The 54,069-nt window shown below is 73.5% G+C and carries 55 protein-coding genes, 1 tRNA gene and 1 riboswitch (2 of these 57 only partly in view); of the genes, 23 read left to right on the forward strand and 33 right to left on the reverse strand.

Going from position 1 to position 54,069, the window contains the following annotated elements:
- Window positions 1-93, forward strand: partial view of an HAD family hydrolase gene (locus ACIRGB_RS27025; protein ID WP_403870184.1) — the end only. It extends 720 nt beyond the left edge of the window; 93 of the gene's 813 nt are visible here — the last part of the coding sequence; the start codon falls outside the window, past its left edge; it ends in the stop codon at window positions 91-93.
- Here ACIRGB_RS27025 and ACIRGB_RS27030 read toward each other — a convergent pair.
- Window positions 11-841, reverse strand: a complete 831-nt coding sequence (locus ACIRGB_RS27030; RefSeq protein WP_403870187.1) for a DedA family protein — start codon at window positions 839-841, stop codon at window positions 11-13. The genes ACIRGB_RS27025 and ACIRGB_RS27030 overlap by 83 nt on opposite strands.
- Window positions 842-973: 132 nt before the next feature.
- On the opposite strand from ACIRGB_RS27030, the gene ACIRGB_RS27035 reads away from it, so the two are divergent.
- Together ACIRGB_RS27035 and ACIRGB_RS27040 are read left to right on the forward strand one after the other, a co-directional pair.
- Window positions 974-2,116 (forward strand): sensor histidine kinase, encoded by a 1,143-nt coding sequence (locus ACIRGB_RS27035; RefSeq protein ID WP_403870190.1) that lies wholly within the window; start codon window positions 974-976, stop codon window positions 2,114-2,116.
- The gene (locus tag ACIRGB_RS27040) at window positions 2,107-2,751 is read left to right on the forward strand and encodes a response regulator (RefSeq protein ID WP_403870193.1); all 645 of its coding nucleotides are present in this window, start codon (window positions 2,107-2,109) and stop codon (window positions 2,749-2,751) included. Before ACIRGB_RS27035 ends, ACIRGB_RS27040 begins: the two co-directional genes overlap by 10 nt.
- Window positions 2,752-2,813: 62 nt before the next feature.
- On the opposite strand, the gene ACIRGB_RS27045 is transcribed toward ACIRGB_RS27040, so the two are convergent.
- The 3 genes from ACIRGB_RS27045 to ACIRGB_RS27055 all read right to left on the reverse strand — a co-directional run bounded on the left by ACIRGB_RS27045 (window position 2,814) and on the right by ACIRGB_RS27055 (window position 5,391).
- Window positions 2,814-3,041, reverse strand: coding sequence for a zinc ribbon domain-containing protein (locus tag ACIRGB_RS27045; protein ID WP_403870195.1), 228 nt, complete (start codon window positions 3,039-3,041; stop codon window positions 2,814-2,816).
- Window positions 3,042-3,145: 104 nt separating this feature from the next.
- The gene (locus ACIRGB_RS27050; protein ID WP_403870198.1) at window positions 3,146-4,549 is read right to left on the reverse strand and encodes a hypothetical protein; all 1,404 of its coding nucleotides are present in this window, start codon (window positions 4,547-4,549) and stop codon (window positions 3,146-3,148) included.
- A 71-nt stretch (window positions 4,550-4,620) separates the two neighbouring features.
- Window positions 4,621-5,391: a DUF4097 family beta strand repeat-containing protein gene (locus ACIRGB_RS27055; RefSeq protein ID WP_403870201.1), complete on the reverse strand. Its 771-nt coding sequence runs from the start codon at window positions 5,389-5,391 to the stop codon at window positions 4,621-4,623.
- A gap of 278 nt (window positions 5,392-5,669) precedes the next feature.
- On the opposite strand from ACIRGB_RS27055, the gene ACIRGB_RS27060 reads away from it, so the two are divergent.
- Window positions 5,670-5,744: transfer RNA gene (locus ACIRGB_RS27060), tRNA-Val, on the forward strand.
- Window positions 5,745-5,883: 139 nt separating this feature from the next.
- Here the strand turns inward: ACIRGB_RS27060 and ACIRGB_RS27065 are convergent.
- Window positions 5,884-6,240: a hypothetical protein gene (locus ACIRGB_RS27065; protein ID WP_403870204.1), complete on the reverse strand. Its 357-nt coding sequence runs from the start codon at window positions 6,238-6,240 to the stop codon at window positions 5,884-5,886.
- Between the two features lie 232 nt (window positions 6,241-6,472).
- Here ACIRGB_RS27065 and ACIRGB_RS27070 point away from each other — a divergent pair, with 232 nt between their 5' ends.
- Window positions 6,473-6,706 (forward strand): DUF2277 domain-containing protein, encoded by a 234-nt coding sequence (locus ACIRGB_RS27070; protein WP_403870207.1) that lies wholly within the window; start codon window positions 6,473-6,475, stop codon window positions 6,704-6,706.
- Window positions 6,707-6,730: 24 nt separating this feature from the next.
- Here the strand turns inward: ACIRGB_RS27070 and ACIRGB_RS27075 are convergent, their stop codons facing one another.
- The 4 genes from ACIRGB_RS27075 to ACIRGB_RS27090 all read right to left on the reverse strand — a co-directional run bounded on the left by ACIRGB_RS27075 (window position 6,731) and on the right by ACIRGB_RS27090 (window position 10,848).
- Window positions 6,731-7,369, reverse strand: a complete 639-nt coding sequence (locus tag ACIRGB_RS27075) for a DedA family protein (protein ID WP_403870210.1) — start codon at window positions 7,367-7,369, stop codon at window positions 6,731-6,733.
- A gap of 292 nt (window positions 7,370-7,661) precedes the next feature.
- Window positions 7,662-8,123, reverse strand: a complete 462-nt coding sequence (locus ACIRGB_RS27080) for a DoxX family protein (RefSeq protein WP_403870213.1) — start codon at window positions 8,121-8,123, stop codon at window positions 7,662-7,664.
- A 279-nt stretch (window positions 8,124-8,402) separates the two neighbouring features.
- Complete coding sequence (locus ACIRGB_RS27085) at window positions 8,403-10,115, reverse strand: alkaline phosphatase D family protein (protein ID WP_403870216.1); 1,713 nt, start codon at window positions 10,113-10,115, stop codon at window positions 8,403-8,405.
- A gap of 88 nt (window positions 10,116-10,203) precedes the next feature.
- Window positions 10,204-10,848, reverse strand: coding sequence for an HNH endonuclease family protein (locus ACIRGB_RS27090; protein WP_403870219.1), 645 nt, complete (start codon window positions 10,846-10,848; stop codon window positions 10,204-10,206).
- A 456-nt stretch (window positions 10,849-11,304) separates the two neighbouring features.
- Here ACIRGB_RS27090 and ACIRGB_RS27095 point away from each other — a divergent pair, with 456 nt between their 5' ends.
- Both ACIRGB_RS27095 and ACIRGB_RS27100 read left to right on the forward strand, forming a co-directional pair.
- Complete coding sequence (locus ACIRGB_RS27095) at window positions 11,305-11,886, forward strand: TMEM165/GDT1 family protein (protein ID WP_104630961.1); 582 nt, start codon at window positions 11,305-11,307, stop codon at window positions 11,884-11,886.
- 156 nt (window positions 11,887-12,042) lie between these two features.
- Complete coding sequence (locus ACIRGB_RS27100; protein WP_403870222.1) at window positions 12,043-12,708, forward strand: HAD-IA family hydrolase; 666 nt, start codon at window positions 12,043-12,045, stop codon at window positions 12,706-12,708.
- Between the two features lie 153 nt (window positions 12,709-12,861).
- Here ACIRGB_RS27100 and ACIRGB_RS27105 read toward each other — a convergent pair whose 3' ends face one another.
- The gene (locus tag ACIRGB_RS27105) at window positions 12,862-13,467 is read right to left on the reverse strand and encodes a peptidoglycan-binding protein (protein ID WP_403870225.1); all 606 of its coding nucleotides are present in this window, start codon (window positions 13,465-13,467) and stop codon (window positions 12,862-12,864) included.
- 609 nt (window positions 13,468-14,076) lie between these two features.
- Between ACIRGB_RS27105 and ACIRGB_RS27110 the strand changes: the two genes are divergently transcribed.
- Window positions 14,077-16,140: a DHA2 family efflux MFS transporter permease subunit gene (locus tag ACIRGB_RS27110; RefSeq protein ID WP_403870228.1), complete on the forward strand. Its 2,064-nt coding sequence runs from the start codon at window positions 14,077-14,079 to the stop codon at window positions 16,138-16,140.
- A 54-nt stretch (window positions 16,141-16,194) separates the two neighbouring features.
- On the opposite strand, the gene ACIRGB_RS27115 is transcribed toward ACIRGB_RS27110, so the two are convergent.
- Window positions 16,195-16,695, reverse strand: coding sequence for a GNAT family N-acetyltransferase (locus tag ACIRGB_RS27115; protein WP_403870230.1), 501 nt, complete (start codon window positions 16,693-16,695; stop codon window positions 16,195-16,197).
- Between the two features lie 164 nt (window positions 16,696-16,859).
- Between ACIRGB_RS27115 and ACIRGB_RS27120 the strand changes: the two genes are divergently transcribed.
- Together ACIRGB_RS27120 and ACIRGB_RS27125 are read left to right on the forward strand one after the other, a co-directional pair.
- Entirely contained in the window at window positions 16,860-17,537 is a 678-nt protein-coding gene (locus ACIRGB_RS27120) for a hypothetical protein (protein WP_403870233.1), read from the forward strand.
- Window positions 17,538-17,541: 4 nt separating this feature from the next.
- Complete coding sequence (locus ACIRGB_RS27125; RefSeq protein WP_403870235.1) at window positions 17,542-18,288, forward strand: hypothetical protein; 747 nt, start codon at window positions 17,542-17,544, stop codon at window positions 18,286-18,288.
- 10 nt (window positions 18,289-18,298) lie between these two features.
- Here the strand turns inward: ACIRGB_RS27125 and ACIRGB_RS27130 are convergent, their stop codons facing one another.
- The gene (locus ACIRGB_RS27130; protein ID WP_403870238.1) at window positions 18,299-18,706 is read right to left on the reverse strand and encodes a DUF1992 domain-containing protein; all 408 of its coding nucleotides are present in this window, start codon (window positions 18,704-18,706) and stop codon (window positions 18,299-18,301) included.
- Between the two features lie 80 nt (window positions 18,707-18,786).
- Here ACIRGB_RS27130 and ACIRGB_RS27135 point away from each other — a divergent pair, with 80 nt between their 5' ends.
- Entirely contained in the window at window positions 18,787-19,185 is a 399-nt protein-coding gene (locus ACIRGB_RS27135) for a hypothetical protein (RefSeq protein ID WP_403870241.1), read from the forward strand.
- A gap of 14 nt (window positions 19,186-19,199) precedes the next feature.
- Here the strand turns inward: ACIRGB_RS27135 and ACIRGB_RS27140 are convergent, their stop codons facing one another.
- Together ACIRGB_RS27140 and proP are read right to left on the reverse strand one after the other, a co-directional pair.
- A complete protein-coding gene (locus ACIRGB_RS27140; RefSeq protein WP_403870244.1) occupies window positions 19,200-19,871 on the reverse strand; it encodes an O-methyltransferase in 672 nt (223 codons plus the stop codon).
- Window positions 19,872-19,936: 65 nt separating this feature from the next.
- A complete protein-coding gene (gene proP, locus ACIRGB_RS27145; RefSeq protein WP_403870247.1) occupies window positions 19,937-21,346 on the reverse strand; it encodes a glycine betaine/L-proline transporter ProP in 1,410 nt (469 codons plus the stop codon).
- A gap of 420 nt (window positions 21,347-21,766) precedes the next feature.
- Between proP and ACIRGB_RS27150 the strand changes: the two genes are divergently transcribed.
- Entirely contained in the window at window positions 21,767-23,857 is a 2,091-nt protein-coding gene (locus ACIRGB_RS27150; protein ID WP_403870249.1) for a bifunctional glycosyltransferase 87/phosphatase PAP2 family protein, read from the forward strand.
- Here ACIRGB_RS27150 and ACIRGB_RS27155 read toward each other — a convergent pair.
- The 3 genes from ACIRGB_RS27155 to ACIRGB_RS27165 all read right to left on the reverse strand — a co-directional run bounded on the left by ACIRGB_RS27155 (window position 23,811) and on the right by ACIRGB_RS27165 (window position 26,574).
- Window positions 23,811-25,466, reverse strand: a complete 1,656-nt coding sequence (locus ACIRGB_RS27155) for a hypothetical protein (RefSeq protein ID WP_403870698.1) — start codon at window positions 25,464-25,466, stop codon at window positions 23,811-23,813. The genes ACIRGB_RS27150 and ACIRGB_RS27155 overlap by 47 nt on opposite strands.
- Window positions 25,467-25,565: 99 nt before the next feature.
- On the reverse strand, window positions 25,566-25,763 hold the full coding sequence (locus ACIRGB_RS27160; RefSeq protein WP_403870252.1) for a DUF397 domain-containing protein: 198 nt from the start codon (window positions 25,761-25,763) through the stop codon (window positions 25,566-25,568).
- Complete coding sequence (locus ACIRGB_RS27165; RefSeq protein WP_403870255.1) at window positions 25,726-26,574, reverse strand: helix-turn-helix domain-containing protein; 849 nt, start codon at window positions 26,572-26,574, stop codon at window positions 25,726-25,728. The genes ACIRGB_RS27160 and ACIRGB_RS27165 overlap by 38 nt, the downstream gene beginning before the upstream one ends.
- Window positions 26,575-26,668: 94 nt before the next feature.
- On the opposite strand from ACIRGB_RS27165, the gene ACIRGB_RS27170 reads away from it, so the two are divergent.
- Window positions 26,669-27,112, forward strand: a complete 444-nt coding sequence (locus ACIRGB_RS27170) for an ATP-binding protein (protein WP_403870258.1) — start codon at window positions 26,669-26,671, stop codon at window positions 27,110-27,112.
- Here ACIRGB_RS27170 and ACIRGB_RS27175 read toward each other — a convergent pair.
- The gene (locus ACIRGB_RS27175; RefSeq protein ID WP_403870261.1) at window positions 27,109-27,699 is read right to left on the reverse strand and encodes a cysteine hydrolase family protein; all 591 of its coding nucleotides are present in this window, start codon (window positions 27,697-27,699) and stop codon (window positions 27,109-27,111) included. The two genes, ACIRGB_RS27170 and ACIRGB_RS27175, sit on opposite strands and share 4 nt — an antisense overlap.
- Window positions 27,700-27,836: 137 nt before the next feature.
- On the opposite strand from ACIRGB_RS27175, the gene ACIRGB_RS27180 reads away from it, so the two are divergent.
- A complete protein-coding gene (locus ACIRGB_RS27180) occupies window positions 27,837-28,829 on the forward strand; it encodes a GlxA family transcriptional regulator (RefSeq protein ID WP_403870264.1) in 993 nt (330 codons plus the stop codon).
- Window positions 28,830-28,978: 149 nt separating this feature from the next.
- Here the strand turns inward: ACIRGB_RS27180 and ACIRGB_RS27185 are convergent, their stop codons facing one another.
- On the reverse strand, window positions 28,979-29,584 hold the full coding sequence (locus tag ACIRGB_RS27185; protein ID WP_403870267.1) for a lytic polysaccharide monooxygenase: 606 nt from the start codon (window positions 29,582-29,584) through the stop codon (window positions 28,979-28,981).
- 318 nt (window positions 29,585-29,902) lie between these two features.
- On the opposite strand from ACIRGB_RS27185, the gene ACIRGB_RS27190 reads away from it, so the two are divergent.
- Window positions 29,903-30,673 carry a calcium-binding protein gene (locus tag ACIRGB_RS27190; protein WP_403870270.1) on the forward strand — a complete coding sequence of 257 codons (771 nt, stop codon included), beginning with the start codon at window positions 29,903-29,905 and terminating at the stop codon, window positions 30,671-30,673.
- 131 nt (window positions 30,674-30,804) lie between these two features.
- On the opposite strand, the gene ACIRGB_RS27195 is transcribed toward ACIRGB_RS27190, so the two are convergent.
- The 6 genes from ACIRGB_RS27195 to ACIRGB_RS27220 all read right to left on the reverse strand — a co-directional run bounded on the left by ACIRGB_RS27195 (window position 30,805) and on the right by ACIRGB_RS27220 (window position 37,395).
- The gene (locus ACIRGB_RS27195; protein WP_403870273.1) at window positions 30,805-31,641 is read right to left on the reverse strand and encodes an ECF transporter S component; all 837 of its coding nucleotides are present in this window, start codon (window positions 31,639-31,641) and stop codon (window positions 30,805-30,807) included.
- Window positions 31,638-33,329: an ABC transporter ATP-binding protein gene (locus ACIRGB_RS27200; RefSeq protein WP_403870276.1), complete on the reverse strand. Its 1,692-nt coding sequence runs from the start codon at window positions 33,327-33,329 to the stop codon at window positions 31,638-31,640. The genes ACIRGB_RS27195 and ACIRGB_RS27200 overlap by 4 nt, the downstream gene beginning before the upstream one ends.
- The gene (locus tag ACIRGB_RS27205) at window positions 33,326-34,516 is read right to left on the reverse strand and encodes an energy-coupling factor transporter transmembrane component T (RefSeq protein WP_403870279.1); all 1,191 of its coding nucleotides are present in this window, start codon (window positions 34,514-34,516) and stop codon (window positions 33,326-33,328) included. The genes ACIRGB_RS27200 and ACIRGB_RS27205 overlap by 4 nt, the downstream gene beginning before the upstream one ends.
- Window positions 34,503-35,153 (reverse strand): SCO2322 family protein, encoded by a 651-nt coding sequence (locus ACIRGB_RS27210; protein WP_403870281.1) that lies wholly within the window; start codon window positions 35,151-35,153, stop codon window positions 34,503-34,505. The genes ACIRGB_RS27205 and ACIRGB_RS27210 overlap by 14 nt, the downstream gene beginning before the upstream one ends.
- Window positions 35,150-36,406: a prenyltransferase/squalene oxidase repeat-containing protein gene (locus ACIRGB_RS27215; RefSeq protein WP_403870284.1), complete on the reverse strand. Its 1,257-nt coding sequence runs from the start codon at window positions 36,404-36,406 to the stop codon at window positions 35,150-35,152. The genes ACIRGB_RS27210 and ACIRGB_RS27215 overlap by 4 nt, the downstream gene beginning before the upstream one ends.
- A 129-nt stretch (window positions 36,407-36,535) precedes the next feature.
- A riboswitch (cobalamin riboswitch) is annotated at window positions 36,536-36,625 on the reverse strand.
- A 107-nt stretch (window positions 36,626-36,732) separates the two neighbouring features.
- A complete protein-coding gene (locus ACIRGB_RS27220; RefSeq protein WP_403870701.1) occupies window positions 36,733-37,395 on the reverse strand; it encodes a TetR family transcriptional regulator in 663 nt (220 codons plus the stop codon).
- A 196-nt stretch (window positions 37,396-37,591) separates the two neighbouring features.
- Between ACIRGB_RS27220 and ACIRGB_RS27225 the strand changes: the two genes are divergently transcribed.
- Genes ACIRGB_RS27225 through ACIRGB_RS27235 form a run of 3 tightly spaced genes read left to right on the forward strand, consistent with a single transcriptional unit; the run spans window position 37,592 to window position 40,796 of the window.
- Window positions 37,592-38,983 carry a glycosyltransferase family 4 protein gene (locus ACIRGB_RS27225; RefSeq protein WP_403870287.1) on the forward strand — a complete coding sequence of 464 codons (1,392 nt, stop codon included), beginning with the start codon at window positions 37,592-37,594 and terminating at the stop codon, window positions 38,981-38,983.
- Entirely contained in the window at window positions 38,977-39,711 is a 735-nt protein-coding gene (locus tag ACIRGB_RS27230) for a methyltransferase domain-containing protein (protein ID WP_403870290.1), read from the forward strand. Before ACIRGB_RS27225 ends, ACIRGB_RS27230 begins: the two co-directional genes overlap by 7 nt.
- A complete protein-coding gene (locus tag ACIRGB_RS27235) occupies window positions 39,708-40,796 on the forward strand; it encodes a prenyltransferase/squalene oxidase repeat-containing protein (RefSeq protein ID WP_403870293.1) in 1,089 nt (362 codons plus the stop codon). The genes ACIRGB_RS27230 and ACIRGB_RS27235 overlap by 4 nt, the downstream gene beginning before the upstream one ends.
- 19 nt (window positions 40,797-40,815) lie before the next feature.
- Here ACIRGB_RS27235 and ACIRGB_RS27240 read toward each other — a convergent pair whose 3' ends face one another.
- The 5 genes from ACIRGB_RS27240 to ACIRGB_RS27260 form a co-directional block, all read right to left on the reverse strand.
- Complete coding sequence (locus ACIRGB_RS27240; RefSeq protein WP_403870296.1) at window positions 40,816-41,103, reverse strand: hypothetical protein; 288 nt, start codon at window positions 41,101-41,103, stop codon at window positions 40,816-40,818.
- A gap of 107 nt (window positions 41,104-41,210) precedes the next feature.
- Window positions 41,211-42,104 carry a hypothetical protein gene (locus ACIRGB_RS27245; protein ID WP_403870299.1) on the reverse strand — a complete coding sequence of 298 codons (894 nt, stop codon included), beginning with the start codon at window positions 42,102-42,104 and terminating at the stop codon, window positions 41,211-41,213.
- Window positions 42,105-42,262: 158 nt separating this feature from the next.
- Complete coding sequence (locus tag ACIRGB_RS27250; protein ID WP_403870302.1) at window positions 42,263-43,255, reverse strand: N-acetylmuramoyl-L-alanine amidase; 993 nt, start codon at window positions 43,253-43,255, stop codon at window positions 42,263-42,265.
- 10 nt (window positions 43,256-43,265) lie between these two features.
- Window positions 43,266-43,958, reverse strand: coding sequence for a class I SAM-dependent methyltransferase (locus tag ACIRGB_RS27255; protein ID WP_403870305.1), 693 nt, complete (start codon window positions 43,956-43,958; stop codon window positions 43,266-43,268).
- Between the two features lie 147 nt (window positions 43,959-44,105).
- Window positions 44,106-45,863, reverse strand: coding sequence for an MFS transporter (locus ACIRGB_RS27260; protein ID WP_403870308.1), 1,758 nt, complete (start codon window positions 45,861-45,863; stop codon window positions 44,106-44,108).
- Between the two features lie 285 nt (window positions 45,864-46,148).
- Here ACIRGB_RS27260 and ACIRGB_RS27265 point away from each other — a divergent pair, with 285 nt between their 5' ends.
- Both ACIRGB_RS27265 and ACIRGB_RS27270 read left to right on the forward strand, forming a co-directional pair.
- Window positions 46,149-47,615 carry an MFS transporter gene (locus ACIRGB_RS27265; protein ID WP_403870311.1) on the forward strand — a complete coding sequence of 489 codons (1,467 nt, stop codon included), beginning with the start codon at window positions 46,149-46,151 and terminating at the stop codon, window positions 47,613-47,615.
- 457 nt (window positions 47,616-48,072) lie between these two features.
- Entirely contained in the window at window positions 48,073-48,954 is an 882-nt protein-coding gene (locus ACIRGB_RS27270; protein ID WP_403870314.1) for a MaoC/PaaZ C-terminal domain-containing protein, read from the forward strand.
- Window positions 48,955-49,026: 72 nt separating this feature from the next.
- On the opposite strand, the gene ACIRGB_RS27275 is transcribed toward ACIRGB_RS27270, so the two are convergent.
- Both ACIRGB_RS27275 and ACIRGB_RS27280 read right to left on the reverse strand, forming a co-directional pair.
- Complete coding sequence (locus ACIRGB_RS27275) at window positions 49,027-49,194, reverse strand: hypothetical protein (RefSeq protein WP_403870317.1); 168 nt, start codon at window positions 49,192-49,194, stop codon at window positions 49,027-49,029.
- 97 nt (window positions 49,195-49,291) lie between these two features.
- Window positions 49,292-50,524, reverse strand: a complete 1,233-nt coding sequence (locus tag ACIRGB_RS27280) for a hypothetical protein (protein WP_403870319.1) — start codon at window positions 50,522-50,524, stop codon at window positions 49,292-49,294.
- 209 nt (window positions 50,525-50,733) lie between these two features.
- On the opposite strand from ACIRGB_RS27280, the gene ACIRGB_RS27285 reads away from it, so the two are divergent.
- Genes ACIRGB_RS27285 through ACIRGB_RS27295 form a run of 3 tightly spaced genes read left to right on the forward strand, consistent with a single transcriptional unit; the run spans window position 50,734 to window position 53,698 of the window.
- Entirely contained in the window at window positions 50,734-51,600 is an 867-nt protein-coding gene (locus tag ACIRGB_RS27285) for a Nif3-like dinuclear metal center hexameric protein (RefSeq protein ID WP_403870322.1), read from the forward strand.
- A complete protein-coding gene (locus ACIRGB_RS27290; RefSeq protein ID WP_403870704.1) occupies window positions 51,597-52,340 on the forward strand; it encodes a zinc ribbon domain-containing protein in 744 nt (247 codons plus the stop codon). Before ACIRGB_RS27285 ends, ACIRGB_RS27290 begins: the two co-directional genes overlap by 4 nt.
- Window positions 52,341-52,351: 11 nt before the next feature.
- Complete coding sequence (locus ACIRGB_RS27295; protein WP_403870326.1) at window positions 52,352-53,698, forward strand: bifunctional RNase H/acid phosphatase; 1,347 nt, start codon at window positions 52,352-52,354, stop codon at window positions 53,696-53,698.
- Here the strand turns inward: ACIRGB_RS27295 and eda are convergent.
- Window positions 53,673-54,069, reverse strand: the 3' portion of a protein-coding gene (gene eda / locus ACIRGB_RS27300; protein ID WP_403870329.1) for a bifunctional 4-hydroxy-2-oxoglutarate aldolase/2-dehydro-3-deoxy-phosphogluconate aldolase. 278 nt of this gene lie beyond the right edge of the window; 397 of the gene's 675 nt are visible here — the last part of the coding sequence; its start codon lies beyond the right edge, outside the window; it ends in the stop codon at window positions 53,673-53,675. The genes ACIRGB_RS27295 and eda overlap by 26 nt on opposite strands.

Genomic DNA, 54,069 nt, shown 5'->3' on the forward strand with positions numbered 1-54,069 from the left:
GCTCCGACGATCAGCGCCTTGCCCGAGCGCGGCGTCCTGGCCGGTGAGCGGATTCTCCGCGAGTTCCTCCGTGCGGCGGGCCCGGCTCGCTGAACCCGCCGTCCGGGTCCCCGGCACCACCGCCGGTGCCGGGGTGGCCGTCGTCGTCGGCCGGCGGCCGTATGTCCCGCCGCCCGTCGTCGCCGCGCCCCCGCCGCCGGTGACCGGCGCCCGGCCGCAGCAGACGCATGCCGACGAAGACCACCAGCGCCAGGGCGACCGCCGCGAGGATCACCTTCGAGTAGGTGGAGGCGATGCCCGAGACCTTCGACCAGTTGTCGCCCAGCGCGTAGCCCGCGAGTACGAACACGGTGTTCCAGATCGCGCTGCCCAGCGTCGTCAGGGCGAGGAAGACGGGCAACCGCATCCGCTCCACGCCCGCCGGCACGGAGATCAGACTGCGGAAGATGGGGATCATCCGGCCGAAGAACACGGCCTTGGTCCCGTGCCGGAGGAACCACGCCTCCGTCTTCTCTATGTCGGACACCTTCACCAGCGGCAGCTTCGCCGCTATCGCCACCGTGCGGTCCCGGCCGAGCAGGGCACCGATCCCGTACAGGGCGAGCGCGCCGATCACCGAACCCGCGGTCGTCCACAGCAGGACGGCGATCAGGTTCATCCGGCCGGAGCTCGCCGCGAACCCGGCGAGCGGCAGGATCACCTCGCTCGGCAGGGGAGGAAAGAGATTCTCCAGAGCGATGGCGAGACCGGCGCCGGGGGCACCGAGGGCGTCCATGAGGTCGTTGATCCACTGCGGTGCCGCACCGCTGTCCGCGGCAGGCTGCGCTGCGATGGCTGTCATGACGACCACGCTAGAAAATCGCGGCTGAAGGGACCCTGAGGAAGACCGCACGATCGGCTGCGGTACCCCGCAGTCGGGAATTGCGGTTTTCCGCAGTGTGCGCGGCCAACGCGCCCGGCTAGCCTCGCGATCATGCGAAACATGGCGCGACGTGCAGTGCGGTGCGGGGTGGGCCTCATCATGGGGACCGCCGCGGCCGCCGTCGAGCTGCTCTTCGCCCTGCTGGCCGGCGTGGCCCTGCTCCCGGTGGCGGCCTGGCCGGACGGGCGCCGTGCCGTACTGCGCCCGGTCCTCGCGGGCGCGCGGACACTGGCGGAGCTGGAGCGGGCCCGGCTGCGGATATGGCTCGACCTGCACGTCACCCCCGCGTACGAGGACGTGCGGGCGCTGCGGTACATCGCCTGCCGCTGGACCCTGGGCGTCCTGGGCGGGGTCGTGATGCTGACGGCCGCCATCGGCCTGGCGTACGGCACGTTCGGGCTGTACGGCTGGCTCCTGCTGGACGGCATACGCAACCCCGGTTCACTGGTCCTGGGCAGTCTGGGCGGCTTGTTCCTCGTGTTCCTCGCCGTGCAGGGAATATTCGGCGTGGCCGGACTGGAGGGGCAGCTGGCGCGGCATTTCCTCGGCCCTCGCCACCAGGAGGAGCTGGAGCGGCGGATCGCCGAGCTGTCCGCCAGCCGCGCCGCGGTCGTCGACGCGGTGAACGACGAGCGGCGCCGCATCGAGCGGGACCTGCACGACGGTGTGCAGCAGCGCCTCGTCGCCCTCGGCATGCTGCTCGGCCGGGCCCGCCGCAGTCAGGACGCCGACCGCCGGGACCGGCTGCTGGGCCAGGCCCACGACGAGAGCCGCCGTGCCCTGGACGAGCTGCGCGAGGTGGCCTGGCGGATCTACCCGACCACGCTGGACGAGGCGGGGCTGCGCGCGGCCCTGGAGACGGTGGCCGAGCGGGCGTCCGTACCGGTGGGGGTGGAGTACGACCTCGCCGAGGAGCCCGAGCAGGCCGTCGCGACCGTCGCGTACTTCGTGGTCTGCGAGGCGGTCACGAACGCGGTCAAGCACGCGGCGCCGACCCGTATAAGCGTCGCGGTCACAGCGGAGGAGGAACGGATGTACGTGAGCGTGCGGGACGACGGCTGCGGCGGGGCGAACGCCGCGGGGAGCGGACTGTTCGGACTCGCCCGGCGCGTCGCCGCCCTCGACGGCAGCCTCAGCGTGGTCAGCCCGCCGGGAGGACCGACCCTCGTGGCCGCGGAGTTGCCATGCGGCTGATCCTCGCCGAGGACTCGACCCTGCTGAGGGAGGGGCTGGTGCGGCTGCTGGCGGAGGAGGGCCACCAGGTCCTTGCGGCGGTCGGCAACGCCGAGCTGTTGCTGAAGGCGGTCGCCGAGGACCCGCCGGACGTGGTCGTCGCCGACGTCCGGATGCCGCCCACGCACACGGACGAGGGCCTGCGCGCCGCCTTGGAGATACGCGCGCGGTGGCCGGACGTCGGCGTGCTGGTGCTCTCGCAGTACGTGGAGAAGCGGTACGCGACCGAGCTGCTCACCGGAGACACGGAAGGGGTCGGCTATCTGCTCAAGGACCGGGTGGTCCAGATCGACGAGTTCCTGGACGCGCTGGAGCGGGTCGCCGCCGGACGCGCCGCGTTCGACCCGGAGGTGGTCCGTCAGCTGCTCGGCCGCACTACACACACCGACCTGCTCGCCCGGCTCACCGCGCGGGAGCGGGACGTGCTGGCCGAGATGGCGCAGGGCCACACCAACGCCGCGATCGCGCGCCGGCTGCACATCTCGCAGAGCGCGGTGGAGAAGCACACCAACGCGATCTTCGAAAAGCTGGAGCTGACAGGAGGTGAGGGGTATTCACGCAGGGTGCTGGCCGTGCTGCGCTACCTGGGCAGCTGACGGAGCCGAAACGACCCGACGGGAGCGGAAGGAGTCCGACGGGACGGGAGAGAACGCCGGTCTCAGCCGCAGCAGCCGCCACCGCAGCAACCCCCGCCACCGCCACCGCCACCGCCGCCCGACGACGGTGCCGGTGCGGAGGCCGAGCCGCCGACCGCGACCGTCGACAGCAGCTTCACCGTGTCGTCGTGGCCGGCGGGGCAGGCGGCCGGAGCCGAGGACTCGGCCATCGGACGGCTCAGTTCGAAGGTGTCGCCGCAGCTGCGGCAGCGGTACTCGTAGCGAGGCATGCGCACAGATTAACCGGCACCCGTGTGCCGAGGGTCCTGGTTCTCCAAGGGGGCTGATTGCCCGCCGGTCCTGGCTGCCCGCTGGTCCCGGCCGGCCCCGGTGGTCAGTGCCCGGCCCCGCGCTCCTCGCGGATCTGCCCGACCACGTGGGCCACCGTCTGCCGGACCGCTTCCGTCTCCGTCAGGAAGTGCCAGTAGTCGGGGTGCCGGCCCTCCAGCGTGGTGATCGCCCGTTCCAGCCGGGCCACGGCGTCGTCCAGGGGGCGCGCATGACGGGGCTCGGGAGTGTTGCGCCCGGCCATGGCCAGGCGCTGGGCGTCGCGGATCGCGAAGCGGGTGCGCTCGATCTCCTGCTGCGGGTCCTTCTGCACGGCGTTCAGGCGCCGCAGCCGGTCGCCGGCCGCCGAGACGGCCTCGTCGGTCGAGTTCAGCAGCGCTCGTACCGTCGAGAGCAGGGCGGTGGCGTCGGGCCAGCGCTGCTCGTCGCGGGCGGTCTGCGCCTCGGCCAGCTTCCGCTCGGCCTGCTCCACCGATTCGGCAGCCTGGTCCGGCACGTGCTGGAGGTCCTGCCAGCAGGCGACGGTGAACCGGCGCCGCAGTTCGCTGAGCACCGGCTCGACCTGTTCGGTCCGGGTGGTCAGCGCCTGGGCGCGGGTGCGCAGGGAGACCAGGCGGTGGCCGATCTCGGCGGCGCGCTCGGGCAGCCGTTCCGCCTCGGCGCGGACCGCCTCTGCCTCACGGGTGACGCGTTCGGCCCGCTCGAGCGTCTGGGGCACTCCGTGCTGGCCCGCGCCCTGGTTCAGCCGGGTCAGCTCCGGGCTGAGAGTGGCGAGACGGGTGGCGAGGTCGTCCGCCTTCAGACCGGAGCCACGCGCGGCGTCCAGGGCGTTGGAGGCGGCGAGCAGGGCCTGCCGGGCGCGCTCGACGGCGGGCGCCAGCCGGGCCAGCTGGGTCTCGGCCTTGCCGAGGAGGGGGCCGAGGCCCTCGGCGAAGCGGTCCAGTTCCTGTTTGACCCGGCCCAGCTCGGTCTTGGCGGCGGTGAGTTCGGTGCGGGCGCGGGAGGCGGCCGACGCCTCCAGGTCGTCCCGGTCCAGGTCGTGGGCGTCGACGGCGCTGATGTACTGGCGGCTGGCCTCGTCGATGCGCCGGCCCAGGGCCTCGAAGTCGGAGACCGCGCGCCGGGCGGCGGGGGAGGAGTCGACGGCCGCGATCGTCTCTATCGAGATCCGCAGGTCCCGCTGCGCGGTGTCCAGTTCGTAGAAGGCGGCGGCCGCGTCGTCCTTCGCGGTCTGGGCCTCGGCCCGCTGGCTCTCGGCCCGCCCGCCGAACCAGCGCCGGGTGCCGCCCCCGGCGAACGCCGCGGGCAGCGCCAGCACGGCGAGCAGTGGCAGGCCCATCAGGGTGAGCGCGTCACGGACCGGGCCCCTCGGGCGCCGGCGGGAGCGGTGCGGCAGGCGCTCGGCGCGCGCCACCATCGGCGAGTACGGCTGCGATGGTGTCGCCGTCACATCCCTCTCCCGTGTCATCCGTCCTGCCCGGGTTCATTCTCCCACCCGTTAGGGACGAACACACGGGCCGGTCAGTTCGCGGTTCGGACGGTGATTTTGCCGTCACCGGACCGGGCGTCGACCACATGTGCGCTGGTGTCGTCGGTGGGCACGGACACGTCGACCGAGCCGTCGCCGGTGTCGGTGGCCACCTTGTACGTGGCGCGGGGCAGCGAGATCGTCACGGAGCCGTCGCCGCTGCGGGACTCCACCTGGTCGGGGACGGTGCCGAGTTCCAGCCGGACCGAGCCGTCGCCGGTGTGCGCCCGCACCCGGCGGGAGGAGACCTCGGCACGTACGGAGCCGTCATTGGTCCGCAGCTCCAGCGGCCCGGAGGAGTCGGTGACGTGCACGGAGCCGTCGCCGGTGCGGATGTTCAGCGCGTCCTCGAACCCGCTCGCCCGTACGCTGCCGTCCCCGTCCTTCACCTTGACGGCGACGCCGCGCGGCACCTCGACCCGGTGCTTGGCCGCGCAGTCGGCGACCACGCCGGAGCAGTGCATCCGCAGCACCAGTCGGTCGCCGTCCATCTTCCAGGTCACCTCGGGATCCGAGCCGACCGCGACCGAGCCGGAGAACCACCGCGTGACCTCGATCTTCCCGGACGCGTGGTCGTCCGAGGCGACGATCTCCAGGGAGGAGTCGTCGGAGTCGACGGTGAGCGTGCGGCCCTGGAGGGCGAAGGACCGGTGCTCGGGGTCCTTGTCGTCCGAGGCGGAGGCGCAGGCGCTCAGCCCCGCGACGAGAACGGCGACGGCGCCGACGGCGGCCAACGCGCGGACGGGAACGGTACGGGCGGGCATGACGGTCTCCCCCTGGAACGGACGACGAGGTGCCGCACCCGGGGCCTTCCGCGGTGCGCGGAGACCTGCTCGATGAGGCTCTTCGACCGTACGGAGCACGGGCCCCCGGCGGGATCCGGGCCGCTACCGGATCGGGGGTGGGGTTAACCCCCGGAGCCCCCAAACCTCTCGGAGCCGCCGAGCCGTCGGGCGCCGGGTCGCCGTGCCGCCGGCCGGAGCACGGCGTCAACGCGTTTGCCGGGCAGCGCCCCGGGCCATGTAGGCTGTCGACTCGTCCTGGGTGCGTAGCTCAGGGGTAGAGCGCCTGCCTTACAAGCAGGATGTCGGCGGTTCGAAACCGTCCGCGCCCACCAGGACCGGCGCCGTCGTCGGTGCGTAAGGCCCCCGGAGATCTTCCGGGGGCCTTACGCGTGCGGTCGTTCCGAGATGGCCGGGACCGAGGAGGCCGAGGGCCGCTACGCACCGGTCAAGTTCCCGCTCGGGTGACGCTCCTCAGGCGTCCCCGGGCGGGGACTCCGGCAGCGGTGCCTCATGGGCGTGTTTCAGCTCCGAGCGGGCGCTGACCTGGTCCGAGCCGGTCATCTCCGACCAGTAGCGATGGGTGCTGACGAACACGGCCAGCTCGCGCTCGCGCCGACGGAGCTTCTCGACCTCAGCCTGCTCGTCCGCCGACCAGCCCGGGGAGGCAGGGCGTTCGACCTTCCGCCAGCCGTTGTCGTCGCTGAATCCGTCGAGCGGCTCGACCGACCAGGGAAGTCTCTTCAGCAGGGCCGACAGCTCGGCCCGGACCTGATGCAGTTCCTCCTGACCGGCGAGGAGATCACTGGGGAAATCATAGGTCGTAGCCACGTGCCAATGATACGCCTGTTCGATTTTGAGGCGCGCGTTCCCGTTGGTGGTTCACGCGAACGGGTGGCCCCGCGACCCGGCCCGACTGTCAGACCCCTGCCCTACCGTGAAAGACATGGACGGCGGGTGTCGGCCACGCCGCTTCCAACGCAGGTCGATTTCGAGTATCCGAAGGGCCACTGGAGCAGGTCGAACGACTGGCGGGTGGACCTGGTGAGGGGAGACTGACGTCATGTGCCGCAGTATCAAGACCCTGCGTCCGCCCGTGCTGGCCGAGGAGGCCACCGAGGACGAGATCAGGGCCGCTGCCCTTCAGTACGTACGCAAGGTCTCCGGATTCCGCGCGCCCGCCGCGCACAACCAGGAGGTCTTCGACCGCGCCGTCGAGGCCGTCACCCAGGCCACGGCCGAGCTGCTGGCCGACCTGGAGATACGGGGAGGCGCCGGAGCGCGTCGGGCCTCCTGACGTCGGGCGGTGGCTCCAGTGGTGCTACGACGCCTTCGTCGTGCGGGGCTGGCGGCGCATCAGGTACGCCGCTCCCGCCCCCGCGCCGAACAGCGCCACCAGTGACACGCCCGTCGCCAGCCAGGACGCGCCCAGCCACTGGCCGCCGAAGTAGCCGAGGGCGACGCTGTACGCGGCCCAGGCGAGGCCGGCCAGCGCCGACCAGGGGAGGAATTCGCGGACCCGGCGATGCGCGGCGCCGGCGACGAGTGAGACGACCGAGCGGCCGGCCGGGGCGAATCGGGCCAGCACCACGAGGGCGCCGCCGCCGCGGGCCAGCGCGCCGCCGAGACGTTCCTGCGCGGTGGTCAGCCGCCGGGAACGGGCGATCGCGCGGTCCAGCCGTGCCCCGCCGCGCCAGGCGAGGCGGTACACGGCCAGGTCACCGATGACGGAGGCGGTCGCCGCGCAGAGGGTGAGGACGAGGATGTCGGGAACGTCCTGCGGAACCCGCCCGGCTGCCGCCGCTCCAGACCCCGCGGCCGCCGCCGTCGCCGCCGTGATCACGAGGACCCCGCTGGGCAGCACCGGCAGGAAGATGTCGAGGAGCACCGAGACGGCCACGAGCGCATAGATCCATGGGCTGCTGACCAGCGACCCGATACTTCCCAGACCTTCGACCACCACAACTCCCCGATCCTCCCCCGTGGGCCGGGCCTTGCCGCGAGACGCGGGGACGGCAGGAGCGGCCGATACAGCCATACAGCGTACGCCCGGGGTGTGACAGAGGGTTCACAGGGGGCTTGAGTGATCGACGCATGGCGTTCACACACGCGGGACGGCGGTACCTCCCCGTCAGGGTGGGCACCGCCGTCCCGGCTGGCGAGGGGAGGGGCAGAGTGGGGAGCCGGGGCGGGATCACCGGTCTCCCGGTCTCCCGGTCTCCCGATATCCCGGAAACCCCGTGGCCGTCCGGTCAGGCCGCGACCGGTGTCTGCCGCTCCGGGGCGGACTGCTCCCGCTCGGACGTGCGCCGGGCGAGGAGCCGGTCCAGGCCGAAGGCGCCGGAACCGGTGAAGGCGAGCAGCAGGAAGGCCCAGCAGAACATGACGGAGGCCTCGCCGCCGTTCTCCATCGGCCACAGGGCGCCCGGCTGGTGCACCTTGAAGTACGCGTAGGCCATGGAGCCGGAGGAGATGATCGCCGCTGGCCGGGTGCCGAGGCCCAGCAGGACGAGGCCGCCGCCGACCAGTTGGATCACGGCCGCGTACCAGCCCGGCCAGGTGCCGGCGTCGATCGTGCCGCCCGACCCCGCGGCGCCGCCGAGGACGCCGAAGAGGGAAGCGGCGCCGTGGCAGGCGAAGAGCAGGCTGACAACAATGCGGAACAAGCCGAGTACGTAGGGCTGGGCGCTGGCGCTGTTGAGGCGTCCGAGCATGCGGGAGTGCTCCTTCGGTCGGCCGGCCGGGACGGGCCGGTGGGGGACGGAACCGAGTGGGCTGCCCACGTTAGGTGCGCCTAATGAATGCTTGCAAGTTCAACATTCCGCCATAGCGTGACGTGCGGTCACCGGCCCGCCGCTGCCCCCAGGCCAGGTGGGAGCGCTCCCACACTCGCGGCGCGACCCGCCAACGTGTCTCAATTCATACCCCGCTCCACCCCCGTCCCATGCCGGACGAGCCCGTCCCCTCTCCGTGGGGGACGGACTCGTCCGCGGCTACGCCAGCTCCCGGTCCGTGACCGTCCGCAGGACGGTCGTCCCGTCCCCTTGCGCCCGGGCCTGTTCCAGACGCAGCCGTGCCGACCGCCCCCGCAGGGTCAGCGTCATGATCTGGTTGCCGAACCAGGGCCCGCCCGTCCGGCGCCAGCTCACCGCCGGGGGCGCGCAGCGGCCGTGCCGGGCGATGCGCCGCCCGAGGGCACGTGCCGGGGCGCTCCAGCCGAAGCGGAAACCGAGACGGATCGAGAGCGGCACGGAGTTGTGGACGGGGGAGCAGGTCAGCTGGGCCACCCGCGCGTCGGGTGCACGCCCCGGCCACGACGGCTCGGCCACGTAGGCGTGGTGGACGTCGCCCGAGAGCACGCTCACCGTCGCGGGTGCCCCCGGCCCGGTACCGGCCTCGGCGATCAGGTCGCCGAGGGCGTCGAAGGAAGAGGGGAACGCGGCCCAGTGCTCCAGGTCGGCCCCGCGCCGTACCCGTTCCCCGAGCCGCGCCCAGCGCGCGCCCCGTTCGCCGCCGCACATCGCGGCGTTCCACGCCTCCACGTCATGCACCAGGTGGGGCAGCAGCCAGGGCAGGGAGGTGCCGATCAGCAGGTGGTCGTACGCGGCACGGCCGCCGCCACCCCCATCCTCACCGCCGCCCCCGTCTCCGTCTCCGCCCTCGTTCTCGACCTCGCCCCGCCCGTCCCGCCCGTCCAGGACCTGCTCGCGCAGCCACGCTGCCTCGCCCGGGTCGAGCATCGTACGGCGGTCCTCGTCGAGGACGCGGGCGGCGCGGGAGTCGACCATCAGGAGCCTTATGCGACCGAAGTCGCGCCGGTAGCTCCAGCGGACGGAGGCCGGATCGGCGTCGGCCCGTTCGGCGAACTCCCGCAGGGCGTCGGTGCCGTCGGGCGCCTCGCGGACGGCCGTGTACAGCGGGTCGGCGGCCAGTTCGTCCGGGGAGAGATTGCCCAGCTGCTGGTACACCCAGTACGACATGAGCCCGCTCAGCAGCCGTTCCTGCCACCAGTCGGTGGCCCGCATGTCGGCGAGCCAGGCGGCGGAGGTGTTCCAGTCGTCGATGACGTCGTGGTCGTCGAAGATCATGCAGCTGGGCACGGTGGACAGCAGCCAGCGCACCTCGGGGTCGAGCCAGGACTCGTAGTAGAGGCGGGTGTACTCCTCGTAGTCGGCGACCTGGTCACCGGGGGGCCGCTCCAGGTCGCGGCGGCCGGCGATCCACTGACGCGTGGCGTCGGAGACCTCGTCGGCGTACACCTGGTCGCCGATCAGCAGCAGCACGTCGGGGCGGGCGCCTCCGGGGTCGGCCGCGACGCGGGCGGAGAGGGTGTCCAGCGCGTCCGGGCCCACCGGGTCCTTGCCGCCGGCGGGCGGCGCGGCCCAGCGGCAGGAGCCGAAGGCGACGCGCATGCCGTCCTCGTCCGTGGGCGTGGCGATCACCGAGGGCGGGAAGCGGGAGTCCGGCAGCGGCCACACGGGCGCGCCGTCGAGGAAGACCTCGTACTCCGTCGCCGTACCGGGGGTCAGGCCGCCGACCGGCACCAGGGCGTAGTGGTGGTCCGCGATCCGGAAGCTGGGGGCCGTCCCCCGGGCGCCGTCGGCGCAGCGCACCTCGGCCGTGCAGGGGCCGTCCGTCTCGACCCAGACGGTCGCGCGGGAACCGTCGGTGTACCTCAGCAGTGGTCCCAGGCGCAGTTCCGCCACGATGATCCTCTCCTTCGTCGCCCCGTACGGTACGGGGCGACGAAGGCCGGTGGGGAGGGTCCGCGCCGAACGGACGGTGGACGGGGCGTCAGCAGTTGGCGAGGTAGCCCTGGAGGGCGGACTTCTCCGCCGAGTCGACCGAGAGGTCGTAGTAGTACTTCACCTGCACCCAGGCGCGCACGTAGGTGCAGCGGTAGGCGGTGCGCGAGGGCATCCAGGTGGCCGGGTCCTGGTCGCCCTTGGCCTGGTTGACGTTGTCGGTGACGGCGATGAGCTGGGGCCGGGTCAGGTCGTTGGCGAAGGACTGCCGGCGCGAGGTGGTCCAGGAGTCGGCGCCCGAGTCCCACGCCTCGGCGAGCGGCACGAGGTGGTCGATGTCGAGGTCGGAGGCGACGGACCAGGTGGCGCCGTCGTAGGGGGAGTACCAGCTGCCGCTGGTGGCGGCGCAGGCGGAGTCGGTGACGACGTTCGTGCCGTCGCGCTTGAGGACCGTCTCGCGGGTGTTGCAGGTGCCCGACTGGGTGATCCAGTGCGGGAAGAGGTCGCGGTCGTAGCCGGTGCGGTCCTCGGTGGCCACCGTGAGGGAGGCGAGGTAGGTGCGGGCGGTGGCCGCGCTGACCGGGGTGGGGAGGGCGGCGGAGGCGGCCGGGCCGTTGAGGAGCCCGGCGGAGGCTATGAGTCCGGTGAACGCGGCGAGGAAACCGAGCCGTCGACGCGCGTAGAACTTCGGCATGCGAACTCCCTTGGGATGTGGGGACGTTGGGACGCGGGCAGGGGAATGCTCGCGACGCCGCATGGCGTGCAGGTGTGCGGTCGGTAAGAAGTTAGTGACGTGTGCATGGCACGTCTAGAAGTCCGACGGGACTCGTGACACGAGTCGGGGCGCGGTCGTGGCGGGACCTTCGGCCCTCGGTGCCGCCCGGGGGGTCGCGTACTATGGACGGCGCAGAAGGGGAGTAGCTCTTCGCCGGACCGTCGACATACTGCTCAGCTCGTCTGAGCCGGCGCCCGGAGGCAGGTCCCGTACGCGGGGCAGGCCAGCGAGACCTTCGGCAAAGCAGTGCACGCCCGTGCCGTACGGCAGGGGTGGTTCCGTGTGCTGCCGTGCCGAGGTGTCGCGTGTCGCGGGGATCGTGAGGTCCGCGCAACCAGCACTCTCGGTGGGGTGGCCCCGACCGATTGAGGAATCTTGATCAGCCTGACCGTGACGGCGCTCGTCTTCGGTGTCGTCTTCCTCGCCGAACTGCCCGACAAGACCGCGCTCGCCGGCCTCGTCCTCGGCACCCGCTACCGCGCCTCGTACGTCTTCGCGGGCGTGGCCGCGGCCTTCCTGCTGCACGTCGTGCTCGCGGTCGCGGCCGGCAGTGTGCTGACGCTGCTGCCCCAGCAGATCGTGCACGCGGTGACCGGGGTGCTGTTCCTGGGCGGCGCCGCCGTGCTGCTGATGAAGAAGGACGACGAGGACGAGGAGATCCGCAAGCCGCGGGACCAGTCCTTCTGGAAGGTCGCCGGGGCCGGATTCATGCTCATCCTGGTCGCCGAGTTCGGCGACCTGACGCAGATCATGACGGCCAACCTCGCGGCCCGTTACGACGATCCGCTCTCCGTCGGTCTCGGCGCGGTGCTCGCGCTGTGGGCGGTGGCCGGGCTCGGCATCGTCGGCGGGAAGGCCCTGATGAAGCGGGTGCCGCTGGGGCTGATCACGAAGATCGCGGCGGTGCTCATGCTGGGCCTCGGCGTGTGGAGCCTGTGGGAGGCGATCGCGGGCTGAGCGGCGAGCGCCGGGGCGGGAGGTCCCGGTGGCGTGCACCGGTGGCGCGAACCCCGGTCTGTTTTGTACCGTGGATGAACAAAGTGGCTCCCGCCCGCTCTCCCTGACCGGCGGGCGGGGCCGCCTTGTTCCCTCCCCGCGCCTTGGAGTCTGCCGATGACGGCCACCGCCACCACCGTTCTGCCCGCCCGTGCCCTGCTGCTCGACATGGACGGCACCCTCGTCAACTCGGACGCCGCCGTGGAGCGTGTGTGGCGGCGCTGGGCCGACCGGCACGGGCTGGACGGCGACGAGGTCATGAAGGTCGTCCACGGACGGCAGGGCTACGCGTCGATGGCGCTGCTGCTGCCGGACCGGCCCATGGAGCAGAACCACGCCGACAACGCGCGCATGCTCGCCGAGGAGACCGCCGACACCGAGGGCGTCGTCGCGATCCCCGGCGCGGACCGGTTCCTCGCCTCGCTGCGCGGCCTGCCGCACGCCCTGGTGACCTCGGCCGACGTGGCCCTGTCCACCGCGCGGATGGCCGCCGCCGGGCTCGCGCAGCCGGACGTCCGGGTCACCGCCGAGTCGGTCGGCGCGAGCAAGCCCGACCCGGAGGGCTTCCTCAAGGGCGCCGCCGAACTGGGGGTCGCCCCCGCCGACTGCATCGCCTTCGAGGACTCCGGCGCCGGCATCGCGGCCGCGCGGGCCGCCGGGATGCGGGTCGTGGGGGTCGGGCCGCGCGCCGGGTTCCACGGGCCGGACGTGGTCGTGGAGGACCTGACGCGGGTACGGGTCGAGGCCGACGCGGACGGCACCTTGCGCCTGCACATCGGCTGACGGCACCTTGAGCCCGCGCATCGGCTGACGGGCCCCTGAGCCCGCACACCGGCTCGCGCCGCACACCGGCTCGCGCCGCCTGCCGGGCTCGCGCCGCCTGCCGGGCTCGCGCCGCCGTTACGGCTCGCGCCGCCGTTACGGCTCGCGCCGTCGTTACGGCTCGCGGGTCTCCGACTCCAGCCTGCGGCGGGTGTCCGGGCCGTAGATGCCGGCTCCGTCGGTGCGTATGCCGCGCTCCCACTGGTACTGGCGGACGGCGTCCTCGACCTGGCGGTCGTAGTCGCCGTCGAGGTCGCCCCAGTACATCCACTTCTCCTTCAGGCGCTGCTGGAGTTCGACGACCTCAGGCCCCCGGTCGCCGCTCCGCAACGTGGGGCCGCCGCCGGAGTCGCCGTCGTCCTCGGGCTCCTGCGTGGTGTCGACGGACGGCGCGGCCGTGCTCTGCGTCGGCTCGACCGACGGGGACGGTGTGGGCGAGGCGCTCGACGCCGACGGCGACGGTGAGGCCGAAGCGCTCGCGTCGGCCGACGCGGAGGCGGACGCGGAGGCCGAGGGGGACGCGGAGGGCGACGGCGCGGCGGACGACGCGCTCGGGTCCGCGCTCGGCGCGTCCTCGCTGGTCGACGGGGACGGCACGCTCGCCCGGACCTCGTCCGGCAGCGCCCCGTCCCGCGACGGGGTGTCGTACGAGAACAGCCCGCTCGCGAATCCCGCCGCGCCGATCACGACCACGACCGCTCCGGCGGCACTCAGCAGCACGCCCTTGCGCCGCCCCCGCGGTGGCCGACCGCCGCCGCCCGCACCCCCCGTGCCCGGGTCCGCCTGGGGGAGGGGCGCGGTGGCGGAGGTTTCGAACAGGCGCAGGTCGCGCGCGCTGGGCGAGCCGGCCGACGGGGCCAGCGGCGTCGGCAGCGCGGCGGTCGCCTCCGGGTCCCCGCCCGCGGAGTCCGCACCGGCTCCGGTGTCGGGAGGGGGCGGCGTCGGTGCCGTGGGCGCGTCAGAGTGCTCGCCGGGGGCGTCGGGCGTGCCGGACGCGTTCGGGGCCTTTCCGGTCCCGTCCAGCTCGACGTACGGCCGTATGCGCAGCGGGTCGAAGTCCTCCGCCGCTGCCGCCTGGGCCGTGCGGGCACGAGGTCCCCGCAGGCCCCTCCTGCGGGGGCTCCTTCCGCTGATCCACGCGTTCGTCCCTCCCCTCGCGACTCCCCTCGCGAACTCCAGAGATTATGCAGAGCTTCTCCATACTTCGGCGCACACGCCCCCGGAATGCCGGCTTCCCGGAGGACTGAAACGGCCATAACTGGTCACACCGACCAGGATGGGCCGTGTGCGTCGACACCCGTGAGGGTCATGACACCTGTGGAGGTCGGGATGGCCGAAGAAGTGCGCGAGGCGACGGAGCCGGACCCGGCGCGGCCCGCGGCACCGGGGGAACGGGAGCAGGTCTCCAGCGGCGTACTCGTCTCGATCGGAGCCCTGCTCCTCGGCATGCTGCTCGCCGCGCTCGACCAGACCATCGTGTCGACGGCGCTGCCGACCATCGTCAGCGACCTGGGGGGCCTGGAGCACCTGTCCTGGGTGGTCACCGCCTATCTGCTGGCGGCCACCGCCGCGACTCCGCTGTGGGGCAAGCTGGGCGACCAGTACGGGCGCAAGAGGCTGTTCCAGCTGGCGATCGGGATCTTCCTGGTCGGTTCCGCGCTGTGCGGCATCGCGCAGGGCATGTCCGAGCTGATCGCCTTCCGCGCCCTCCAAGGGCTGGGCGGCGGCGGGCTGATGGTGCTGTCGATGGCGATCGTCGGCGATCTGGTCCCGCCCCGCGAACGGGGCCGCTACCAGGGGCTGTTCGGCGCGGTCTTCGGTGCGACCAGTGTGCTCGGACCGCTGCTCGGCGGGGTCTTCACCGAGCACCTCAGCTGGCGCTGGGTCTTCTACATCAACCTGCCCATCGGCGTCGTCGCGCTCGCCGTGATCGCGGCGGTCCTGCACATCCCGCGCCGCACCACCCGGCACGTCATCGACTACCTCGGCACCCTGCTCATCGCCTCCGTCGCCACCTGCCTGGTCCTGGTGGCCTCGCTCGGCGGCACGACCTGGGCCTGGGGCTCCCCGCAGATCATCGGCCTCGCGGTGCTCGCGGTCGTCCTGGCCGTCCTCTTCGTGGTCGTGGAGCGCAGGGCCGCCGAGCCCGTCCTGCCGCTCAAGCTGTTCCGCGTCCGCACCTTCACGCTCTCTGCCGTCATCAGCTTCGTCATCGGCTTCGCGATGTTCGGCGCGATGACGTACCTGCCGACGTTCTTGCAGGTCGTGCGGGGTGTCACGCCCACCATGTCCGGTGTGTACATGCTGCCGATGGTGTTCGGCCTGCTGCTGTCGTCGACCGTCTCCGGGCAGATCGTCAGCCGTACCGGCCGCTGGAAGGTGTTCCCCGTCGCGGGCACCGCCGTCACCACCCTCGGGCTGCTCCTGCTGCACCAGCTCGACGAGACCAGCTCCACCGCCGAGGTGAGCACCTACTTCTTCGTCTTCGGCCTGGGCCTCGGCCTGGTGATGCAGGTCCTCGTCCTCATCGTGCAGAACGCCGTCGCCTACGAGGACCTGGGCGTCGCCACCTCCGGCGCGACCTTCTTCCGGTCCATCGGCGCGTCGTTCGGCGTGGCCATCTTCGGCACGGTCTTCGCGAGCCGCCTCGGCGACCAGCTCACGGACGCCTTCCGGGGCGCCGCCCTGCCGCCCGGCGTCTCCGTGGACACCCTCAAGGCCGACCCGCGCGGCATCGGCGCCCTGCCGCCCGCGCTGCGCCCCGAGGCGATCCACGCCTACGCCTCCTCCATCACCGACGTCTTCCTGTACGCCGCCCCCGTCGCCCTGGTCGCCTTCCTGCTGGCCTGGTTCCTCAAGGAGGACCGGCTGCGCGGCTCGGTCACGGCGCCGGACGCCACCCAGACCCTCGCGAGCAACCCGGTGGAACGCTCCTCGCACGACGAGGTGTGCCGTGCCCTGTCCGTCCTCGGCACCCGGGAGGGCCGCCGGGAGATCTACCGCAGGATCACCGCGCGGGCGGGCTACGACCTGCTGCCCGCGTCGAGCTGGATGCTGCTGCGGGTCAGGAAGTACGGCCGGGTCGAGCCGGCCCAGCTCGCGGAGCGCAGCCCGGTCCCGCTGGCCACCGTGATGGCCGCCGCCCGCCAGGTGGAGGAGCGGCACCTGGCCGTCCGCGAGGGCCCCGACCTGGTCCTCACCGACCGGGGCCGCGAGGTCGCCGAACGGCTGGCGCTGGCCCGTGAGGACTCGCTCGCCGAGCTGCTCGGCGACTGGTGGGGCCCGGACCGCCCGACCGACCTGGTGCGGCTGGTGCGGGAGCTGACCGGCGAACTGTGCGGCTCGGAGCGGGAGCGGCCGCACGAGGAGCGTACGCCCGCGCGGGCGGGCTGAGTCCTCTCAGGAGCCGCCGGGAGCCCGCCGACCAGCCCTTTTCCGAGAGCCGGCTCAGGTCTCCTCGCGCAGCGCCTTGTGGAACCAGTGCTCTGCGTACGGACTGTCGTTGTACGCCTCGATCTCGGTGTAGCCGAGGCGCGCGTACAGGGCGCGGGCCTCGACGAGGTCGCCCCGCGTGTCCAGGACCATGCGCCGGGCCCCGAGCGCCCGTGCCGCGTCCTCGGCGGCCCGCACGAGCAGCGCCGCGCCGCCCCGGCCGCGCATCGCGCCGTACAGGAACACCCGGGTCAGCTCGGCGGTGGTGTCGTCCAGCAGCCGTACGCCCGAGGTGCCGGCCGGTTCACCGCCGTAGCGCGCGACCAGCAACTGCCCCCGGGGAGGCACGAGGTCGGCGCCGGGGTACGCGGCGATCTCCCGCTCCAGCTCCGCCGGGTCGGTGGAGCACCCCTCGTACAGCTGGTACCAGCGGTCGCTCACCTCCGTGTAGTACGCGCGCCAGAGGGCGGCGGCTACGGGGGAGTCGTACGGTTCCGGGGCGACGGTCCAGGTCATGACGGGCATGGTCGGCAGGGACCGGTGCGGCGGGCAAGCGTATTTTCCCACCGGTGTGCCCTCGGCGCACGCGGTGCGCCGTTTGAGCGCGGACTCCGGGGCAACACGAACGGCGAACCGGCCCGCTCGGAGAGCCGGCAGGCCGAAGAACCCGGAAGGCACTCATGTCCACAGGCGTGATCATCGCTTTGATCGTGATCGTGGCGGCCGTGCTCGCCGTCGCGGCCGTCCTTGCCCTGCGCGCACGGGGCCCCCAGCACGGCGGAAGCCTGAAGCGGCGCTTCGGGCCCGAGTACGACCTGGCCGTGGCCCGGCACGACGGCGACACCAAGGCCGCGGAACGGGAACTGGCCGAACGGGTGCGGCGGCACGGGTCGCTGCGCACCCGGCCCCTGGAGCCCGCCGAGCGCGAGCACTTCGAGGCGCGCTGGGCCGCGGCCCAGGAGCGCTTCGTCGACTCCCCGCGCGAGGCGGTCGGCGAGGCCGACCGGCTGCTCGCGGAACTCGCCGGTGCGCGGGGCTTCCCGGACGGCGGACAGTACGAGGAGCAGCTCACGGCGCTGTCCGTGCACCACCCGCACCATGTCGAGGGCTACCGCCGCGTGCACCGCGTGACGCACGCGCGCGTGGACGAGACGCAGGACGGCGGTGCGGCCACGGAGGAGATGCGGGCGTCCATGGTCGAGGCCCGCGCGCTGTTCGAGGCCCTGGTACACACGGGCCGTCATGACGCCGGGCGGCAGCGGACCGGCGTGGACGCCGGCGAACAGGCGCCCGCCGCCCACGCACCCCACGCGCCCCACGCGTGGTCGCTCGGCAAGCGCCGACCGAAGGAGAGCTGACGCGATGCCCGACATGGCAGGCAAACCCGGCCGCGACGCCGCGGTCGAGCCCGGCACCACCGCCGGACCCGGCACCACCGCCGGACCCGGCACCTCCGCCCGACGCGGCGCCGCCGCCCGGCCCGAAGCCGGGGTCACCGGCCGACCCGCGCCCGGCACCACCGCCGAGTCCGCGCCCGGCGTCACCCCCGAGCCCGCGCCCGGACCCGGTACCACCGCTGGACCCGGCACCACCACCGGACCCGGTACCACCGCCGGACCCGGTACCACCCCCGAGCCCGCTACCACCGCCCGACGCGGCGCTGCCGCCCGGCCCGAAGCCGGGGTCACCGCCCGGCCCGAGGTCGGCTCCACCGCCGAGCCCGGACTCGGCACCACCGCCAAGTCCGCGCCCGGCGTCACCGGCGAAGCACCTCCGGCGGGCGCCCCAGCGGGAGCTTCCGCCTCCGCCTCCGCGGCGGCCGGCGGGTCGCTGTTGCCGGCCGATGAGCTGGACCGGCTCGGGCAGCGGCTGCATCACGCGGTGGCCGGGTTCATCGACGCGCCCCGCGATTCCGTCGAGGAGGCCGACCGCGTCCTGGAGGAGGTCGCCGCCCGCTTCACGGACGCCGTGACCCACCGCCGCCGCACCCTGCGCACCTCCTGGCAGGAGACCGGGCCGGACAGCGGTGCGCCGAGTCCGGACACCGAGCAACTCCGCCTTGCCCTGCGGGACTACCGCGAGCTGGCGGACCGCCTGATGCGCCTGTGAACCACTGGCGTCACCCCGCCGCCTGGCCCTCCCGCCACCGCCGTACGACCTCTTCGACGTCGTAGGGCTTCAGACCCAGCGGAGGGCCGGGCGGCGGCTTGAACATGACGTCGCGGATCTTGACGTTGATCTCCTCGACGATCCGGCGGACCACCCGCTCCGACGGTGCCTTCGCCGCCGCCTCCAGGGCGTCCTCCGCCTCCTTGCGCAGGGCCAGCGTGGGCGGCAGCACGGAGAAGCCCTCGCGGGCCATCTTCCGCTTGACCCACCACAGTTCGTCGTAGGTGCTCTCCATCTCGCCGGGCAGGGGCTTGCCCGCGCCGGGCAGGTCGGCGAACTCGCCGCGGGCGTCGGCGTCCCGAATCTGTTTGTCGACCCAGGACTCGAAGTCGACGCCTGGTGGCTTTCGCTCGGTCATGACCCCATTGTGCCGGACACCACTCCACCGGTCGATCTATCATGCGGCGGCGACCAGCCCACGGACCCGAAGGAGCGCACGTGCTCGAACTCACCATGGCCGCCGTCACCGCGGCGGACGCGGGCGCCACGGCCGGCATGCAGATGGCCGACGCGCCCAGCGAGCCGGACGCGGTGCTGCGGGTGGGCAGGGACAGGTCCGTGTGCCGGCTGGCGACGCCGGACGACTGGCTGTTCGTCTCCCGGGTCCACCTGGAGTTCCGGTGCGGCCAGGACGGCACCTGGCGGCTGACCTGGCTCCGCGGCTCCCAGCCCGACCCCTCCTGCGAGGTCCGGCTGACCGTCGCCGGACACGCGCAGGCGCAGCCCATGACGTACGGCGGCACCGTGCCGCTGCCCAGGGGCGGCAGCGGCGAGGTGGTGGTCCAGGACCGCGCGGAGCCGCGCAGCGTCAACGTCGGCTTCTACCACGAGGTGTAGGCCCGGCCCCGCGGTCAGGGCAGCACGCGCGCCAGCGCGAACCCGTCGTACCCCTTGCCGCCGACCGTCTGGAGCGCGGTGCCGCTGAGCCGGGGATGGCTGCCGATCAGCTCGATGGCGGCGCGGGTGCCGCGCACGTCGTCGGCACTGTCGTCGGCGTCGGCCACCCGGCCGCCGCGGACCACGTTGTCGAGGACGATCAGGCTGCCGGCACGGGTGAGTCTCAGGGCCCACTCGAGGTAGTGCGGGTTGTTGCCCTTGTCGGCGTCGATGAAGACCAGGTCGAAGGGCGGCGGGTTCTCGTCGGCGAGCTTCGGCAGGGTCTCCAGGGCCGGGCCCACGCGTACGTCGACGAGGGCGTCGAGGCCGGTCCGGGCGATGTTGCGGACGGCGACCTCCGCGTGCCGGGCGTTGTACTCCAGCGTGACCAGCCGGCCGTCGGCGGGCAGGGCGCGGGCCAGCCAGATGGTGCTGTAGCCGCCGAGGGTGCCGATCTCCAGGACGGTGCGGGCGCCCTGGAGCTGGGCGAGGAGCTGGAGGAGCTTGCCCTGGTTGGCGGTGACGTTCACCGGCGGCAGCCCGGCGGCGTCACTCTCCCTGCGGGCGGCCGCCAGGGCCTCGTCGTCGGGTGCGAGGTGGCTGATGAAGTAGGTGTCGACGTCGTCCCAGAGCTGCGACTCGCTCATGCGGGGCCTCCTGCGGCAACGGTGCGGGGGCAGAGAAGCCCCGCTCCTTCCGCAAGTCTCACCCATCACCCCGGCAGAGCGGCCCCCTTACGGCCCTCCACCGCCGGTGCCGAGCCCGGCAGCGGGCGTCCCGCCGACTCCGTCATGAACCACACCGCCACGCCGCCGATCACGGCCGCGGCCATCATGTAGTACGCGGGCATCATCATGTTGCCCGTCGCCCCGATCAGCGCCGTCACCACCAGCGGCGTCGTCCCGCCGAACAGGGACACCGAGACGTTGAAGCCGATCGACAGCGAGCCGTACCGCACCCGCGTCGGGAACAGCGCAGGCAGCGCCGACGGCATCGAGGCCGTGAAGCAGACCAGCAGCAGGCCCAGCGCGGCCATGCCGAGGGCCACCGCGAGCAGGCTGCCCTCGCGGATCAGCAGCAGCGCGGGGACGGACAGCAGCAGGAAGCCCGCGCAGCCCGCGGCGATCACCGGCCGCCGCCCGACCCGGTCGGTCAGCGCGCCCGCGAACGGCTGGACGACCATCATCAGCGCCATCACGGCCAGCACCACGAGCAGTCCGTGCGTCTCGTCGTACTTCAGCTCGCTGGTCAGATAGCTCGGCATGTACGACAGCAGCATGTAGTCGGTGACGTTGAAGACCAGCACCAGGCCGACGCAGAGCAGCAGCGCCCGCCACTGGCCGGTGACCATCTCCCGCAGCGGCACCTTCGGCCGGGTCGTCTCCGCCTTCGCCACCTCGGCCGCGAACGCCGGGGTCTCCTCCAGGCGCATCCGCAGGTACAGCCCGACGATGCCCATCGGACCGGCGATCAGGAACGGGATGCGCCAGCCCCAGGACATCAGGTCGCCGTCCGACAGCAGGGCCGTCATCAGCGTCACCAGACCGGCGCCGCCGATGTACCCGGCGAGCGTGCCGAACTCCAGCCAGCTGCCGAGGAACCCGCGCCGCTTGTCCGGCGCGTACTCGGCGATGAAGGTGGAGGCGCCCGCGTACTCACCGCCGGTGGAGAAGCCCTGCACCAGCCGCGCGGCCAGCAGCAGCACCGGCGCCCAGACGCCGATCGTCGCGTACGACGGGATCAGGCCGATCGCGAACGTGCCCGCCGCCATCATGATCATCGTCACGGCGAGCACCTTCTGCCGCCCGACCCGGTCCCCGAGCGGGCCGAAGACCATCCCGCCCAGCGGCCGGACCAGGAACGCCGCCGCGAAGGCGCCGAAGGTGGAGAGCAGCTGCGCGGTCGGGTTGCCCGACGGGAAGAAGACCTTGCCCAGCGTCACGGCGATGTAACTGTAGACGCCGAAGTCGAACCACTCCATCGCGTTGCCCAGCGCCGCCGCCTTGACGGCGCGCCGGACGAGCGCGGGATCTGTGGCGGTGGGGGGACCGGCGGCGGCACGCGGGACGGGTGCGGGGGCCGTACGGGACGGAGGGGCAGCGGCGACGGGGGCGGCCGACAAAACTACGCTCGCCTACTTTCGACGGGGACAGGGACGAAGGCGGGGTACGCCACGACCCGCACGGCGGCGCTGTCGCCGGGCCGGAAAGAACCCGCGGCTCTCGGCCACGGGCGGAAAAGCGACCATAGGCGCTGATGCGCCGCTTACGCCCGGTATGCTTTTCGTTGCACAGTGCACCAAAACGGCGTACACGCAGGGCACATGCCCGCGCCGAGCGCCGCCCGTCCACCCGCGAGCTGTGATCCTTCTCGCTCTCCGCAGCGAAAAGCGGGCGGCTGTCAGGTTGGGTGGGGGGTGCTCGCGTCTTCCTCCGGGGGTGGTGCGAGCCTCATAGGGTTCGCAGGGACGACACATCGCGTACACGAACGCGGTACGTACGGTACGTACGGACGGTACGAACGGGGCGGAGGCCGACGAGGCGTGGCGAATGCGGAGCACAGTGGGCGACCGGCGGACTCCTTCGGAGCCTCGGCCGCCGACGCGACCAGAGTACGGCTGCGCGTCGCACGCCTCGGCCTGTGGCTGATCGCCGCCGTCCTGGCCGTACGACAGGTGGCCGCGGTCCTCGGCACACCGCGCGGGGAGCGGCTGACGGACCTGGAGACCTGGGTCGGCGAGCACGGCGTCCTGCACGTGGAGGGGTCCCTCTACGACTCCACGCAGTTCACCGGCACCCCGTTCGTCGGCCTGGTCCTCAAACCCTTCACCCGCGCCGCCGAACAGGCCCTCGGCTGGGGCTGGACCTTCGGCTCGCTGCTGCTGGTCGTCGCCCTCGGCCTGGTCGCGGCCCGCGCCCTGCCCCGGCCGGTCGGACGCCGTACGGCGCTGCTGGCGGCGCCGGTCGCCATCAGCCTGCTGATGCTGTCGCTCCCGGTGCGCAACGCGTTCTGGCTCGGCCAGACCAGCATCATCCCGGTCCTCCTCGTCTTCCTCGGCTGCTTCGCCGTGCGCGGGGCCCAGGGCGACCGGGTGGGCGGCGTGCTGATCGGTGTCGCCGCCGCCTTCCAGCCGACCGTCCTCCTCTTCGTCCCGCTGCTGTGGTTCACCGACCGCAGACGCGCGGCCGTGACGACCGGGATCACGTTCGCCGCCTGCACGGCCGTCGCCTGGGCGGCCATGGCGCAGGACTCGTACACGTACTGGGTGCACCACATGGCCGGTGTCGGCCTGGGCGGCGAGGCCGACGACCTCGCCAACCAGTCGCTGCACGGCGCCCTGCTCCGCCTCGGCCTGAACGGCCCGCTGGAGATCGCCCTCTTCCTGCTGCTCGGCGCGGCCGTCGCCGTCCTCGCCCTGCGTCGCGCCGTGCGCTACGCCCGCGACGGCCAGCTGCTGCTCGCGGTCGCCGTCACCGGCTGCGCGGCCGTCGTCGTCTCCCCGGCCACCTGGCAGCACCAGCTGCTGTGGGTGCTGCCCGCGGTCGTCGGCCGGGTCGGCAAGCGGGCCTCCGACCGGCTGGTGTGGCCGGTCGCCGTCGTCCTGGTGATGACGCTGCCCGCGAAGATGATGCTGCCGAACATGGCGGCCCTGTACCCGCTGCGGGACAACGTGGTGCTGCTCGCCGCGCTGGCCGCCGCCGTCGCCGTGCCCTTCCTGCCGCGCACGTCGCCGTACTTCGAGACGCCGGTCCCGACGGCCTACGCGCCGCCGGTCCCGGCCCGCTTCAAGCACGTCCCGCTGCTGCCGTTCCTGCGCCGGGTCCTCACCCGCCCCAACCTCCTCCTGGAGCTGCTCCTCATCCGGGTCACCTACGCCGCCTACTCCCAGGTCCGCCTCGCGGCGACCGGCGGCAGCAACTCGGCGGGCCGGGCGCGGGCCGAGGAGCACGGGACGCAGATCCTCGACATCGAGCGCTTCCTGCACCTCGACATCGAGCACGCGATCAACCACGCGGTGGTCAAGGTCGGCTGGCTGCGGGACTTCTTCGACTTCTACTACACGTCGTTCCACTTCATCGTCCCGCTGACCGTCCTCGGCGTCCTGTACTGGCGCCGCCCGGTCGACTACCGCTGGGCCCGCGCCTCCCTGGGCTTCGCCACACTGCTGGCCCTGGTCGGCTTCTGGCTCTACCCGCTGGCCCCGCCGCGGCTGATGCCGGGGCTCGGGATCATCGACACCGTGCACGGCGTGCAGGACTTCACGAAGCCGGACTACGGCACCCTGACGCACCTGACCAACCAGTACGCGGCGATGCCGTCGCTGCACTTCGGCTGGTCGCTGTGGTGCGGGGTGGTGATCGCGATCATCGCGCCCAGGGTGTGGATGAAGGCCCTCGGCCTGCTCCACCCGCTCTTCACGGTCTCGGCGATCGTGGCGACCGGCAACCACTGGGTCCTGGACGCGGTGGGCGGCGCGGCGGTGGTCGCGGCGGGCTTCGGGCTGACGTACTGGTTCCAGGGCCCGCGGGCCAGGACGGTCACGGCGGTGGCGGCGGGCAAGACGGCCGCGGAACCGGCGGCGGACGTCAGCAGCGGTCCCCCGACCCCGGCGAAGGACCGTACCGCGAGCTGATCCGGTACTCGCCCGGCGCCTCCACGGTCAGCCGGGTGAACTCGCCCTCCCGCGTGAGGCACCCGCCGTCGCTGCGCAGCCACGGCGACCAGGCGACCCGCACGGTCACCGCGCCGGGCCGGTCCACCCGCAGGACGAGGTCGGCCGGGGTGGTGTCCACGACGGTGCCGGGCGCGGAGGCGAGCGGTACGGCGTCCCGCACCCGGTAGACCTGCCAGTGCGCGTCCCGCCAGACCGGCTCCAGCCACTCGGGCCGCAGCTCCGGGTCCCGCACGAGCGCCGCCTCGTCCTCGGCGGGGCCGTCCGGCTTGGCGGACGGGAGGACGACGAAGCCCACCGCCCAGCGGTCCAGCCACTCCCGGTAGGTGGCCGCGGAGAAGGTGCCGTCGTAGAAGAGGCGCCCGCGTTCCACGTCCAGCTGCCGGTTCCAGCCGCGGGCCAGCTGGACGTGCGGCGCCAGCAGGGTGGCCTCGCGGTGATTGCGGGCGGGCACCACCTCCACCCGCGCCCGGTCGGCGCCGAGCCCCTCCAGGGCGTCCACGACACCGTCCGCATTCGCCGCCCAGGCCGGGACGACGGTGGACACCTTCAGGTCGTCGGCGGTCTTCTTGCCCACCCAGCTCGCGGAGTAGACGACCGCGACGGCCAGCAGCCCCGACACCAGCCGCCGCGACCGGGCCGCGGTGAGCGCGGGAGGGGCGGAGAGCAGCGCGGCCAGCAGCACGGCGGGCGCGAACAGCTCCGCGAACCGCTCGACGTTCGTGCCGACCGGCGAGGGGATCAGATACGTCAGCACGGTCCCGAGCGCGTAAACGGCCCCGCTCCACCGGGCGACCCGCCAGGTACGCGGGGCCAGCACGGTGACGGCGAGGCCGAGCAGGACCGGCGGCCAGATGCGGCCCGCCGGCATGGGCTGCTCCCCGGTGAAGGGGAAGAACAGCGTCGTCAGCCCGACGACGGCGGCCGGGGGTATGAGCAGCACGAGGGCCCGCCGCCAGTCCCGCACCAGCAGAAACGCGGCCCCCACGACGGCCAGGAACAGCCCGGCCACCGGTGACGCCATGGTGGCGAGCGCCGCATACCCGGCGGCGAGCCACGGCCGCCGCTCCCGCACCAGCGGCACACAGGCCGCCAGCGCGAGGGCGACGCCGAGCGCGAAGGTGGTCCGGCCCGAGGCGACGTCGCACCACAGCGCGAGGGAGGCGAGCAGCGCGGGCCACACGGGCCGGCGCACCCCGCACCGCACGACCAGCACGGCCGCCAGCCAGGAGGCGGCGAGACCGGACACGACCGTGACCGTGCGCACGCCCACCAGCGCCATCAAGTACGGCGAGAAGACGCTGTAGTTGGCGGTGTGCGCCCCGCCGTACCAGAACAGCCCGTACGCCGAACCCCCGTGCCGCGAGGCGAAGTCCGCCCACGCCTCCTGCGCGGCGAGGTCACCGCCGCCCGTGGCGAGAAACGCCCACCACACCACGTACAGCGGGAGGGTGGGCAACGTGGCGAGCAGCGGCACGCGATGCCGGTGCCCGAAGTCGCGCAGGGCGTCGCTCGGACGTCTGACCCGACGCCGTTCGGGCCGGAGGACGGTGAGTTCGGCAGGGGCCACGGTCGGGGGGTTCCGTTCGGCGTCGTCGAGGGTGCCCGGGATGGACACACGTGCGAAGACGATAAATCGAACAGAAACGTTGGCCCGGACCGGGCCTGATTACTCGCCGGTGGCGGCCCAGCCGACGAAGGCGGTGAAGGTGGCGGGGGCCAGCGTGAGGATCGGGCCCGCCGGGGTCTTGGAGTCGCGTACGGCGACGGTGGCGGGCAGTTCGGCGACTTCGACGCACTCACCGCCCTGGTCACCGCTGTAGCTGGACTTACGCCACTGGATCATCGTCGGTATCGCCTTGCTCACCACAGCGTTCCTCCATCACCCGGCGGATCAGCTCCGCCGAGTCCCTGAGGGAGAGCGCGGCGGCCCGGAGGTGATCGTAACGGAGCGAACAGTCCTTGACCGTGTCCGGGTTGGCGGTCGGATGCCCCGCACCGTACCCCTCCGTGTAGACGATGGCCGGGTCCCGCGTGAAGCGAAAGAGAGTGAATGAGCCTTGGAGCCCCGGGTGCGCTCCGACCGAGAACGGCAGCACCTGGACGTTGATCCGGGGGTTGTGCTCGAACGACAACAGGTGAGCCAGTTGACCGCGCATTGTCTCCCGGCCGCCGATCTCCTGATGGAGGGCGGCCTCACTGAGGACCGTCCAGAAGACCGGCGGCTCCTCCTTCTCGAAGATGCGCTGGCGGGCGAGCCGCACCGCGGTGCGGTCGTCGAGGTCGCTCGGGTCGAGCGTGCCCAGCACGGCCCGTACGTAGGCGTCGGTCTGGAGCAGGCCGTGGATCATGTGCGTCTGGAAGGTGCAGATCTCTACGGCTCGCCCCTCCAACTCGGCCACCTGTTGGAACCAGGCCGGAACCTGGCTGCGCATCACCAGGTCGACCAGCCGGGACAGCAACCCGCCCGTCCCCAGCGCCGCGTCCACCCGCTCGCTGAACTCCGGCGTCGGCAGTTTCCGCGCCGTCTCGATCTGGCCCACCAGGGAGCCGGTGTAATTGACGATGTCGCCGAGCTGCCGCTGGGTGAGCCCGGCCGCCTCCCGATGGCGGCGCAGCTCGTAGCCGTAGTAGTCGAGCGGTGACGCGCCCGGGTCGAGGACGTTGATGTGGGTCATGCGCAGAGCCCCCTCTCGCACAACTCGGTCCACGGCGGGACCGGTTGTATCCGTTCGGTAGCCCACGGTAGTCGTCCGACGTCAGGCTCGTGCCGTGAACGAATACTTTCCCTCGGTCCTCCTGGGCCACTGCGCGAACCAGTACCGGATGAGCTTCACGGCCGGCGCGCACTCGGCGCGGCACGTCCGGCGCATCGTCCGCTCGTACCTGCGCGAGTGGGACCTGGCCGAACTGACCGACGCGGTCGAACTCGCCGTGACCGAGCTGCTGGCGAACGTCGTACGGCATGTCCCGGACCGCCGCTGCGGGTTGCTGATGCGGCGGCGGATGGGCGGGGGAGGGGGCGGGGTCCGGGTGGAGGTGTCGGACGGGAGCCCCCGGCAGCCCGTCCCGGCCGGGCCGGTGAGCGACGACTCGGAGTGCGGCCGGGGGCTGACGCTGCTGGACGCGGTGGTCGACAAGTGGGGTGTGGAGCCGAGGCCCGGGGGTGGCAAGACCGTGTGGTTCGAGTGCGGGCGCGGCTCCGCGCCGGCCTAGCCCAGGGACTCCTGCGACGGTACGACGACGCCGTACATGTCGGCGACGGTGGCGAGGGCGCTCTGGTGCACCTGGCGGGCGTCGATTTCGGTGTCCGCGACGGGCAGGGCGCGGGTGGCGCAGGCGTCGGCGACGACCGTGGGGCGGTTGCCGCGCAGGAAGGCGCCCTGGGCGGTGAAGGCCACGCACATGTGGGTCATGAAGCCGACGACGACGAGGTCGTTGTTGCCGGCCGCGTCGACGTGCTCGCCGAGGTCGGTGCCGAAGAAGGAGTCGGGTGCCTTCTTGGTGACGACGGGCTCGCCGTCGACCGGCGCGACGCTCGGGTGGATCTGCCCGACCTCGGCCTGGAGGTCGTACGGGCTGCCCTCGCCGCCGTCGTGGACGACGTGGATGACCTTGGCGCCCTCCTGCCGGGCGCGGGCCAGCAGCCGGGCGCCGGCGTCGAGCGCGTCCTGCCAGCCGTCGAGTTCCATCACGCCGGTCGTGTAGGTGTTCTGGTAGTCGACGAGGACCAGCGTGGAGTCGGCGAGCTTCGCGGGGGTGTCGTCGAGCCCGCTGAGGCGGCGCAGCGTGGTTCTGGGCATGGGAACTCCCTGGTGTCGTTCGGGGCGGTGCGGTGACTGATCGACCCGCGACTACGACGCTAGGGCGGTCGGGCGATGTCAGCAATGTCGTCTAACCTGCATATACCGACATGGCCGTGCGACCGCGGGAGGAAACCGTGAACTCCGCCGGACGACTGATCGTCGTCGTGCTCTTCGAGGGCGTCGACCTGCTCGACGTCACCGGACCGCCGGAGGTGTTCTCCCTCGCGCGGCGCGAGACGGAGGACGCGGCGGGCTACGAGGTGGTCCTCGCCGCCGAGAGCACCGACCCGGTCACCACCGGAGCCGGTGTCCGCGTCCTGCCCGACGCCACCTTCGACGACCTGACCGCGCGGCGCATCGACACCCTGATCGTGCCCGGCGCGGTCGAGGTCGACGATCGGCGCCGGGTCCGGGCGCTCACCGACCCGGCCGTGGTGGAGTGGGTGCGGCGGCTCGCGGCACGGACCCGGCGGGTCACGTCCGTCTGCGTCGGCGCACACGTCCTGGCCGCCGCCGGGCTGCTCGACGGCAAGCGCGCGACCACGCACTGGTCGACCGCGCGGCAGCTCGCCGACGAGCATCCGGCGGTCGAGGTGGACGCCGACCCGATCTTCATCCGCGAGGGCGACGTGTGGACCGGCGCGGGCATCAGCTCGTGCCTCGACCTGTCCCTGGCCCTCGTCGCCGACGACCTGGGGGAGGCGGTGGCGCTGCGGGTGGCCCGGCAACTGGTGATGTACCTGAAACGGCCCAGTGGGCAGAGCCAGTTCAGCGTGCCGCTGGAGCAGGTCGCCACCACCCGGCGCGTCGAGGACCTGCGCCACCACATCATGCGCAACATCGCCGCCCCGCTCACCGTCGCCGACCTCGCGGCCCACGCCCACGTCAGCGACCGGCAGCTCACCCGCATCTTCAAGACCGAACTCGGCACGACCCCGTACGCCTACGTCGAGTCGGCGCGGGTGGAAGTGGCCCGCCAGCAACTGGAATCCACCGACGCGACCCTGGAACGCGTCGCCTCCGCCTGCGGCTTCGGCACCGTCGACACCCTGGTCAGAGCCTTCCGCCGCAGACTCGACACGACCCCGACCGAGTACCGCCGCCGGTTCCGGACCCTCCCCGCCTGAGGTGGGATCTCCCGGGCACGGAACGCCGAGCGCGGGAGCCCCGCCGGGGCAGGTGGCCGAGGGCCCCTGCCCCGACGGGGCTCGATCTGCCGGACGGGCGGCTCACCGGCGCCCGGCGAAGGCCGGTGCCGTGCGCGGCGCTCCTCGGCTCAGCCGAAGTTCACGTCGCTGCACCACATGTACGCCTGGTCGAGGTGCGAGGCCTGCCAGATCACGAACAGCACGTGGTGTCCGGTGTACCCGGAGGTCTGGACGGGGAAGGTGATGTTCTGTGCCGGAGCGAAGCGGCCGGTCTGCGTGATGAAGTCGAGGTTGCCCCAGCCCAGGGTCTGGGTCTTGGGGTCGAAGCCCTGCTTGCTCACGTAGACCTTGAAGTAGTCGGCGCCATGGGACGCCTGGTCGTACAGCTGCACCGAGAAGTTGCTGCCGACGTTGGTGGTCTTCCACGGGCCGGACTTGTTCAGACTGGCGTTCCTCGACAGGTTGTTGCTGCAGAGCGTCCCGTCGGGGGTCTTCGCCTGGAACTGGCCGCCGAGGCCGTCGCGCAGGGCGCTCATCCAGTTCCACATGGTGTCGGCGTTGGCCTGGAAGGCCTGCCAGCACATGGGGTCCTGGGTCTGCATGGCCGGGTTCGTGTGGTTGCTTCCCCACGTCTGCCAGCACTGGTACGCGCGGGTGGCGGGAGAGACGATGGTGCCGTGGGCCTGGGCGGGGGTGGACCAGGCCAGTGCGCCGACGACCACGGCGAACAGCATGACGAGCGCCTGGAGGGGCCGGCGGAGGGCCGACCGCGAACGCCCGGTTAACGGACTCGTTGTGTGCATGTGGGGGGAACTCCTTCCAGAGACGAGGCTGTAATGGGAGCGCTCCCAAAGTGACGACTCCTCAATGAAATGTCAATGAAACAGACAAACTTGATCACGGGGGTGGGTCGCGGTCGGCTTACGATGACGCCGCGTCAGTTCACGGTCCCGCGCATCCGGGCCGGCAGAGGAGACCGCCGTCACGGCCGAGTCCCCGCCAGCACCACGCAAGCCGTTCGGTCAACCGTCACTCCATCGAGATGAGGTTCCATGAACCGAAACCGAACCGCCGTCGGCGCGTTCGTCGTGGCCCTGTGCACCGCCGGCCTCGCCCTCGGCCCGGCGAGCGCCGCGAGCGCCGACGAGGCGAAGTCCCGCGTCGGAGCCGACTGGGAGACCCAGTCGATCGTCTTCACGGCCGCCGCGGGCCACACCAACGACCTCAACGTCTTCTTCATGTACACCAGCGACGGCATCCAGCGGATCGGCTTCCGCGACGTGGTACCGCTCCAACCGGGCGACCACTGCGCGTACTCCTCGGCCGAGGACACCACCGCCGTCGTCTGCGAACTGCCCGCCGACGCCCCCCGTCCCGACCGGATCGACATCCACCTCGGCGACGGCGACGACACGGTCGCCGCCTTCGCCCCCGGGGTCGGCACCGTCAGCGGCGGCTCGGGCGACGACGAACTGCACGCCCACACGGCACGCACGGTGCTGGGCGGCGACGGGGACGACATGGTCATGGGGCCCGCCGTGCTGCACGGCGGCGACGGCATGGACCACCTCATGGGTGACGACGAGAACCAGCGGATGTGGGGTGGCGCGGGCGACGACATGATCGAGGGCTACGGCGGCGACGACACCGTGTACGGGGGCTCCGGCGACGACCATGCCATGGGCGGGGACGGCCGCGACATCGTCCTCGGCGGCCCCGGCGACGACATGGTGCACGGCGAAGGCGGCGACGACCTCGTCGGCGGCGGCCTCGGGAAGGACACCGTCGACGGCGGACCGGGCCGCGACATCGTCCTCCCGTAGGCGCACCCGGCGCACCGTCCTCCCGTGCGCGCGCCACCCCGTACGAAGGCCCCGCCCCGCGGCGCGACCGGCGTCGCGGGCGCGGTCGGCGTGGTGGCACCGCGCTCGGCGCCCCGGTCACGTGGCGTCGGTCAGCCGGTCGGCCGCTCGAACGTGACCGGGGCCTCGAAGGCCGCCCGGCGGGTCGCGCGGCGCAGGGCCTTCAGGACCGGGGTGCCGAGGGCGAGGGTCAGGACGACCGTCATGGCGGCGCGGCCACCGTCCCAGCCCAGCGACGTGGCCAGGCAGTAGGCGAGGAAGCGGGCGAGGTTGGCGGCGACACCGGCGTCCGGGTCGGGGGCGATGGTCGAGCCTTCCGGGTCCAGGAAGGGCCAGCCCTGCATGTTCATGATCGTCCCGTACGCGAAGGCCGCCAGGAAGCCGTACGCCGCCAGCATCAGCAGCTCCGCGCGGCCGCGCAGGCGGTCGGGGCCCGGCAGCAGGCCCGCGCCCATCGTGAACCAGCCCATCGACAGCATCTGGAACGGCATCCACGGCCCCACCCCGCCCGTGAGCAGCGCGGACGCGAACATCGTGACCGAGCCGAGGACGAAGCCGAAGCCGGGGCCGAGGACCCGGCCGCTGAGCACCATCAGGAAGAACATCGGCTCCAGGCCCGCCGTCCCCGCGCCGATGGGGCGCAGCGCCGCGCCCGCCGCCGCCAGCACGCCGAGCATCGCCACGGCCTTCGGACCCAGCCCCGACTCCGAGATCGTCGCCGCCACCACCGCCACCAGCAGCACCAGCAGGCCCGCGAACAGCCACGGCGCGTCCTGCGCGTGCGCGTTCAGCGAGGCGTCCGGCGGGGCCAGGAACGGCCACCCGAAGCCCGCCACGCCGACCGCGCTGACCAGCACGAGGGCGGCGACCGAGCGGGGGCCCAGGCGCACGGCGCGGGCCTGGCGCTGGGGAGGGGAGCCCCCGGTCATGACAGGGCCTCCCGAACCTGCGCCACCGTGAGCCACTGGCGCGGCGCCAGCACCTTGGCGACCTGCGGTGCGTAGGACGGTGAGGCCATCACCACGTCCGCCGCCGGGCCGTCGGCGATCACCTCTCCGTCGGCGAGCAGGACGACGCGGTGGGCCAGCTCGGCGGCCAGTTCCACGTCGTGCGTGGCCAGCACGATCGCGTGGCCCTCGGCGGCCAGGTCGCGCAGGATGCGGGCCAGGCGGGCCTTCGCCGCGTAGTCCAGGCCGCGCGTCGGCTCGTCCAGGAGGAGGAGCGGGGGGCGGGCGGTGAGGACGACGGACAGGGCCAGGGTGAGGCGCTGGCCCTCGGAGAGGTCCCGGGGGTGGGTGTCGTCCGTGACGCCGGGGAGCAGTTCGGTGAGCAGGGCGCGGCAGGTGCCGGGCGTCGCCCCCGCGTCCCGGTCGGCGGCCGCGCACTCGGCGGCGACCGTGTCGGCGTACAGCAGGTCGCGCGGCTCCTGCGGGACCAGGCCGACCCGCCGGACGAGGTCGCGCGGCGCCGTGCGGTGCGGCACGGCGTCCCCGGCGCGGACCGAACCGGCCGACGGTTCGACCAGGCCGACGAGCGCCGAGAGCAGGGTCGACTTCCCGGCGCCGTTGCGGCCCATCAGGGCGACCGTCTCGCCGGGGGAGACGGTCAGGTCGACGTGGCGCAGGGCCTGGACGCGGTCGCGGCGCACGGCGAGGGAACGGACCTCGGCGGCGTACGGGGAGGGGGGCGAGGAGGTCTGCGGGGCCGTCCCGCGGCGGAGCCAACGGCGGGCGGCGGGGCGCGGGGCGGGGAGCGCCGGGAGCGGCGCGGACGGCGGCGGGGTGTGGTCCGGGATCTCCCGGCCTGCCAGACGTTCGCGCAGGGGAGCCGCCCGGCGGCGGGCGTCCCGGATCGTCAGCGGCAGCGGGGACCAGCCCGCCAGCCTGCCCAGACCCACCACCGGCGGGTACACCGGGGACACCGCCATCACGTCCGCCGGAGCGCCGATGAGCGGCGCCTCGCCGGGGGCCGGGAGCAGGACGACCCGGTCGGCGTACTGGATGACCCGCTCCAGGCGGTGCTCGGCCATCAGGACCGTCGTACCGAGGTCGTGGACCAGGCGCTGGAGGACCGCCAGGACCTCCTCTGCGGCGGCGGGGTCCAGGGCGGAGGTCGGCTCGTCCAGGACCAGGACGTCCGGGTGCGGGGTGAGGACCGAACCGATGGCGACCCGCTGCTGCTGGCCGCCGGAGAGCGTGGCGATGGGGCGGGAGCGCAGGCCGGACAGGCCCAGCAGGTCGAGGGTCTCCTCGACGCGGCGGCGCATCACGTCCGGGGCCAGGCCCAGGGACTCCATGCCGTAGGCCAGTTCGTCCTCGACGGTGTCCGTCACGAAGTGGGACAGCGGGTCCTGGCCGACCGTGCCCACCACGTCGGCGAGTTCGCGCGGCTTGTGGGTGCGGGTGTCGCGGCCGGCCACGGTGACCCGGCCGCTCAGCGTGCCGCCGGTGAAGTGCGGGACGAGGCCGCCGACCGCGCCGAGCACGGTGGACTTGCCGACGCCGGAGGGACCGGCGAGCAGCACCAGTTCGCCCTCCGGGACCTCGAAGTCCACGTGCCGGACGGTGGGTTCGGCCGCGCCGTCGTACGTGACCGACACGTCCTCGAAGCGGATCACGACGGCTCCTTCACGGCGGTCTCGGGTGCGGGGGTGAGGAACGCCGGGAGCAGGCCGACGAGTACGGCCGCCGCCGGCCACAGCGGCAGGGACGGCGCGACCAGGGGCACCACGCCCGGGTGCAGCGCCGCCGGGTCGCGGGCGGCGGCCAGGAACAGGAGCGCCGCGACCGTCGCGCCGGAGGCGGTGACCAGCCAGGCGCGGGCGTCCCAGCGGTCGGGGCGGTAGCGGGTGCGGACCGTGCGCCGGCCGCCGAGCCACAGGCCCGCGAGCGCGGCGGCGACACCGGCCAGGAGCACGGGGATGCCGTACGTGCCGCCCGCCGCGGTCAGCAGTCCGTACGTGCCGGCGCAGACGCCGAGCAGGCCGCCCAGGGTGAGGGCGGCGGTGGTCCGGCGGACCCGGGCCGGGACCTGGGCGGTACGGCCGTAGCCGCGGGCGTCCATCGCGGCGGCGAGGGCGACGGAGCGTTCCAGGGCGCCCTCCAGGACGGGGAGCCCCACCTGGAGCAGGCCCCGCACCCCGTGGTCCGGGCGGCCGCGCAGGCGGCGGGCGGCGCGCAGGCGCTGGACGTCCGCGATGAGGTTCGGCGCGAAGGTGAGGGCGACGACGACGGCGACGCCCATCTCGTACAGGGCGCCGGGGAGGGACTTGAGGAGGCGGGAGGGGTTGGCGAGGGCGTTCGCCGCGCCGACGCAGATGAGGAGGGTGGCCAGCTTCATCGCGTCGTACAGCGCGAAGGTAAGGCCCTCCGCGGTGACCCGGCCGCCGAGGCGGATGCCCTGCGCCCAGTCGGGGAGGGGGACTTCGGGGAGGGTGAGGAGGGTGTGGGTGCCGGGGATGGGGGAGCCGAGGACGGTGGTGAAGAGGATGCGGATGAGGAGGACGGCGAGGGCGAGTTTGACGAAGGCGCCGTAGGAGCGGGACCAAGGGGCGTGCGGGCGGCGGGTGATGACGACGTAGGCGGAGACGGTGATGAGGAGGGCGAGGAGGAGGGGGTTGGTGGTGCGGGTGGCGGCGGTGCCGAGGGCGAGGGCCCAGAGCCACCAGGCGCCGGGGTGTACGGGGTCGCGGCGCCGCTGGTGGGGGGCGGGGGTTGGGGCGCTTGCCGGCGCTGACAGGGTGCCGCCTGCGCCCACCCGTGCCGCCCCAGCGGCACGACTGCACGCAGGGTTAGCGGGGGGCATTCCTGCGCCGCCTTGCCTGCCAGGCGCCTGCCGCGGCCAGGGCGGCGATTACCGCGATGCCCGCGTAGAGGCCCACCGATGGGCCGTCGTCGTCCTCCGCGGGCTTCGGGGCGGGTGCGGCCGACGCGTTCTGCTTCTGCGACACCTGTTCGCCGCAGCCCGACTTCGGGTAGCCCGCGATCGCGCACAGCAGGGCGTTGGTGTCGTAGCGGAGGGGGCCGGCGACGGCGGCCAGGGCGTCGGCCGTCGTCGCGTCGGGGGAGACCCGCGCGCAGGCGGTGCGCGGGGCGGGAGGGGTCTCGCCGGACGGGGCGTCGGGGGCCGTGCCGAAGTCGAGGACCAGCGCCACCCGCTTGCTGCCGTCCTCGGCCGGGGTCTTGGCGCAGATCGCCGCGAAGTCCGCCGTGCCGCGCGGTCGGGCCGCGTCGTCCGAGTTCTCGGTCACCGCGAAGCGGAAGCCCTGCACATCGCCGTCGGAGGGGCGGACCAGGGACGGGCCCTGGGTGGCGTAGACCCACTTCCCGCCGTCGCGGTCCCAGAAGGACCAGTAGCGGTACCCGGCGGCCTGTGCCTGGCCCGCGGTCCCGGTGAGTAGGACCACGGCCAGGAAGAGGAGGACGAGGCGACGCGGGGTCACGGCTGCTGCTTCTTGTTGCGGTTGCTGAGCAGGAAGCCGATGCCGATGCCGAAGACCAGGCAGACGCCGACGAACCACCAGACGCCGAACGGCGAGTCGTCGTCCTTCGTCTCGTCCGACTTCTCGTCCGCCTTCGCGGTCGCGGTGTCCTTCGCCGCCACCCCCTGCGGAGCCGGTCCCGTCGCGTTCAGCTGCTCCACCAGGTCGGTGCCCCCGAAGTCGCGCGGGTCGGTGCCCGTGGCGTGGGCCGCGAAGATCAGCTGGGCGTAGGCGGCGGGGCCGCTCTGCGCGGCCCACTTCCCGGCGTTCTTCTCCAGCCAGGCCAGCGGCTCGGCCGCCTTGTCCGCGCCGCCCTGCGCCGCGAGGGCGACGACGGCGTCGGCGGTGTTGCCGTAGTCGGGCTGGTCGGCGGAGCCGCCGAGGGCGGAGACGAGGTGGCCGTCCTTGGCGAGCGTGTCGGTGAGATAGGCGGCGGCGTTGGCGGCGGCGCGCTCACGGCTGGGCTCGCCGGCGTCGGCGCACGAGGCGGCGCCGGTCTTCGCACCGGCCTCGGTGACCAGGCCCTTGCCGAGCGCGCCGAGGACACCGGCGGCGGTCGCGTCCGCGTTGGCGAGCAGCTTGCCGTCCTTGTCGGGCTGGAAGGCGAAGGCGCCCGCGCCCTTGTCCTTCGCGCAGGGCAGGGCGAACGTCAGCAGGGCGTCGTACGGGGACTTGCCGCCCTTCTCGACGTCCTCGGGGTTCGTCTCGGTGGCGGTCAGGGCGCCGATGACGACGGAGGTGGAGTTGGCGTCGCTGGGAGTGCCGGGGCTGTAGCCCCAGCCGCCGTCCTTGTTCTGTACGGACTTCAGCCAGCCGAGCGCCTTCTCGATCACGTCGCCGTGCCCGCCGACGGCCCACAGCGCCTGGACGGCGGCGGCCGTGTTGTTGCTGTCGACCATGGTCTTGGCGTCGCAGGGCTTGCCCGGGTCGGCGCGGAAGGGGGCGAAGGCGCCGTTCGCGCACTGCTGGTCCGTGAGCCACTTCACGGCCTTCGAGGACGGGATCACGCCCGCCGTGTCCTGCGCGAGCAGCGCGAGGGACTGGCGCCAGACACCGTCGTACTGGGGGTCGGTGGTCCCGTACAGCCCGGACGGTGCGGACGCGGACGGGGAGGCGGACGGCGACGGATCGGCGGCGACCGCGGGCGCGGTGGCGGCGCCGATCACGGCTATGGCGGCCAGAGCCGCGGCGCTGCTGCGACGGCGGACGTTCATGATCGGCGGGTGCCTTTCCCTGTGCGGGGCCCGGCAGCACGGGGCACCCCCGGCGGCTCGGCCCCGTATGCCTCGACGGTGCCCGTGCACCGGCGGGGGCCGGGCACGTGAGCCGGTCACATACGCGCGGGGCAGTCCGGCTCACCGTCCAGGAGCCCCAAGGGGCCCGGCGGGCGGCTCACGGTTGCGGGTCAGCGCCGGAATTGCACCGGCTTCCCCCCGTACGGGTGATGACGACGCCGCCACTTTACCCGCCCCCCGGTGCCGGACCGAGGGGCGGCTGGACGGGAGCAGCGGCCGCTCCCGGCTGGGGTGACCGGTTGCGCTTACCGGTGCGTGGCGGTTTTCGCTTCCCTTCCGGGCTCGGTCAGGGCGATCAGGCGGCATACCGTCTCGATGTCCACCCGTACTTGGGTGAGCGAGGTGCGGCCGGCGAGCCAGGTGATCAGGGTGGAGAGCCAGGTGTGCTCGATGACCCGGACCGCCGACAACTGCTCGGGGGTCGGGGTCTCCAGGCCGCCCATCGCGTCCAGGATGATCGCCGTGGTCTGCCGTGAGACCTGGTCGACCTCCGGGGAGACACCGCGGTCGGCGAAGGTCAGGGCGCGGGCCATCGCCTCGGCCAGCCGGGGCTCGCGCTGCAACGCGCCGAAGGCCCGCATCAGGGTCTGCGCCACCCGGTCCGCGGCCGTCTCGCCGGTGGGCGGGCTCTTGCGCAGGGTGCCGTGCAGCCGCTCCAGCTGGTCGTGCATGGTCGCGACCAGCAGGTGCACCTTGGACGGGAAGTACCGGTACAGCGTGCCGAGGGCGACCTGCGAGGACTCCGCGACCTCCCGCATCTGCACCGCCTCGAAGCCGCCCCGGCAGGCCAGCTGCGCGGTCGCGTGCAGGATGCGGCGGCGGCGCTCCCGCTGCCGCTCGGTCAGGGGCGGCGCGGAGGAGCGGTGCGCCGGGCCGGATGCCTCCGCCGCCTGGCCCGGGTGGTCCACCTCGCTCACCTTCTCCCCCGTGTCTCCCCGTGGCGCGAATCACCTGATCCACTCGTCACAGCCCGGCTACCTGCCGGTAGATTCGAAGCCGCCGACGATCAAGCTGACGATTCAAGCTGACGATCAAGTCTGAAACTTGTTCTAGATTAACCTCCCGACGTAGTCTCGCGGGAGCGCAGGGAGAAGGGGGCCCAGAGTGACCGCCGAGGCCAGTCAGAGGGGTCCCCGTCCGGAGCCCGCCGCCGACGGCTCGCCGCCGCTGCGCATCGCGCTCCTCACCTACAAGGGGAATCCGTTCTGCGGCGGCCAGGGCGTCTACGTCCGCCACCTCTCCCGCGAACTGGCCCGCCTCGGCCACCGCGTCGAGGTCATCGGCGCCCAGCCCTATCCCGTCCTGGACGTCCTCGACGGCCGCGAGGACCGGCTGTCCCTCACCGAGCTGCCCAGCCTCGACCTCTACCGCCAGCCCGACCCCTTCCGCACCCCGAAGCGCGGCGAGTACCGCGACTGGATCGACGCGCTCGAGGTCGGCACGATGTGGACCGGCGGCTTCCCGGAGCCGCTGACGTTCTCGCTGCGCGCCCGCCGCCATCTGCGCGCCCGCCGCGGCGACTTCGACGTCGTGCACGACAACCAGACCCTCGGCTACGGGCTGTTGGGGGACGTGGGCGCGCCGCTGGTCACCACCATCCACCACCCCATCACCGTCGACCGGCAGCTGGAACTGGACGCCGCCGAGGGCCGCAAGCGCCGCTACTCCGTGCGCCGCTGGTACGCCTTCACCCGGATGCAGAAACGCGTCGCGCGCCGCCTGCCCTCCGTGCTCACCGTCTCCGGCACCTCCCGCCAGGAGATCGTCGACCACCTCGGCGTCCGGGACGACCGCATCCACGTCGTCCACATCGGCGCCGACACCGACCTGTTCTCGCCCGACCCGTCGGTGCCCAAGGTGCCGGGCCGGATCGTGACGACGTCCAGCGCGGACGTGCCGCTCAAGGGCCTGGTCTTCCTCGTCGAGGCGCTCGCGAAGGCGCGCACCGAGCATCCCCGGGCCCACCTCGTCGTCGTCGGCAAGCGGCCCGCCGAGGGGCCCGTCGCCCAGGCGATCGAGCGCTACGGCCTCGAAGGCGCCGTCACGTTCGTCAAGGGCATCTCCGACGCCGAACTGGTCGACCTGGTGCGGTCGGCGGAGGTCGCGTGCGTGCCGTCGCTGTACGAGGGGTTCTCGCTGCCCGCCGCCGAGGCCATGGCGACCGGCACCGCGCTGCTCGCCACCACCGGCGGGGCGGTCCCCGAGGTCGCCGGACCCGACGGGGAGACCTGCCTCGCGGTGCCGCCGGGCGACGCCGACGCGCTGGCCGCCGGGCTGAACCGGCTGCTGGGCGACCGCGCACTGCGGGTCAGGCTCGGCGCCGCCGGACGCGAACGCGTGCTGCGCCACTTCACCTGGGCGCGCGCCGCCGAGGGCACCGTCGCCCGCTACCGCGAGGCCATCGGCTCCGCCCCCACGACCACCCCGAGGATCGTGCCCGCGACCCCCACCCCCAGTGACACCGGCGTCTACCCCGAAAGCAGGGCCACGTGCTGACCGTCGACTTCTCCCGGTTCCCGCTCGCCCCGGGCGACCGCGTCCTGGACCTCGGCTGCGGCGCCGGCCGGCACGCGTTCGAGTGCTACCGGCGCGGGGCACGGGTCGTCGCGCTGGACCGGAACGCCGAGGAGATCCGCGAGGTCGCCCAGTGGTTCGCGGCGATGGAGGAGGCCGGTGAGGCCCCGGCCGGTGCCACCGCCACCGCGATGGAGGGCGACGCCCTGGCCCTGCCCTTCCCGGACGAGTCCTTCGACGTCGTCATCATCTCCGAGGTGATGGAGCACATCCCCGACGACAAGGGCGTCCTCGCCGAGATGGTCCGCGTCCTCAAGCCCGGCGGGCGCATCGCGGTCACCGTGCCGCGCTACGGCCCCGAGAAGGTCTGCTGGACCCTCTCCGACGCCTACCACGAGGTCGAGGGCGGCCACATCCGCATCTACCGGGCCGACCAGCTCCTCGACCGCATCCGCGAGGCCGGGCTCGAGCCGTACGGCACCCACCACGCGCACGCGCTGCACTCGCCGTACTGGTGGCTGAAGTGCGCGTTCGGCGTCGACAACGACAAGGCGCTGCCGGTGCGGGCGTACCACAAGCTGCTGGTCTGGGACATCATGAAGAAGCCGCTGGCGACCCGGGTCGCCGAGCAGGCGCTGAACCCGCTGATCGGCAAGAGCTTCGTGGCCTACGCGACCAAGCCGCACCTGCCGCCGGTGGACGCCGCGTGACGACCTCGCGCTCGCCCCGCACCCCCCGTACCGAACACCTCGTCCTGCCCGGTGTCCTCACCGAGGCCGAGGCCGCCGCGACCGTCCGGGGCATCCTCGCCGTCCAGCGCGAGGACGGCGCCATCCCGTGGTTCCGCGGCCACCACCTCGACCCGTGGGACCACGTCGAGGCGGCGATGGCCCTGGACACGGCCGACGAGTACGAGGCCGCCGAGCGGGCGTACGCGTGGCTGGCCCGGCACCAGAACCCGGACGGCTCCTGGTACGCCGCCTACGCCGACGGGGACTTCGCCGACGTCACCGACCGCGGCCGGGAGACCAACTTCGTCGCCTACGTCGCGGTCGGCGTCTGGCACCACTACCTCGCCACCGGCGACGACACCTTCCTGGAGCGGATGTGGCCGGTCGTCCACGCGGCGGTCGAGTTCGTGCTGCGCCTCCAGCAGCCCGGCGGGCAGATCGGCTGGCGCCGTGACGACGACGGCACCGGCACCACGGACGCGCTGCTGACCGGCAGCTCCTCCGTCCACCACGCGCTGCGCTGCGCGCTCGCCATCGCCGAGCAGCGCGAAGAGCCGCAGCCGGACTGGGAGTTGGCGGCGGGCGCGCTGCGGCACGCCATCCGCCGCCACCCGGAGCGGTTCCTGGACAAGAACCGCTACTCGATGGACTGGTACTACCCCGTGCTGGGCGGCGCGCTGACCGGCACGGAGGCCAGGTCCCGCATCCAGGAGAGCTGGGACCGGTTCGTGGTCCCGGGCTTCGGCGTGCGCTGCGTCGTCCCCAACCCCTGGGTGACGGGCGGCGAGTCGGCCGAACTCGCGCTCGCCCTGTGGGCGGTGGGGGAGTCGGACCACGCCCTGGAGGTCCTCCAGTCCATCCAGCACCTGCGGGACGCGGACAGCGGCCTGTACTGGACGGGCTACGTCTACGAGGACGACGCCATATGGCCGCGCGAGCTGACCACCTGGACGGCCGGTTCGCTGCTGCTCGCCGTCGCCGCGCTCGGCGGCCACGAGGCCACCTGCCGGGTCTTCGCGGGCGACCGGCTGCCCAGGGGACTGGACCCGGACTGCTGCGTCTGAGCGGCCCCGGGCCCGGCGGTCAGTGCCGGCCGAGGCGATTGGCGACGGCGTGGCCGATGAACAGGTAGACGACCGCGGCCAGTCCGTAGCCGGCGACGACCCGGGCCCAGTCCTCGTCGAAGGTGAAGAGGTCGTGCGACCAGCCGGCCAGCCAGTTGGCCGCGTCATGGACGAACTGCACCAGGTCGTTGGCCCGGTTGGCGTCCAACAGGTACATCAGGATCCACAGGCCGAGGATGAAGGCCATGATGTCGGCGACTATCGCGATGGCCCGGCCGGCGGAGGTGGAGCCGTGGTATCTAGACATGCCTTCCGTATGGCCCCGCAGGCCCGGAGGAAACCTGTGCCGACGGCCCCCCGTCCGGAACCGCTTCCGGACGAGGGGCCGTTGAGGTGTCGGCGGGGTCGGCGCGATCAGCCGCGCTGGATGCCCGAGGTGTCCTGGAGGACGCCGCGACGGCCGTCCTGGGTCTGCGCGACCAGGTGGGCGCCGCGCTGCTCGACGGCCAGATACCAGGTGCCCGGCGCCAGCTCGGCGATCGGCGTCGGGGAGCCGTCCTCCGCGAACAGCGGACGCGGCACCGGCACGGCGAACCAGAACGGGGAGAAGTCCCCGGCCGGCTGGGCCTGGGCCTGCGCCTGCTGCGGTGCCTGCGGCTGACCGGGCTGCGGCTGACCGGGCTGGGGCTGACCCGGCTGCGGCTGGCCGCCGAAGGCCGGACCCGGCTGACCCGGCTGTCCCGGCTGCCCGGGGTGGCCCGGCTGGCCGCCGTACGGCTGCTGCTGGGCGCCCGGGTAGCCGTAACCACCCTGGGGCTGGCCGCCGTAGGGCTGCGGCGCGGCGGGGCGGGGGGCCGGGATCAGGGTGCCCTTGAGGGCGGGGAGCAGCGGCGTGGCCACGGCCGCGGCGGCCATGAGCAGCGTGGCGACGAGGGCGAGGATCAGGCCGATCCCGGCCCCGATGTTGTCCAGGCCCCCGTCGTTGTCGAAGGCGCCCGCCGGGTCGAAGATGTTGCCGAGCGCGCACCACGCGGCGAAGACCGTGAACGCGGTGCCGAACTGGCCGAGGTCGAGACCGGCCACCTTCATGGGCTGCGGCATGGCGCGGTTCACGACGACGAGCGCGGCGCCGATGACGCCCGCCAGGACGACACCGAGCACGACCGAGCCGCTGCCCCACAGGCTGGGGATCTCCGCGCTGTCCGGCGCACCGTCGATCGAGTAGATGTCGAGGAACGACGCGATCAACAGCAACACCGCTGCTCCGATCACCACGCCGTCGCCTCGAGTGAGCGAGCGGATATTCACTTCAGGTCCTTCGTAGGTCGTGTCGTCGTCGGTAGAGGCGTCGCTGTCACGACGGCGCCGAAAGGTTCCGGTGTGAAGCGCGGGGGTGGCCCCTCATCGTACGGACGACACTATCGTCCGGACCTCGGGGCTGTCCGCAGGGATCGGAACGCCGATCACTACCCGCGCAGGAAACTCACAATCCCCTCAGACATCCCTTGCGCCGCCTTCTGCCGCCAACTGCCGCTGGTCAGCAGGGCCGCGTCCGTGGCGTCGCGCATGTTGCCGCACTCGATGAACACCTTGGGAACCGTTGACAGATTGAGACCGCCCAGGTCCGTACGCGTGACCAGACCGGTGCCGTCGCCGAGGTAGTTGGAGGGCGCGGTGCCCGTGATCCGCACGAAGCCGCCCGCGACGCGCTCGCCCAGTTCGGCGGAGGGCGCCACGATCGCGCGGGTGTCGGCGGCCCCGTCGTGCACCGGGCCCGGCAGGATCACGTGGAAGCCGCGGTTGCCGGCCCCCGACCCGTCGGCGTGGATCGAGATCGCGGCGTCGGCCTTCGCCTCGTTGCCGATCCGGGCCCGCTCGTCCACGCAGGGGCCGTACGGACGGTCGCCGTCCTGCGTCAGCTTCACGGTCGCGCCCTGCTTCTCCAGCAGGTCGCGCAGCCGGTGGGCCACGTCGAGGGTGAACTTCGCCTCGGGCCAGCCCGCGTTGGTGGCCGTGCCGGTCGTGTCGCACTCCTTCCAGTGGGTGCCGATGTTCACCTTGCGGTTGATCTCGGACGCGTGCTGGAAGTTGGCGGGGTTGTGCCCCGGGTCGATGACGACGACCTTGCCCTTGAGGGCGTCGGAGCCCGCGGCGGGCGCGGACGTCGAGGCGGACGCGGACGGTTTCCCGGACGCGGGCGCCGGTGCCGGACCCGAGGGCTTCCCGCCGTCGCCGCCCGGGGAGCCGGGTGCGTCGGCCGAGGGAGCCGCCGACGTCCGTACGCCCGCCGCGGGTCCGCCGTCGCCGCCGCCCCCGTCGTCCGGGCCGCCGACCGCCGCGTACACCCCCCACCCGAGCAGCGCCCCGGGCACGAGCGCGGCGACCACCACGGTCAGCGGGCGGCGCAGCGGGGAACGGCGGGGCTGGGGAGGTTCGAAGTCCGGGCCTGTGTACGACACGTCAGCGACTCTAACCGCGGCCCCGGACGCCCGCGTCCGTTCGCCGCAGGACGCGCAGCGAGTCGGTCGCGGAGACCTCGGTGAACGCGCCGGACGCCAGCGCCCTGAGGTAGACGCGGTACGGGGCCTGGCCGGTGAACTCGTCGGCCGGATCCGGGAAGACGTCGTGGATGACCAGCAGCCCGCCCTCGGCCACGTGCGGGGCCCAGCCCTCGTAGTCGGCGTTCGCGTGCTCGTCGGTGTGGCCGCCGTCGACGAAGACGAGGCCGAGCGGGGCGTTCCAAACCGCCGCGACCTGGGGGGAGCGTCCCACCAGGGCGACCACGTGCTCCTCCAGACCGGCCCGGTGCAGGGTGCGGCGGAAGGCGGGCAGCGTGTCCATCACGCCCAGTTCCGGGTCGACCGTCTCCGGGTCGTGGTACTCCCAGCCCGGCTGCTGCTCCTCGCTGCCCCGGTGGTGGTCGACGGTGAGCGCGGTGACCCCGGCCCGGCGGGCCGCGTCGGCGAGCAGCACGGTGGAGCGCCCGCAGTACGTGCCGACCTCCAGCAGCGGCAGCCCGAGCCCGCCCGCCTCCACGGCGGCGGCGTACAGCGCGCGGCCCTCGTGCGCGGGCATGAACCCCTTCGCGGCCTCGAAGGCGGCCAGGACTTCGGGGGAGGGGGAGGGGGTGGGGGTGGGGACGGAGGCGGGGGCCGCGGTCATGGGGGCCTTTCGGTGGTCGTGCGGACGGGGGCCCGCGCGCTCGGCGGTGGTACGGGCGGGCCCGCGCCCCATGCTGCCGCACCCCCGGCCGCGTGGTGCGACAGGGGGTGCGGGGACCGGCGCCGGGGCCGGGCGGGGGGATCTGGGTCAGGCCGGGACCGTCTCGCCCGGCAGCGACAGGTCCAGGTCGACCGGGCGGTCGCCGCCGTGGGTGGCCGCGTGGGCCAGCGGGGCGTGGCCCGCGGCGCGGGCGGCCAGGACGTACGGGCCCTCGGCGGGCACGGCGAGGGCGTAGCTGCCGTCGCCCGCGGAGAGGGTCGCGCCCGCCTGCCGTCCGTGCCGGTCGATCAGCGTGACCTTGGCACGGGGGACGGGGACGCCGTCGGCGGCCAGCACCCGGCCGCGGAAGCCGTGCGGCGGCTGCCCGGCCCCGGCGAGCGCCTGCTCGGCGCGGGCCAGGTTCGCGTCCTCCTCGCTGCTCGCCCGCAGCTGCGACACCGTCGCCGGAGTGCGGCGGGGCAGGAAGAAGGCCAGCACCAGGCCGACGGCGACGGCGCCCGCCGCGATCATGAAGGAGACGCGGAAGCCGTGCAGGGTGGGGACGGCGACACCGCCCGCGTCGTTCGCCGTGTTGGCGAGCACCATGCCGATGACGGCGCTGGACACCGACGTACCGATGGACCGCATCAGCGTGTTGAGGCCGTTGGCGGCGCCCGTCTCGGAGGCCGGGACGGCGCTGATGATCAGGGCGGGCAGGGAGGAGTAGGCGAGGCCGATGCCCGCGCCGATCAGCACCGAGGTGACGACGGTCTGCCAGGCGGCGCTCATCAGGCCGAGGCCGCCGGTGTAGCCGACCCCGATGATCACCAGGCCGATGATGAGGGTGGTGCGGGGGCCGTAGCGGGCGGACAGCCGGGCGTAGACCGGTGCGGTGAACATCATCGTCAGGCCCAGCGGTGCCACGCACAGGCCCGCGACGACCATCGACTGACCGAGGCCGTAGCCGGTCTCGGAGGGCAGCTGGAGGAGCTGCGGCAGGACGAGGGAGATGACGAAGAAGGAGACGCCGACCATGATCGAGGCGAGGTTGGTGAGCAGCACCTCGCGGCGGGCCGTGGTGCGCAGGTCGACCAGCGGGGCCGCGACGCGCAGCTCCATCAGGCCCCACAGGAGCAGGACCACGACGGCGGCGGCGAACAGGCCGAGCGTGGTGGGCGACGACCAGCCCCAGTCGCTGCCCTTGCTGATCGGCAGCAGGAAGAGGATCAGACCGGCCGACAGGCCCAGCGCGCCCGGCAGGTCGAAGGAGCCCTTGGCGCGCAGCGGGGACTCCGGCACGACCAGCAGGGTCAGGGCGATGGAGAGGACACCGAGACCGGCGGCGCCGAAGTAGAGGGCGTGCCAGTCGGTGTGCTGCGCGACGAGCGCCGCGGCGGGCAGCGCCAGTCCGCCGCCGACGCCGATCGAGGAACTCATCAGCGCCATCGCCGAGCCGAGCCGCTCCCGGGGCAGCATGTCGCGCATCAGGCCGATGCCGAGGGGTATCGCGCCCATCGCGAAGCCCTGGAGCGTACGGCCGACGATCATCGGGATCAGGGCGTCGGTGAGCGCGCTGAGCAGCGCCCCGACGACCATCACCGACAGGCTGGCGATCAGCATGCGGCGCTTGCCGAACAGGTCGCCGAGCCGGCCCATGATCGGGGTGGCCACGGCTCCGGACAGGAGCGTGGAGGTCAGGACCCAGGTGGCGTTGCTGGGTGAGGTGTCCAGAAGTCGGGGCAGGTCCTTGATGACCGGGACCAGCAGGGTCTGCATCACCGCGACGACGATGCCCGCGAACGCGAGCACCGGGACGGTGGCCCCGCTCGCTCGCCGCGCGGGCTCGTCGGTCGTCGTGTGGGACATGGGGTGGGGCCTCCAGGCCGAAGGGAGCGGATGCGGTGCGTGATCGGGATGTGTGCAGACTGAACCTCGTGCGCCGGGGCAACTATTCCGTTGCTTCGAGTCGCTAACTAATTCTTGACCTTCTCTTGGGATGGCGATCAGGTGACCAGTCAGGTGACCAGTCGGTCGGACGAGTGGGCCGGAGACGAGTAGGTCGGAGACGAGTGGGTCGGACGAGTAGGTCGCTGGACCTAGGGCGGTCCGGGGCCGAAATACCGATGCAAGGGGCACAGTCGGGTTGAGACCATGACACCCATGCTGGAAGCCAGCGGTGCCCCCACCGCATCCCGAATATCGCCGCGCCGCCGTACCCCACCGACCTGGCTGGTCGTGGCACTCGCCTGCGCCGGGCAGTTCCTGGTCGTGCTCGACGTGTCCGTCGTCAACGTCGCCCTGCCGTCGATGCGGGCCGACCTCGGGCTGAGCGCGCAGGGGCTCCAGTGGGTGGTCAACGCCTACGCCATCGCCTTCGCCGGGTTCATGCTGCTCGGCGGGCGGGCCGGTGACCTGTACGGGCGCAAGCGGATGTTCCTGGTCGGGCTCGGGCTCTTCACGCTGGCCTCGGTGGGCGGCGGTCTCGCCCAGGAGGGCTGGCAACTGCTGGCCGCCCGCGCCGTGCAGGGGCTCGGCGCCGCCGTGCTCGCCCCCTCGACGCTGACCATCCTGACCGCCGCGGTGCCCGAGGGCGCGGCACGGGCCCGCGCGATCGCGACCTGGACCGCGGTGGGCGCGGGCGGCGGCGCCGCGGGCGGCCTGGTGGGCGGCGCCCTGGTGGACGGGCTGTCCTGGCGCTGGGTACTGCTGATCAACGTGCCGGTGGGCGCGGTCGTGCTGGCCGGCGCCGCGCTGTGGCTGGCCGAGAGCAAGGGCGGCCCACGGCGCCGCCTCGACCTGCCGGGCGCACTGCTGGTGACCGCCGGTCTGGCCACGCTGGCCTACGGCATCTCGCAGACCGAGTCCGAGGGGTGGGCGGCGACGGCGACCCTGGTGCCGCTGCTGGCCGGGCTCGCGCTGCTCGGGCTGTTCCTCCTCGTCGAGGCGCGGACGGCGGCGCCGCTGATGCCGCTCGGGCTGCTGCGGCTGCGGCCGATCGCGTCGGCGAACGTGGCGATGCTGGTGTCCGGCTCGTCGATGTTCTCCATGTGGTTCTTCATGACCCTGTACGCGCAGAACGTGCTGGGCTACTCCCCGCTGGAGGCGGGCCTGGCCCTGGTGCCCAGCTCCCTGGCGGTGATCCTCGGCTCGAAGGCGGCCCCGCGGTTCCTGCCGGTGCTGGGGGCCCGCAACGTGGCCGTGCTCGGCACGCTCGTCGCGGCGGTCGGCTTCGGCTGGCAGTCGACGATGACCGCAGACGGCGGCTATCTGACCGCGATCATGATCCCGGGCGTGCTGATGATGCTGGGCGCGGGCATCGCGGCGACCCCGCTGGCCTCGCTGGCCATCTCCGGCGCGGCACCCGGGGACGCGGGACTGGTCTCCGGGCTGATCAACACGTCCCGGACGATGGGCGGTTCGCTGGGACTCGCGGTGATGTCGACGATCGCGGCGGCCCGGACCGGGGGCGAGGACGCGGGCCTGGTGGCCCTGACGGACGGCTACGCGCTGGTCTTCCGCACAGGAGCGGCCGTCCTCCTCGCCGCAGCCCTCCTGATGCGGGCCTGGCTCCCCCCGGGCCGCCCCAAACCCGACCCGACACCCCACAGCACGGCCTGACCACCCAACAAGGGGCAACCCTCTGCCGCGGGGCGCGTGGAACGCCCCTGGAAGGGGCGCGGGGAACTGCGCGCACACCCCCCACCGGCCCGCGGCCGAGGAACGGCCCTTGGAAGGGGCGCGGGGAACTGCGCGAGCACCCCGCACCGGCCCGCGGCCGAGGAACCGCCCTTGGAAGGGGCGCGGGGAACTGCGCGAGCACCCCGCACCGGCCCGCGGCCGAGGAACCGCCCTTGGAAGGGGCGCGGGGAACTGCGCGAACAACCCCCACCGGCCCGCGCCCGACGAACCGCCCCGGCCGCGGCCGACGCCCCCCCCCGGCCCAGACCCCGGTCTCATACCGGTGACGCTACGGAGCGCGCGGGGACGGAGTCCGGGAACATGTCACCGGCGTCCCGCGTCCCGTACCGTCGGGCTGATCGTGATCACCGTCGTGACCGGGAGGAGCAGCAGGGCCATGCCCATCGACGCGGCCGGGGCACTCGGCGCCGCACCCCGGGTCCGGGAGATCGCCTGGGACCACAAGGACGTCCAGCTCTACCACCTCGGCATCGGCGCCGGCCGGCCCGCCACCGACCCGCGCGAGCTGCGCTACACCCTGGAGTCCCGGCTGCACGTCCTGCCGAGCTTCGCGACCGTGGCCGGCGGCGGCGCCCCGGGCGTGATCGCCGCGCTGTCCGTGCCCGGCGTCGACGTCGACCTCGGCCACGTCCTGCACGGCGGGCAGCGACTGCGCCTGCACCGGCCCGTCCCGGTGCGCGGCCGGGCCACCGCGGCCTCGCGCGTCGTCGCCGCGTACGACAAGGGCACCGCGGCCGTCCTCGTGCTGCGCACCGAGGTCACCGACCCGGACGGGCCGCTGTGGACCGACGAGGCCGAGGTCTACGTACGCGGGGAAGGCGGCTGGGGCGGCGAGCGGGGCCCGTCCGGACGCCCCTCGCCACCGCCCGCCGGGCCCCCGGACCACGTCGCCGAACGGACCCTGAGGGAGGACCAGGCGCTGCTCTACCGGCTCTCCGGCGACTGGAACCCCCTGCACGCCGACCCGGAGTTCGCCGCGCGCGCCGGCTTCGCACGGCCCGTCCTGCACGGCCTGTGCACCTACGGCGCCACGCTCAAGACGGTCGTGGACACGCTGCTGGACGGCGACGTGTCCCGGGTGCGCGCCTACCGCACGCGGTTCGCCGGGGTGGTGTACCCGGGGGAGACGCTGCGGGTGCGGATGTGGTCGCCCGCCGGGGCGCGCGGTGCCGGTGCGGGGGAGGTCCGGGTGGCCGTCGGCGCCGTCGAGCGCGACGACGCGGCCGTCCTCGCCGACACGGTCGTCCGGTACGGGTGAACGACCACGGCCCCGTCCGCCGGATGCGACGAACGGGGCCGGAGCCGCTTGCGCTGGTACTTGTCCGTGCCGTCAGGCGGCCGTCTCGGACTCCTCGGCCGGCTTGCGGTGGCGGCCCCGGGGAGACGCCACGCCCTCCTGGCTGGAGACCGGTCCGCGGTGCTTGCCGTGGCCGGTGCGGGACTCGGAAACGTCGGCACCGGCGGCCTGTATCGGCTGGGTCGTGCTGGTGTCGTTCATCGGAAGGAATTCACCCCGTCAACATGATCTTTCCTACAGCCGGGCGAGTCTAACCGGCACACCTCGGGCGGAATCCAGGCGGCGGCGCCAACCGGCACTACTTCGTTACAAGCCGTGCCAGCGGGGCCTGTTGCAGCGGCACGGGGCGAGGTTGAGCGGGGGCGGGAGTGGGCGTCGAGGTGTCCGGCGCGGTGTCCGTGGCACCGGGTTCGCGGGGTTCGCGGGGTTGGCCCGGAGCCGTATTCTCCGGAGTCGGCTCCTCCGGTCCCTCCGGCCGCTCGCTGTCCGTGCCGGGAACACCGGGTGCGGCCAGCCGGGCCACGCCGCACGGCGACTGCGGTGTGGAGCAGGGCAGCCGCAGCTCCCCGTCCGGGGTCCACAGTCCGGCGCCCGCCAACCACCCCTCGGGCGCCGGAAGATGCCGTACGCGCCGTTCGGCGGGCCGCCACACGCCGACCCAGCTGCCGAACGCGCCGTCCACCCGCAGGGCCACCGCGCAGCGTTCCGGAGTCAGCACCTGCCCCGGCTGGACGGCGAACGGCGTCACGACGCAGTCCGGCAGCCGCAGGCACTCCGGGAAGCGCACCGGCAGCGTGCTGCCCAGCACACCCCAGCCGAGCCGCTGCCGCCCCGGCGAAGGGGCGTCCGAGCCGATCAGCACCAGCCCGCTGTCGGGGTCGGCCAGCAGGAGCCGGTCGTCGCTGTCCGCCGCGATCTGGAGCAGCGGTGACACCTCGCCGTCCCGCTCCAGGTCCACCACGACCGCCTTCACGCGCCCGCCGGTCTCCCGGTCCACCGCCAGCATCCGGCCGGCGCGGTCCAGCCAGACCCCGCCCGAGCACCGGCCGGGGATCTCGGCCACCCGCTCCGGCCCGAAGGCGCCGCCCGCGACCTGCCACAGCACCGTCGAGCGCGGACCGGCCGCGAGGGCGTACGCCCGCTCCCCGCCCGGGACCGGCGGCAGCAGCCGCAGCCCGGGGCCGTCCGCCGCGCACTCGACCGCGCCGAGCGGCAGCTCGCCGGTGCCGGGCCCGGTCGGGTACAGCAGCGCGAAGACGTGCCGGCCGGCCGCGATCCGGTGGACCAGGACCCGCCCGTCGCCCATCGGCTGCACCTCGGTGCCCGGCTCCTCGGGTTGGTTGCCCGGCAGCGGCACCGCGTACGGCTCGGGCCCGTCCAGGGTCCAGCGCTCCGGGTACCAGGAGTCGCCGCCGTCCCCGCTCGGGGCGAGACGCGCGGCGTAGGCACCCTCCGCCGTGATGCAGCAGTCCGCCTGCGGGCCCCCGCCGTTCCCGGGGTCCGCCGAAGGCTCGATCGCACAGGCCGTCATCGTTCGGTCACCTCCGGCGACGAAGCTAGTTTTCGTACGCACGGGCGGGGGACCGGCAGCCGTCCCCATCACACATACGTGTGTCACAGGAACGATTCGCCTGAGGGAAGGGCACGGTGTGTGCTGTGCCGGAGCGGACGGCCGCGGCGGCGGGCGGCGGGCGCATCGGCGGGTACAACGGCGCAGAACCTCCAGGTAGCCTTGCACGCGTGCCCCGTCTGTCAGAAGTCATCGCCGCGCTGGACAACCTGTGGCCCGCCGAGCGGGCCGAGTCCTGGGACGCGGTCGGCACCGTCGTGGGCGAGCCCGGTCAGGAGGTCTCCCGCGTCCTGTTCGCCGTGGACCCGGTCCAGGAGATCGTCGACGAGGCCGTGCAGCTCGGCGCCGACCTGCTCGTCACCCACCACCCGCTGTATCTGCGCGGGACGACGACGGTCGCGGCGTCCACCTTCAAGGGCCGCGTGGTGCACACGCTCATCAAGAACGACATCGCCCTGCACGTCGCCCACACCAACGCCGACACCGCCGACCCGGGCGTCTCCGACGCGCTGGCCGGTGCCCTCGACCTGAACGTCGTACGGCCCCTGGTGCCGGACCCGAGCGACCCCGAGGGGCGCCGCGGGCTGGGCCGGGTGTGCGAGGTGCCGCATCCGCTGACGGTCCGCGAGCTGGCCGCCCGCGCCGCCGAGCGGCTGCCCGCCACGGCGCAGGGCATCCGCGTCGCCGGCGACCCGGAGGCGACCGTGCGCACCGTCGCCGTCAGCGGCGGCTCCGGCGACAGTCTCTTCGACCACGTGCGGGCGGCCGGCGTCGACGCCTTCCTCACCGCGGACCTGCGCCACCACCCGGTGTCCGAGTTCTCCGCGGACCGCGCCCACCGTCCTCTCGCGCTGCTCGACGCGGCGCACTGGGCCACCGAGTGGCCCTGGTGCGAGCTGGGCGCGGCCCAGCTCGACGAGATCTCCGACCGCCACGGCTGGGACCTCAGGGTCCACGTCTCGAAGACGGTCACCGACCCCTGGACCGCCCAGGTGGCGTCCGCCCCGACCTCTAGCGCAATGGGAGCCCCCAACTGAAAGCCGAGCCCGCCGACCAGATCCGACTCCTCGACGTCCAGGGCCTCGACACGCGTCTCCAGCAGCTCGCGCACAAGCGCCGGTCCCTGCCCGAGCACGCCGAGATCGAGTCGCTGACCAAGGACCACACCCAGCTGCGCGACCTGCTCGTGGCCGCGCAGACCGAGGAGAGCGACTGCGCCCGCGAGCAGACCAAGGCCGAGCAGGACGTGGACCAGGTGCGCCAGCGCGCCGGCCGCGACCAGCAGCGCCTGGACTCCGGCGCCGTCACCTCCCCGAAGGACCTGGAGAACCTCCAGCGCGAGATCGCCTCCCTCGCCAAGCGCCAGGGCGACCTCGAGGACGTCGTCCTGGAGGTGATGGAGCGCCGCGAGTCCGCGCAGGAGCGGGTCGCCGAGCTGACCGAGCGGGTCGGCGCGGTGCAGGGCAAGATCGACGACGCCACCGCGCGCCGTGACGCGGCCGTCGAGGAACTGGACGGCGAGATCGCCTCGGTGACCAAGGAGCGCGAGGTCATCGCGGGCTCCGTCCCCGACGACCTGCTGAAGCTCTACGACAAGCTGCGCGAGCAGCAGGGCGGCCTCGGCGCGGCCAAGCTGTACCAGCGCAGCTGCCAGGGGTGCCGCCAGGAGCTGGCCATCACCGAGCTGAGCGAGATCCGCTCCTCGGCGCCCGACACGGTCGTACGCTGCGAGAACTGCCGCCGCATCCTGGTGCGCACGGCGGACTCCGGGCTGTAGGGGGCCGGTCGGTGGGTTCCGCGCGGGAGTTCGTGGTCGAGGCGGACGGCGGGTCACGGGGCAACCCGGGGCCCGCGGGCTACGGCGCGGTGGTGCTGGACGCGGCGACGGGGGAGACCCTGGCGGAGGCCGCCGAGTACCTCGGGGTCGTCACGAACAACGTCGCCGAGTACCGGGGCCTGCTGGCGGGCCTGCGCGCGGCGAAGGAACTGGACCCGGACGCCACCGTTCACGTCCGCATGGACTCCAAGCTCGTCGTCGAGCAGATGTCGGGCCGCTGGAAGATCAAGCACCCGGACATGAAGCCGCTGGCGGCCGAGGCGGCCCGCGTCTTCCCACCGGGGCGCGTGACGTACGAGTGGATCCCCCGCGCGGACAACAAGCACGCCGACCGCCTGGCCAACGAGGCGATGGACGCGGGCGCCCGCGGCGAACAGTGGTCGCCGTCGGCGTCGACGGCGGACCTGGACACGGGCGACGCCGACCGCGCCGCGCGGGCCGGTGCGCAGGCCGTCGCCGGTGGCGACGCTCCGGCCGCGGGGGAGCGCCTTGCGCAGGCGGCCCGGACCGGTGCGGAGACGGTGGCGCCGGGTGCGGTGGCTCGCCCCTTTGCAGCAGGCAGCACTGCCGGGGCTTCGGCCACCGGTGGCACTGCCGGGGCTTCGGACGGCGCTGCCGCCGATGTGCGGGCCGCGAAGGCTGTGGCCTCGCCCGGTTGGGGGCCTCCCGACATGGGCGCCCCCGCCACCTTCGTCCTCCTGCGGCACGGGGAGACGCCGCTCACCCCGCAGAAGCGGTTCTCCGGGAGCGGCGGCAGCGATCCGGCCCTGTCGGCCGTCGGCCGCGAGCAGGCCGAGAAGGTCGCCGAGAGCCTCGCCCGGCGCGGCACGATCGAGGCGATCGTCGCCTCGCCCCTGGCCCGCACCCGCGAGACCGCCGGCATCGTCGCCGCCCGCCTGGGGCTGGAGGTGACGGTCGAGGAGGGCCTGCGCGAGACCGACTTCGGCGCGTGGGAGGGGCTCACCTTCGGCGAGGTGCGCGACCGCCACCCCGCCGACCTGGACGCCTGGCTGGCCTCCCCGGACGCGGAACCGACCGGCGGCGGCGAGAGCTTCGCGGCCACCGGCGCCCGGATCGCCGCCACCCGCGACAAGCTCGTCGCGGCGTACGCGGGCCGCACGGTGCTGCTGGTCTCCCACGTCACGCCGATCAAGACGTTCCTGCGGCTGGCCCTGGGCGCCCCGCCCGAGTCGCTGTTCCGGATGGAGCTGTCGGCGGCGTCGCTGTCGGCGGTGGCGTACTACGCGGACGGCGGCGCCAGCGTCCGCCTGTTCAACGAGACGTCCCACCTGCGCTGAGTCCACCCGCGTTGAGCGCCGCCGCCTCGCGGGCCAGCGCCTCGACGCGCCCCCAGTCCCGGCCGGCCACCGCGTCCTTGGGCAGCATCCAACTGCCCCCGACGCAGCCGACGTTGGGCAGCGCCAGATACTCCGGCGCGGAGGCCGCGGAGATGCCGCCGGTCGGGCAGAAGCGGGCCTGCGGCAGCGGCGCGGCGAGCGCCTTGAGATAGGCGGTGCCGCCCGCGGCCTCGGCCGGGAAGAACTTCATCTCCCGCACCCCGCGCTCCAGCAGCGCCACCACCTCCGACGTGGTCGACACCCCCGGCAGGAACGGCACCCCGGACGCCCGCATCGCCTCCAGCAGCGCGTCCGTCCACCCCGGGCTGACC

This window comes from Streptomyces sp. NPDC102490, assembly GCF_044765285.1.
Taxonomy (GTDB): Bacteria; Actinomycetota; Actinomycetes; order Streptomycetales; family Streptomycetaceae; genus Streptomyces.

Bases quoted from the DNA above. Each gene is read 5' to 3' on its own strand.
- ACIRGB_RS27030 (WP_403870187.1), bottom strand. From the start codon at position 841: ATGACAGCCATCGCAGCGCAGCCTGCCGCGGACAGCGGTGCGGCACCG.
- ACIRGB_RS27035 (WP_403870190.1), top strand. From the start codon at position 974: ATGCGAAACATGGCGCGACGTGCAGTGCGGTGCGGGGTGGGCCTCATC.
- ACIRGB_RS27040 (WP_403870193.1), top strand. From the start codon at position 2,107: ATGCGGCTGATCCTCGCCGAGGACTCGACCCTGCTGAGGGAGGGGCTG.
- ACIRGB_RS27045 (WP_403870195.1), bottom strand. From the start codon at position 3,041: ATGCCTCGCTACGAGTACCGCTGCCGCAGCTGCGGCGACACCTTCGAA.
- ACIRGB_RS27055 (WP_403870201.1), bottom strand. From the start codon at position 5,391: ATGCCCGCCCGTACCGTTCCCGTCCGCGCGTTGGCCGCCGTCGGCGCC.
- ACIRGB_RS27070 (WP_403870207.1), top strand. From the start codon at position 6,473: ATGTGCCGCAGTATCAAGACCCTGCGTCCGCCCGTGCTGGCCGAGGAG.
- ACIRGB_RS27080 (WP_403870213.1), bottom strand. From the start codon at position 8,123: ATGCTCGGACGCCTCAACAGCGCCAGCGCCCAGCCCTACGTACTCGGC.
- ACIRGB_RS27090 (WP_403870219.1), bottom strand. From the start codon at position 10,848: ATGCCGAAGTTCTACGCGCGTCGACGGCTCGGTTTCCTCGCCGCGTTC.
- ACIRGB_RS27100 (WP_403870222.1), top strand. From the start codon at position 12,043: ATGACGGCCACCGCCACCACCGTTCTGCCCGCCCGTGCCCTGCTGCTC.
- ACIRGB_RS27110 (WP_403870228.1), top strand. From the start codon at position 14,077: ATGGCCGAAGAAGTGCGCGAGGCGACGGAGCCGGACCCGGCGCGGCCC.
- ACIRGB_RS27115 (WP_403870230.1), bottom strand. From the start codon at position 16,695: ATGACCTGGACCGTCGCCCCGGAACCGTACGACTCCCCCGTAGCCGCC.
- ACIRGB_RS27120 (WP_403870233.1), top strand. From the start codon at position 16,860: ATGTCCACAGGCGTGATCATCGCTTTGATCGTGATCGTGGCGGCCGTG.
- ACIRGB_RS27125 (WP_403870235.1), top strand. From the start codon at position 17,542: ATGCCCGACATGGCAGGCAAACCCGGCCGCGACGCCGCGGTCGAGCCC.
- ACIRGB_RS27130 (WP_403870238.1), bottom strand. From the start codon at position 18,706: ATGACCGAGCGAAAGCCACCAGGCGTCGACTTCGAGTCCTGGGTCGAC.
- ACIRGB_RS27140 (WP_403870244.1), bottom strand. From the start codon at position 19,871: ATGAGCGAGTCGCAGCTCTGGGACGACGTCGACACCTACTTCATCAGC.
- ACIRGB_RS27165 (WP_403870255.1), bottom strand. From the start codon at position 26,574: ATGACCCACATCAACGTCCTCGACCCGGGCGCGTCACCGCTCGACTAC.
- ACIRGB_RS27175 (WP_403870261.1), bottom strand. From the start codon at position 27,699: ATGCCCAGAACCACGCTGCGCCGCCTCAGCGGGCTCGACGACACCCCC.
- ACIRGB_RS27185 (WP_403870267.1), bottom strand. From the start codon at position 29,584: ATGCTGTTCGCCGTGGTCGTCGGCGCACTGGCCTGGTCCACCCCCGCC.
- ACIRGB_RS27190 (WP_403870270.1), top strand. From the start codon at position 29,903: ATGAACCGAAACCGAACCGCCGTCGGCGCGTTCGTCGTGGCCCTGTGC.
- ACIRGB_RS27195 (WP_403870273.1), bottom strand. From the start codon at position 31,641: ATGACCGGGGGCTCCCCTCCCCAGCGCCAGGCCCGCGCCGTGCGCCTG.
- ACIRGB_RS27205 (WP_403870279.1), bottom strand. From the start codon at position 34,516: ATGCCCCCCGCTAACCCTGCGTGCAGTCGTGCCGCTGGGGCGGCACGG.
- ACIRGB_RS27215 (WP_403870284.1), bottom strand. From the start codon at position 36,406: ATGAACGTCCGCCGTCGCAGCAGCGCCGCGGCTCTGGCCGCCATAGCC.
- ACIRGB_RS27240 (WP_403870296.1), bottom strand. From the start codon at position 41,103: ATGTCTAGATACCACGGCTCCACCTCCGCCGGCCGGGCCATCGCGATA.
- ACIRGB_RS27255 (WP_403870305.1), bottom strand. From the start codon at position 43,958: ATGACCGCGGCCCCCGCCTCCGTCCCCACCCCCACCCCCTCCCCCTCC.
- ACIRGB_RS27260 (WP_403870308.1), bottom strand. From the start codon at position 45,863: ATGTCCCACACGACGACCGACGAGCCCGCGCGGCGAGCGAGCGGGGCC.
- ACIRGB_RS27265 (WP_403870311.1), top strand. From the start codon at position 46,149: ATGACACCCATGCTGGAAGCCAGCGGTGCCCCCACCGCATCCCGAATA.
- ACIRGB_RS27270 (WP_403870314.1), top strand. From the start codon at position 48,073: ATGCCCATCGACGCGGCCGGGGCACTCGGCGCCGCACCCCGGGTCCGG.
- ACIRGB_RS27275 (WP_403870317.1), bottom strand. From the start codon at position 49,194: ATGAACGACACCAGCACGACCCAGCCGATACAGGCCGCCGGTGCCGAC.
- ACIRGB_RS27280 (WP_403870319.1), bottom strand. From the start codon at position 50,524: ATGACGGCCTGTGCGATCGAGCCTTCGGCGGACCCCGGGAACGGCGGG.